Origin of the sequence: Streptomyces sp. NPDC101132 (assembly GCF_044759225.1) — a bacterium.
Lineage (GTDB): Bacteria > Actinomycetota > Actinomycetes > Streptomycetales > Streptomycetaceae > Streptomyces.
Genome location: NZ_JBIVYX010000005.1, coordinates 113,058 through 167,323, shown reverse-complemented (window position 1 = coordinate 167,323; position 54,266 = coordinate 113,058). Strand labels below are relative to the sequence as shown.

57 protein-coding genes and 1 pseudogene (1 of these 58 only partly in view) are annotated in these 54,266 nt (G+C 73.0%); 31 read left to right on the top strand and 27 right to left on the bottom strand.

Annotated features, from left to right (window positions below; translation table 11 throughout):
- From ACIQUR_RS13640 to ACIQUR_RS13625, 4 genes are all read left to right on the top strand, one after another.
- On the top strand, positions 1-971 hold the 3' portion of the coding sequence (locus tag ACIQUR_RS13640) for an ABC transporter permease (RefSeq protein ID WP_403663159.1). Its footprint begins 295 nt before the window's first position; the window shows 971 of its 1,266 coding nt (coding positions 296-1,266); its start codon lies beyond the left edge, outside the window; its stop codon occupies positions 969-971.
- The gene (locus ACIQUR_RS13635) at positions 968-1,369 is read left to right on the top strand and encodes a cytidine deaminase (protein WP_403663156.1); all 402 of its coding nucleotides are present in this window, start codon (positions 968-970) and stop codon (positions 1,367-1,369) included. The genes ACIQUR_RS13640 and ACIQUR_RS13635 overlap by 4 nt, the downstream gene beginning before the upstream one ends.
- Before the next feature lie 120 nt (positions 1,370-1,489).
- Positions 1,490-2,767 (top strand): thymidine phosphorylase, encoded by a 1,278-nt coding sequence (locus ACIQUR_RS13630; RefSeq protein WP_403663153.1) that lies wholly within the window; start codon positions 1,490-1,492, stop codon positions 2,765-2,767.
- 111 nt (positions 2,768-2,878) lie between these two features.
- On the top strand, positions 2,879-3,223 hold the full coding sequence (locus tag ACIQUR_RS13625; protein WP_403663150.1) for an STAS domain-containing protein: 345 nt from the start codon (positions 2,879-2,881) through the stop codon (positions 3,221-3,223).
- On the opposite strand, the gene ACIQUR_RS13620 is transcribed toward ACIQUR_RS13625, so the two are convergent.
- The 3 genes from ACIQUR_RS13620 to ACIQUR_RS13610 form a co-directional block, all read right to left on the bottom strand.
- Positions 3,137-4,114, bottom strand: coding sequence for a sigma-70 family RNA polymerase sigma factor (locus ACIQUR_RS13620; RefSeq protein ID WP_403663147.1), 978 nt, complete (start codon positions 4,112-4,114; stop codon positions 3,137-3,139). The genes ACIQUR_RS13625 and ACIQUR_RS13620 overlap by 87 nt on opposite strands.
- A gap of 73 nt (positions 4,115-4,187) precedes the next feature.
- Positions 4,188-4,925, bottom strand: coding sequence for a L,D-transpeptidase family protein (locus ACIQUR_RS13615; protein ID WP_403663144.1), 738 nt, complete (start codon positions 4,923-4,925; stop codon positions 4,188-4,190).
- Positions 4,926-5,023: 98 nt separating this feature from the next.
- Positions 5,024-6,295, bottom strand: a complete 1,272-nt coding sequence (locus tag ACIQUR_RS13610; protein ID WP_403663141.1) for an MFS transporter — start codon at positions 6,293-6,295, stop codon at positions 5,024-5,026.
- Between the two features lie 134 nt (positions 6,296-6,429).
- Between ACIQUR_RS13610 and ACIQUR_RS13605 the strand changes: the two genes are divergently transcribed.
- Positions 6,430-7,335, top strand: coding sequence for a LysR family transcriptional regulator (locus ACIQUR_RS13605; protein ID WP_403663912.1), 906 nt, complete (start codon positions 6,430-6,432; stop codon positions 7,333-7,335).
- A 267-nt stretch (positions 7,336-7,602) separates the two neighbouring features.
- Here ACIQUR_RS13605 and ACIQUR_RS13600 read toward each other — a convergent pair whose 3' ends face one another.
- Positions 7,603-8,790 (bottom strand): LuxR C-terminal-related transcriptional regulator, encoded by a 1,188-nt coding sequence (locus tag ACIQUR_RS13600; RefSeq protein ID WP_403663138.1) that lies wholly within the window; start codon positions 8,788-8,790, stop codon positions 7,603-7,605.
- A gap of 155 nt (positions 8,791-8,945) precedes the next feature.
- On the opposite strand from ACIQUR_RS13600, the gene ACIQUR_RS13595 reads away from it, so the two are divergent.
- Positions 8,946-10,121 (top strand): ATP-grasp domain-containing protein, encoded by a 1,176-nt coding sequence (locus tag ACIQUR_RS13595; RefSeq protein ID WP_403663135.1) that lies wholly within the window; start codon positions 8,946-8,948, stop codon positions 10,119-10,121.
- A gap of 112 nt (positions 10,122-10,233) precedes the next feature.
- Here ACIQUR_RS13595 and ACIQUR_RS13590 read toward each other — a convergent pair whose 3' ends face one another.
- Entirely contained in the window at positions 10,234-10,935 is a 702-nt protein-coding gene (locus ACIQUR_RS13590; RefSeq protein WP_403663132.1) for an alpha/beta hydrolase, read from the bottom strand.
- Between the two features lie 331 nt (positions 10,936-11,266).
- Between ACIQUR_RS13590 and ACIQUR_RS13585 the strand changes: the two genes are divergently transcribed.
- The 3 genes from ACIQUR_RS13585 to ACIQUR_RS13575 all read left to right on the top strand — a co-directional run bounded on the left by ACIQUR_RS13585 (position 11,267) and on the right by ACIQUR_RS13575 (position 13,675).
- The gene (locus ACIQUR_RS13585; RefSeq protein WP_403663129.1) at positions 11,267-12,415 is read left to right on the top strand and encodes an adenosine deaminase; all 1,149 of its coding nucleotides are present in this window, start codon (positions 11,267-11,269) and stop codon (positions 12,413-12,415) included.
- Positions 12,416-12,554: 139 nt separating this feature from the next.
- Positions 12,555-12,824 (top strand): hypothetical protein, encoded by a 270-nt coding sequence (locus tag ACIQUR_RS13580; RefSeq protein ID WP_403663126.1) that lies wholly within the window; start codon positions 12,555-12,557, stop codon positions 12,822-12,824.
- A gap of 125 nt (positions 12,825-12,949) precedes the next feature.
- Positions 12,950-13,675: a hypothetical protein gene (locus tag ACIQUR_RS13575; protein WP_403663123.1), complete on the top strand. Its 726-nt coding sequence runs from the start codon at positions 12,950-12,952 to the stop codon at positions 13,673-13,675.
- Between the two features lie 8 nt (positions 13,676-13,683).
- Here the strand turns inward: ACIQUR_RS13575 and ACIQUR_RS13570 are convergent, their stop codons facing one another.
- The 3 genes from ACIQUR_RS13570 to ACIQUR_RS13560 are packed head-to-tail and all read right to left on the bottom strand — an operon-like array spanning position 13,684 to position 15,186.
- Positions 13,684-13,887 (bottom strand): PspC domain-containing protein, encoded by a 204-nt coding sequence (locus tag ACIQUR_RS13570; protein WP_403663120.1) that lies wholly within the window; start codon positions 13,885-13,887, stop codon positions 13,684-13,686.
- 36 nt (positions 13,888-13,923) lie between these two features.
- Positions 13,924-14,511 carry a VanZ family protein gene (locus ACIQUR_RS13565; protein WP_403663117.1) on the bottom strand — a complete coding sequence of 196 codons (588 nt, stop codon included), beginning with the start codon at positions 14,509-14,511 and terminating at the stop codon, positions 13,924-13,926.
- Positions 14,512-14,562: 51 nt separating this feature from the next.
- The gene (locus ACIQUR_RS13560) at positions 14,563-15,186 is read right to left on the bottom strand and encodes a PH domain-containing protein (RefSeq protein WP_403663114.1); all 624 of its coding nucleotides are present in this window, start codon (positions 15,184-15,186) and stop codon (positions 14,563-14,565) included.
- A gap of 150 nt (positions 15,187-15,336) precedes the next feature.
- Between ACIQUR_RS13560 and deoC the strand changes: the two genes are divergently transcribed.
- From deoC to ACIQUR_RS13545, 3 genes are read left to right on the top strand one after another with little or no spacing between them, the layout of a single operon-like run.
- Positions 15,337-16,296: a deoxyribose-phosphate aldolase gene (gene deoC / locus ACIQUR_RS13555; protein ID WP_403663909.1), complete on the top strand. Its 960-nt coding sequence runs from the start codon at positions 15,337-15,339 to the stop codon at positions 16,294-16,296.
- Positions 16,297-16,301: 5 nt separating this feature from the next.
- Complete coding sequence (locus tag ACIQUR_RS13550; RefSeq protein ID WP_403663111.1) at positions 16,302-17,738, top strand: aldehyde dehydrogenase family protein; 1,437 nt, start codon at positions 16,302-16,304, stop codon at positions 17,736-17,738.
- Positions 17,731-18,624, top strand: coding sequence for an aldehyde dehydrogenase family protein (locus ACIQUR_RS13545; protein WP_403663108.1), 894 nt, complete (start codon positions 17,731-17,733; stop codon positions 18,622-18,624). Before ACIQUR_RS13550 ends, ACIQUR_RS13545 begins: the two co-directional genes overlap by 8 nt.
- Before the next feature lie 73 nt (positions 18,625-18,697).
- Here ACIQUR_RS13545 and ACIQUR_RS13540 read toward each other — a convergent pair whose 3' ends face one another.
- Positions 18,698-19,039, bottom strand: a complete 342-nt coding sequence (locus tag ACIQUR_RS13540; RefSeq protein WP_403663105.1) for a hypothetical protein — start codon at positions 19,037-19,039, stop codon at positions 18,698-18,700.
- 54 nt (positions 19,040-19,093) lie between these two features.
- Here ACIQUR_RS13540 and ACIQUR_RS13535 point away from each other — a divergent pair, with 54 nt between their 5' ends.
- Positions 19,094-19,804 carry a uridine kinase gene (locus ACIQUR_RS13535; RefSeq protein WP_403663102.1) on the top strand — a complete coding sequence of 237 codons (711 nt, stop codon included), beginning with the start codon at positions 19,094-19,096 and terminating at the stop codon, positions 19,802-19,804.
- Between the two features lie 158 nt (positions 19,805-19,962).
- Here the strand turns inward: ACIQUR_RS13535 and ACIQUR_RS13530 are convergent, their stop codons facing one another.
- Positions 19,963-20,658: a SigE family RNA polymerase sigma factor gene (locus ACIQUR_RS13530; RefSeq protein WP_403663099.1), complete on the bottom strand. Its 696-nt coding sequence runs from the start codon at positions 20,656-20,658 to the stop codon at positions 19,963-19,965.
- A 192-nt stretch (positions 20,659-20,850) separates the two neighbouring features.
- Here ACIQUR_RS13530 and afsQ1 point away from each other — a divergent pair, with 192 nt between their 5' ends.
- The 4 genes from afsQ1 to ACIQUR_RS13510 all read left to right on the top strand — a co-directional run bounded on the left by afsQ1 (position 20,851) and on the right by ACIQUR_RS13510 (position 24,530).
- Entirely contained in the window at positions 20,851-21,528 is a 678-nt protein-coding gene (gene afsQ1, locus ACIQUR_RS13525; RefSeq protein WP_399946423.1) for a two-component system response regulator AfsQ1, read from the top strand.
- Positions 21,525-23,015 carry an ATP-binding protein gene (locus tag ACIQUR_RS13520; protein WP_403663096.1) on the top strand — a complete coding sequence of 497 codons (1,491 nt, stop codon included), beginning with the start codon at positions 21,525-21,527 and terminating at the stop codon, positions 23,013-23,015. Before afsQ1 ends, ACIQUR_RS13520 begins: the two co-directional genes overlap by 4 nt.
- Positions 23,012-23,617, top strand: a complete 606-nt coding sequence (locus ACIQUR_RS13515; RefSeq protein WP_403663093.1) for a hypothetical protein — start codon at positions 23,012-23,014, stop codon at positions 23,615-23,617. The genes ACIQUR_RS13520 and ACIQUR_RS13515 overlap by 4 nt, the downstream gene beginning before the upstream one ends.
- Before the next feature lie 121 nt (positions 23,618-23,738).
- Entirely contained in the window at positions 23,739-24,530 is a 792-nt protein-coding gene (locus tag ACIQUR_RS13510; RefSeq protein ID WP_403663090.1) for a VOC family protein, read from the top strand.
- A gap of 98 nt (positions 24,531-24,628) precedes the next feature.
- On the opposite strand, the gene ACIQUR_RS13505 is transcribed toward ACIQUR_RS13510, so the two are convergent.
- The 4 genes from ACIQUR_RS13505 to ACIQUR_RS13490 all read right to left on the bottom strand — a co-directional run bounded on the left by ACIQUR_RS13505 (position 24,629) and on the right by ACIQUR_RS13490 (position 28,286).
- Complete coding sequence (locus ACIQUR_RS13505) at positions 24,629-25,066, bottom strand: CBS domain-containing protein (protein ID WP_403663087.1); 438 nt, start codon at positions 25,064-25,066, stop codon at positions 24,629-24,631.
- 126 nt (positions 25,067-25,192) lie between these two features.
- Positions 25,193-26,842, bottom strand: coding sequence for a phospho-sugar mutase (locus ACIQUR_RS13500; RefSeq protein WP_403663084.1), 1,650 nt, complete (start codon positions 26,840-26,842; stop codon positions 25,193-25,195).
- Positions 26,843-26,883: 41 nt separating this feature from the next.
- Entirely contained in the window at positions 26,884-27,690 is an 807-nt protein-coding gene (locus ACIQUR_RS13495) for a purine-nucleoside phosphorylase (protein ID WP_399946438.1), read from the bottom strand.
- A 158-nt stretch (positions 27,691-27,848) separates the two neighbouring features.
- Positions 27,849-28,286 (bottom strand): gamma-glutamylcyclotransferase, encoded by a 438-nt coding sequence (locus ACIQUR_RS13490; RefSeq protein WP_399946441.1) that lies wholly within the window; start codon positions 28,284-28,286, stop codon positions 27,849-27,851.
- Between the two features lie 210 nt (positions 28,287-28,496).
- On the opposite strand from ACIQUR_RS13490, the gene ACIQUR_RS13485 reads away from it, so the two are divergent.
- The gene (locus ACIQUR_RS13485) at positions 28,497-29,936 is read left to right on the top strand and encodes an NAD(P)H-quinone dehydrogenase (RefSeq protein WP_403663080.1); all 1,440 of its coding nucleotides are present in this window, start codon (positions 28,497-28,499) and stop codon (positions 29,934-29,936) included.
- A 165-nt stretch (positions 29,937-30,101) separates the two neighbouring features.
- On the top strand, positions 30,102-31,043 hold the full coding sequence (locus ACIQUR_RS13480) for a DeoR/GlpR family DNA-binding transcription regulator (protein ID WP_403663077.1): 942 nt from the start codon (positions 30,102-30,104) through the stop codon (positions 31,041-31,043).
- 93 nt (positions 31,044-31,136) lie between these two features.
- On the opposite strand, the gene ACIQUR_RS13475 is transcribed toward ACIQUR_RS13480, so the two are convergent.
- A complete protein-coding gene (locus ACIQUR_RS13475; protein WP_403663074.1) occupies positions 31,137-32,900 on the bottom strand; it encodes an acetyl/propionyl/methylcrotonyl-CoA carboxylase subunit alpha in 1,764 nt (587 codons plus the stop codon).
- A 385-nt stretch (positions 32,901-33,285) separates the two neighbouring features.
- On the opposite strand from ACIQUR_RS13475, the gene ACIQUR_RS13470 reads away from it, so the two are divergent.
- Positions 33,286-33,726, top strand: coding sequence for a hypothetical protein (locus tag ACIQUR_RS13470; protein ID WP_403663071.1), 441 nt, complete (start codon positions 33,286-33,288; stop codon positions 33,724-33,726).
- 143 nt (positions 33,727-33,869) lie between these two features.
- Here the strand turns inward: ACIQUR_RS13470 and ACIQUR_RS13465 are convergent, their stop codons facing one another.
- From ACIQUR_RS13465 to ACIQUR_RS13450, 4 genes are all read right to left on the bottom strand, one after another.
- Positions 33,870-34,481: a Maf family protein gene (locus ACIQUR_RS13465; RefSeq protein ID WP_403663068.1), complete on the bottom strand. Its 612-nt coding sequence runs from the start codon at positions 34,479-34,481 to the stop codon at positions 33,870-33,872.
- Positions 34,482-34,492: 11 nt separating this feature from the next.
- Entirely contained in the window at positions 34,493-34,621 is a 129-nt protein-coding gene (gene mmpB, locus ACIQUR_RS13460; protein WP_403663065.1) for a morphogenic membrane protein MmpB, read from the bottom strand.
- Between the two features lie 170 nt (positions 34,622-34,791).
- Entirely contained in the window at positions 34,792-34,998 is a 207-nt protein-coding gene (locus tag ACIQUR_RS13455; protein WP_403663062.1) for an acyl-CoA carboxylase epsilon subunit, read from the bottom strand.
- 23 nt (positions 34,999-35,021) lie between these two features.
- Positions 35,022-36,617, bottom strand: a complete 1,596-nt coding sequence (locus ACIQUR_RS13450; RefSeq protein ID WP_403663059.1) for an acyl-CoA carboxylase subunit beta — start codon at positions 36,615-36,617, stop codon at positions 35,022-35,024.
- Positions 36,618-36,724: 107 nt separating this feature from the next.
- Here ACIQUR_RS13450 and ACIQUR_RS13445 point away from each other — a divergent pair, with 107 nt between their 5' ends.
- The 5 genes from ACIQUR_RS13445 (at position 36,725) to hutH (ending at position 42,642) form a co-directional block, all read left to right on the top strand.
- Entirely contained in the window at positions 36,725-37,597 is an 873-nt protein-coding gene (locus ACIQUR_RS13445) for a biotin--[acetyl-CoA-carboxylase] ligase (RefSeq protein WP_403663056.1), read from the top strand.
- Positions 37,598-37,764: 167 nt separating this feature from the next.
- On the top strand, positions 37,765-38,931 hold the full coding sequence (locus ACIQUR_RS13440; protein ID WP_403663053.1) for an adenylate/guanylate cyclase domain-containing protein: 1,167 nt from the start codon (positions 37,765-37,767) through the stop codon (positions 38,929-38,931).
- Positions 38,932-38,956: 25 nt separating this feature from the next.
- Positions 38,957-39,772 (top strand): enoyl-CoA hydratase/isomerase family protein, encoded by an 816-nt coding sequence (locus ACIQUR_RS13435; protein ID WP_403663050.1) that lies wholly within the window; start codon positions 38,957-38,959, stop codon positions 39,770-39,772.
- A 157-nt stretch (positions 39,773-39,929) separates the two neighbouring features.
- A complete protein-coding gene (locus ACIQUR_RS13430) occupies positions 39,930-41,045 on the top strand; it encodes a diguanylate cyclase domain-containing protein (RefSeq protein WP_403663047.1) in 1,116 nt (371 codons plus the stop codon).
- 52 nt (positions 41,046-41,097) lie between these two features.
- A complete protein-coding gene (hutH, locus tag ACIQUR_RS13425; RefSeq protein WP_403663906.1) occupies positions 41,098-42,642 on the top strand; it encodes a histidine ammonia-lyase in 1,545 nt (514 codons plus the stop codon).
- 113 nt (positions 42,643-42,755) lie between these two features.
- Here the strand turns inward: hutH and ACIQUR_RS13420 are convergent, their stop codons facing one another.
- A complete protein-coding gene (locus ACIQUR_RS13420) occupies positions 42,756-43,037 on the bottom strand; it encodes a hypothetical protein (RefSeq protein WP_403663044.1) in 282 nt (93 codons plus the stop codon).
- 107 nt (positions 43,038-43,144) lie between these two features.
- On the opposite strand from ACIQUR_RS13420, the pseudogene ACIQUR_RS13415 reads away from it, so the two are divergent.
- The 3 genes and pseudogenes from ACIQUR_RS13415 to ACIQUR_RS13405 all read left to right on the top strand — a co-directional run bounded on the left by ACIQUR_RS13415 (position 43,145) and on the right by ACIQUR_RS13405 (position 45,985).
- Positions 43,145-43,512, top strand: a pseudogene (locus tag ACIQUR_RS13415) (hypothetical protein).
- Positions 43,513-43,616: 104 nt separating this feature from the next.
- A complete protein-coding gene (locus ACIQUR_RS13410; RefSeq protein WP_403663041.1) occupies positions 43,617-44,885 on the top strand; it encodes an Ig-like domain-containing protein in 1,269 nt (422 codons plus the stop codon).
- 122 nt (positions 44,886-45,007) lie between these two features.
- A complete protein-coding gene (locus ACIQUR_RS13405) occupies positions 45,008-45,985 on the top strand; it encodes a GNAT family N-acetyltransferase (protein ID WP_403663038.1) in 978 nt (325 codons plus the stop codon).
- A gap of 82 nt (positions 45,986-46,067) precedes the next feature.
- Here ACIQUR_RS13405 and ACIQUR_RS13400 read toward each other — a convergent pair whose 3' ends face one another.
- Both ACIQUR_RS13400 and ACIQUR_RS13395 read right to left on the bottom strand, forming a co-directional pair.
- Positions 46,068-46,529 carry a GNAT family N-acetyltransferase gene (locus ACIQUR_RS13400; protein WP_403663035.1) on the bottom strand — a complete coding sequence of 154 codons (462 nt, stop codon included), beginning with the start codon at positions 46,527-46,529 and terminating at the stop codon, positions 46,068-46,070.
- A complete protein-coding gene (locus ACIQUR_RS13395) occupies positions 46,526-47,389 on the bottom strand; it encodes a helix-turn-helix transcriptional regulator (RefSeq protein ID WP_403663032.1) in 864 nt (287 codons plus the stop codon). The genes ACIQUR_RS13400 and ACIQUR_RS13395 overlap by 4 nt, the downstream gene beginning before the upstream one ends.
- A 153-nt stretch (positions 47,390-47,542) precedes the next feature.
- On the opposite strand from ACIQUR_RS13395, the gene ACIQUR_RS13390 reads away from it, so the two are divergent.
- Positions 47,543-48,613 carry an NAD(P)-dependent alcohol dehydrogenase gene (locus ACIQUR_RS13390; protein ID WP_403663029.1) on the top strand — a complete coding sequence of 357 codons (1,071 nt, stop codon included), beginning with the start codon at positions 47,543-47,545 and terminating at the stop codon, positions 48,611-48,613.
- A gap of 175 nt (positions 48,614-48,788) precedes the next feature.
- Here ACIQUR_RS13390 and msrA read toward each other — a convergent pair whose 3' ends face one another.
- Positions 48,789-49,454, bottom strand: a complete 666-nt coding sequence (msrA, locus tag ACIQUR_RS13385; RefSeq protein WP_403663026.1) for a peptide-methionine (S)-S-oxide reductase MsrA — start codon at positions 49,452-49,454, stop codon at positions 48,789-48,791.
- Positions 49,455-49,542: 88 nt separating this feature from the next.
- Positions 49,543-50,649, bottom strand: coding sequence for a hypothetical protein (locus tag ACIQUR_RS13380; RefSeq protein ID WP_403663023.1), 1,107 nt, complete (start codon positions 50,647-50,649; stop codon positions 49,543-49,545).
- Between the two features lie 329 nt (positions 50,650-50,978).
- Between ACIQUR_RS13380 and ACIQUR_RS13375 the strand changes: the two genes are divergently transcribed.
- Positions 50,979-51,572 carry a hypothetical protein gene (locus ACIQUR_RS13375; RefSeq protein ID WP_403663020.1) on the top strand — a complete coding sequence of 198 codons (594 nt, stop codon included), beginning with the start codon at positions 50,979-50,981 and terminating at the stop codon, positions 51,570-51,572.
- 64 nt (positions 51,573-51,636) lie between these two features.
- Positions 51,637-52,785, top strand: a complete 1,149-nt coding sequence (locus tag ACIQUR_RS13370; RefSeq protein ID WP_399954260.1) for a cystathionine gamma-synthase — start codon at positions 51,637-51,639, stop codon at positions 52,783-52,785.
- A gap of 91 nt (positions 52,786-52,876) precedes the next feature.
- Here ACIQUR_RS13370 and ACIQUR_RS13365 read toward each other — a convergent pair whose 3' ends face one another.
- From ACIQUR_RS13365 to ACIQUR_RS13355, 3 genes are all read right to left on the bottom strand, one after another.
- Complete coding sequence (locus ACIQUR_RS13365) at positions 52,877-53,128, bottom strand: hypothetical protein (protein ID WP_403663016.1); 252 nt, start codon at positions 53,126-53,128, stop codon at positions 52,877-52,879.
- Entirely contained in the window at positions 53,125-53,619 is a 495-nt protein-coding gene (locus tag ACIQUR_RS13360; protein ID WP_403663013.1) for a sigma factor-like helix-turn-helix DNA-binding protein, read from the bottom strand. The genes ACIQUR_RS13365 and ACIQUR_RS13360 overlap by 4 nt, the downstream gene beginning before the upstream one ends.
- Positions 53,620-53,689: 70 nt before the next feature.
- Complete coding sequence (locus ACIQUR_RS13355; protein ID WP_403663010.1) at positions 53,690-54,199, bottom strand: MarR family winged helix-turn-helix transcriptional regulator; 510 nt, start codon at positions 54,197-54,199, stop codon at positions 53,690-53,692.
- Positions 54,200-54,266: the final 67 nt, after the last annotated feature.

Sequence of the window (54,266 nt, the reverse complement as noted above, 5' to 3'; positions counted from 1 at the left end):
GGGCCGGTTACCAGTGGGGGCCCTGGACCGGCGTGGCCCTGGGCATCGTCGGCGGCGCGCTCGGCGGCCTGCTGCACGCGATCATCACCGTGACGTTCAACGTCAACCACATCGTCTCCGGTGTGGCCGTGAACATCCTGGCGATCGGCATGACCCAGTACCTCTCGAACTACACGTTCGCCGAGGCCGAGGGCGGCTCCTCCAAGCAGTCCCCGCGCATCGAGCAGATCGACGTCATCAACATCGAGGGGCTGTCGACCTGGCTGGCCGACCTCCAGGGCAAGCACTGGTTCTTCATCTCGGACCTCGCGGGTGTGCTCGGTGGCCTGGTCACCAACCTGTCGTGGCTGACCGTCGTGGCCCTGCTGCTGATCCCCGCCACCTGGTGGGTGCTCTGGCGGACCTCCTTCGGCCTGCGCCTGCGCTCCTGCGGTGAGAACCCGATCGCGGCCGAGTCCCTCGGCGTGAACGTGTACAAGTACAAGTACATCGCCGTGATCGTCTCCGGCGGCCTGGCCGGCCTCGGCGGCGCGTTCCTCGCCATCGTCTCCACCGGCATCTACCAGGAGGGCCAGACCGGCGGCCGCGGCTACATCGGTCTCGCCGCGATGATCTTCGGCAACTGGATGCCGGGCGGCATGGCGCTGGGCGCCGGCCTGTTCGGCTTCACCGACAGCCTCAAGCTGCGCGGCGGTGCCGAGAACGTCCACGCGATGCTGCTGCTGGTGGGCATCCTCCTCGTGCTGGCCGCGGCCTGGCAGCTGTACAAGCGCAAGCACTGGCAGGCCGGCATCGCGCTGGCCGTCGGCGCCGGCGTCTTCGCCTGGTACGCGCTCACCGACGTGCTGCCCAGCCAGTTCGTCGACGCCGCGCCGTACGTCACCACGCTGCTGGTGCTCGCCCTGTCGGCGCAGCGCCTGCGCATGCCGAAGGCCGACGGTCTGCCGTACCGCAAGGGCCAGGGCAAGTGACCCCGGCGACCGGCGCGGTCGACTGGGAGGCCCTGCGGGCCGCCGCCCGGGACGCGATGTCCCGGGCGTACGCCCCCTACTCGGGCTTCCCGGTCGGCGTGGCCGCCCTGGTGGACGACGGCCGCACGATCACCGGCTGCAACGTGGAGAACGCCAGCTACGGCCTGGGCCTGTGCGCCGAGTGCGGGCTCGTCTCCACCCTCGCCGCCACGGGCGGCGGCCGGCTCACGCACTTCACCTGCGTGGACGGCCAGGGCGGCCTGCTCGTCCCGTGCGGCCGCTGCCGCCAGCTGCTGTTCGAGTTCGGCGGACCCGAACTCCTGGTGGACACCCCGGAGGGCATCCTGCCGCTCTCCGAGATGCTGCCGCAGGCCTTCGGCCCCGGCCACCTGAAGTAAGCACCCCCGACGGCCCTTCCGCCCCAGCGCGGAGGGGCCGTCAGGTTTCCGAGTCTCTATGCGCGTAGAGTCGCGCATCAGTACGACGATGTACGAGTACCGCCGGAAAGGTAGTCATCCATGGACGTCATCTCCGTCATCCGCACCAAGCGCGACCGCGGCGAGCTGAGCCCCGAGCAGATCGACTGGGTCATCGACGCGTACACCCGCGGCGTGGTGGCCGACGAGCAGATGTCCGCGCTCGCCATGGCGATCCTGCTCAACGGCATGAACCGCGCCGAGATCGCCCGCTGGACCGCCGCGATGATCGCCAGCGGCGAGCGCATGGACTTCTCCTCCCTCTCCCGCCCCACGGCGGACAAGCACTCCACCGGCGGCGTCGGCGACAAGATCACCCTGCCGCTCGCCCCGCTCGTCGCCGCCTGCGGCGCGGCCGTCCCGCAGCTCTCCGGCCGGGGCCTCGGCCACACCGGCGGCACCCTCGACAAGCTGGAGTCCATCCCCGGCTGGCGCGCGCTGCTCTCCAACGAGGAGATGCTGCACGTCCTGGACACCACGGGCGCGGTCATCTGCGCCGCGGGCGACGGCCTGGCCCCCGCCGACAAGAAGCTCTACGCCCTGCGTGACGTGACCGGCACCGTCGAGGCCATCCCGCTGATCGCCTCCTCGATCATGTCCAAGAAGATCGCCGAGGGCACCGGCTCCCTGGTGCTGGACGTGAAGGTGGGCTCCGGCGCCTTCATGAAGAACATCGAGGACGCCCGCGAGCTGGCGCGCACCATGGTCGGCCTCGGCACCGACTCGGGCGTCAAGACCGTCGCGCTGCTCACCGACATGTCCACCCCGCTCGGCCTGACCGCGGGCAACGCGCTGGAGGTCCGCGAGTCGGTCGAGGTCCTCGCCGGCGGCGGCCCGGCCGACGTCGTCGAGCTGACCGTGGCCCTGGCCAAGGAGATGCTGGACGCGGCCGGCATCAAGGACGCGGACCCGGCCAGGGCCCTCAAGGACGGCTCCGCCATGGACCACTGGCGCCGCATGATCTCCGCCCAGGGCGGCGACCCGGACGCCGCCCTCCCGGTGGCCCGGGAGCAGCACGTGGTGACCGCCTCGACCTCCGGCGTGCTGACCCGCCTGGACGCGTACGCGGTGGGCGTCGGCGCCTGGCGCCTGGGCGCCGGCCGGGCGCGCAAGGAGGACCCGGTGCAGGCGGGCGCGGGCATCGAGCTGCACGCCAAGCCGGGCGACTCCGTCACGGCCGGCCAGCCGCTGATGACGCTCCACACGGACACCCCGGAGAAGTTCGAGTACGCCCTCTCCGCGCTGGAGGGCTCGTACGACGTCTCCCCGGCCGGCACCGCCTTCTCGGCCACCCCGATCGTCCTGGACCGCATCGCGTAGTCCTGCGCCTCCGGCCGTCGGCGGGCCGGGACTCGCACCCGCGAGTCCCGGCCCGCCGACGGTCCGGTGCCCCTGCCGATGAGTTCCGGCGGCGCCACCGGTCAACCCTGCGTGACGATCACGGAAGAGATGACCCTCCCGGGCCCCGGGGTGCCCGCGGACGCGGTACAGGGCCTGTGTGAGGACCTCGCGGCCCGCTACCGCCGCGGCGCGCACACCGTCGTCTGCGACCTCAGCGCCCTGACCCGCCCCGGCCTCCCCACCCTCGACGCCCTGGCCCGCCTGGCCCTCACCGCCCGCCGCCACGGCGGACGGCTCCGCCTGGCCGGCACCCCGCCCGCGCTGGCCGCCCTCCTGGAGCTGACCGGCCTACGGGAGACGCTCGGGGAGCCCGAAGAGCGGGAACCACCGCGCGGTGTCGAGGAAGGCGTTGAGCCCGGTGATCCGCCCGGCTGACACCTCCAGCACCTGCAGCGCCCACGGCTCGTGCCCGCTGCCCGACGCGCTCGGCCGGTACTGCCCGAAGGCCGGCATGCCGTTCGCCGTCGTCGGGAGGAGCCGCGAGCCCTTGCAGCCGATGCCCTGTTCCAGGTGCCAGGCGGCGATCTCCGCCGGGCCCTGGATCCACAGGTCGTACGGCGGCATCGACAGCACCGCGTCCTCGTGCAGCAGGGTGGTCAGCTTCGCGATGTCGTACGACTCGAAGGCGGAGAGGTACCGGGCCAGCAGGTCCCGCTGCTCCTCGTCCAGCGGGTCGGCCGACTCGCTCTCCTTGATCCGCTGCGCGGACATCGTCGCCCGCGCCCGCTGGAGCGCGCTGTTCACCGAGGCCACCGAGGTCTCCAGCAGCTCCGCGACCTCGTCGGCCTTCCAGGCCAGCACCTCGCGCAGGATCAGCACGGCCCGCTGCCTGGCCGGCAGGTGCTGGAGCGCGGCCATGAAGGCCAGCCGCACCGACTCCTTGGCCAGCGCCATCTCCGCCGGGTCCGCCGTCTGCGGCAGCACCCGCCCGTCCGGCACCGGCTCCAGCCAGGTCACCTCGGGCCGGCTGTTGAGCACCGCGGTGGCCTGGTGCCCCTGGTCGGTGAGGTCCATGGGGCGGGCCCGCCTGTTCCCCGCGTTCAGCTGGTCGAGGCAGACGTTGGTCGCGATGCGGTAGAGCCAGGACCGCAGCGAGGAGCGGCCCTCGAACCTGTCGTACGAGCGCCAGGCGCGCACGAAGGTGTCCTGCACCGCGTCCTCCGCGTCGAAGGACGAGCCGAGCATGCGGTAGCAGTACCCGGTCAGTTCCCTCCGGTACTGCTCCATCGCGGCGTCGAGTTCGGGTCGTGTCGCCAGATCGCTCATGCCTGCCGTCCCCCAGGTAGGTCCTCTCCTCCGGAACCTACCCGAGGGCACTGACAGCGGCAGCCGGAAAGGCTCAGGTGCCCGGCTTCCGCCCGTACACGAACACGTCCTCGCCGTTCTTGAGCAGGTTCCAGTACGCCTTCGCGTCCGCGGGCCGCATGTTCACGCACCCGCCGGAGCCCGGCGGGTTCCACATGGACTTGTTCGTGGAGTGGAAGGCCTGCCCGCCGTCGAAGAACTGCGAGTACGGCATCCACACCTTGTAGATCGTCGACCAGTGGTTGATGTTGCGGTAGTAGATCTTCTTCAGGCCGGTCCTGGTCTCGGTGCCGTCCTTGCCCGTCCGCACCGGCACCGGTCCGTACTTCAGCGTCCTGCCGTCCTGGATCCAGCTCAGCTGCCGGGTCAGGTCGACGCACGCGATGCGCCCGCGGTTCACCGGGCAGGTGCCCGCCTTGTTCGGGTTGTTGCCCGCCGCCCGCTGGGCCAGCATCGTGCTCATCGTGCGCCAGGTGAGCGGCCCGGCGTACCCCACGGTCGGGGTGATGCCGTGCTTCGCCTGGAAGGCCCTGATGGCCTGGCAGTCCGCGAGCGACTGCCGCCCGTCGACCGGCCGCCCCAGGAACTTCTCCACCTGCGACTGGTAGGGGCCCGTGCTCAGGTTGCACGAGGCCGCCTGGGCCGGCGTGCCCCCGGCCACCACCACGAGCGGCGCGGCCAGCGCGGCCACCGCGCCCGCCAGTCCGGCCCTGCGTCCCAGCCGTACCTTCCGCCCCGTCCGTACCGTACGTATCGCCGCCAACGCCCCCATCGCGTCCTCCCGTCCCCGCACCCTGATAGGTCTCGGAGGTTGGACGCGCGGGGGAGCGGGGGCAGTTGCGCGGCGAACGGCCGTAGATGTGCCGGTACTTACGCGGTACGCGGGCCCAGACGCTCCAGCCGGGCCACCCGCGACCCGTACAGCGTGATCGACACGACGCCCAGCACCGCGCCGAGCCCCAGCGCGACCGTCGCCCCCCACCCGGCGGCGTGGTAGGCCACCGCGCCGAGCGTGCCGCCCGCGCTGGACCCGAGGTAGTACGCCGACTGGTAGAGCGCCGAAGCCTGCGCGCGACCGGTCTTCGCCGCCCGGCTCACCGAGGAGGACGCCACCGCGTGCCCGGCGAAGAACCCGGCGGTGATCAGCACCAGCCCCACCAGGATGGCGGCCAGCGCGTCCGAGAGGGACAGCAGCAGGCCCGCGGCGGTGGTCGACACCGCCAGGTAGAGGGCACCGCGCCGGCCCGTCCGGGCCACGAGCTGCCCGGCCGCCGCCGAGGACGCCGTACCGACCAGGTAGACCAGGAAGACCGAGCCCACCACGCCCTGGGGCAGCGAGAAACCGTCCACCAGCCGGTAGCCGATCACCGTGTAGACCGCGCCGAAGACGGTCATGAACAGCGCACCGATCCCGTACAGCCGCAGCAGCAGCGGGTCCCGCAGGTGACCGGTGACGGTACGGCCCACCGCGCGCGGGTCGAGGGAGGCGGGGGAGAAGAACCGCGCCCGGGGCAGCAGCAGCCGGAAGGCCACCGCGCACGCCAGCGCCAGCACGCCCACCGCGGCCAGCCCGGCCCGCCAGCCCCACATCTGCGCGGCCCAGCCGGTCACCAGGCGACCGCTCATCCCGCCGATGGAGTTGCCCGCGACGAACAGGCCGATCGCGCCGACCAGCGCCTTGGGCCTGACCTCCTCGGCCAGGTACGCCATCGCACTGGCCGGCAGCCCGGCCAGTGCGGCGCCCTGCACGGCCCGCAGCGCCACCAGCCACTCCAGGTTCGGCGCGAAGGGCACCAGCAGCCCCACGCCCACGGCCACCGCGAGGGAGGCGGTCATCATCCGGGTCCGGCCGAACCGCTCCGACAGGGCGCTCAGCGGCAGGACGAACAGCGCGAGCGCACCGGTCGCGGCGGACACCGTCCAGCTGGCCTGACCGGCCGTCACCCCGAAGGAGGCGGAGACGGCGGGCAGCAGCGCCTGCGTGGAGTAGAGGAGCGCGAAGGCGGCGAGTCCGGCGGCGAAGAGCGCGAAGCTCATCCGGCGGTAGCCGGGGGCGCCGGGGTCGAGGGGGGCGGGCGAGCCGGGGGACGACGGGGTGGAGGCACCCAGGGTGCTGGGTGCCCCGGTATGAGCGGGAGGCATGCCCCAAAACTAGGCCGGGGCATTTCATGCGTCCAATGCGTGAATTCGGGATAATCGATGCGCTGACGTATGAGCACAGGTCACAGGGGTGGATGTCGATGGGCCGTTACGAAGAAGACATTGCGGTGACACAGATGCTGGCCCCCCGCCTGGCCTGGTTCGAGGCGGTCGCCCGCCACGAGCACGTCACCCGCGCCGCCCACGAACTGGCCGTCCCCCAGCCCACCTTGTCCCGCGCGATGGTCCGCCTGGAGGCCGACCTGGGGGTGGCGCTCTTCGCCCGCAAGGGGCGCACCGTCTCCCTCACCCCGGCCGGGCGGGCCTTCCTCGCCGGCACCGAGAAGGCCCTCGCCGAGGTCGGCCGCGCCGCCGACTCCGTACGGGCGGACGCCGACCCGTCCACCGGCAAGGTCGCCTTCGGCTTCCTGCACACCATGGGCTCCGAGACCGTACCCGCCCTGATCCGGGCCTTCCGCGTGGACCACCCCGGGGTGCGGTTCTCCCTCGTGCAGAACTACGGCGAGGCGATGATCGAACGCCTCCGGGCCGGCGAACTGGACCTGTGCCTGACCTCGCCCGTGCCGGAGGCCCCCGACCTGGTGGCCCGGCGGCTGGACGAGCAGCGGCTGCGGCTGGTCGTCCCGGACGACCACCGCCTGGCCGGCCGCAAGCGGATCCGACTCGCGGAGGCCGCCGAGGAGACCTTCGTGACCCTCGAACCGGGGTACGGGCTGCGCAGGATCACCGACGACCTGTGCGCCGAGGCGGGCTTCAAGCCGCGGGTGGCGTTCGAGGGCGAGGAGGCCGAGACGCTGCGCGGGCTGGTGGCGGCCGGACTGGGCGTCGCCCTCCTGCCGCCGCCCGCGGTGCCGCGGCCGGGGGTGGTCGAACTGACCGTCACGGCCCCGCGGGCCGTCCGCGAGATCGGCGTCGCCTGGCTGGACGGCCACCCCGACACCCCACCGGTGGCCGCCTTCAAACGCTTCCTCCTCTCCCGCCGGGGCTCCCTCCTCCGAGACGTCCAACTCCCCCACCCCTGACGCAGGCCCCGGCCCCGCGCCTCAAACGCCGGCGAGGCTTCACATAGCCCCTCCGGCGTTTGAGGAGCTGGGGGTACGGGGGCGGAGCCCCCGAAGGGGTCCGGGGCGGAGCCCCGGGGAACGGAGGAAGGGCGGGTAGGGGAACCGGCCCCGCAGGGCAACGACCCGCACCCGGCAACGACCCGCACCCGGCGACAGCGAGCCCCCGCACGGGACCCGCACCTGGCAACAGCGAGCCCCCGCACGGGACCCGCACGGGACCGGGACCTAGTCCGCGCCCGGCACGGGCCCCGGCGGCGAGCCGGCACGGATCAGGTAGCCCGCCTGGAAGCGGCTCCTGGCCCCCACCCCCCGCATGATCTCCGCGATGTGCCGCTGGCACGTCCGCTCCGACATCCCCAGCCGCCGCGCGATCGCCTTGTCCTCCAGCCCCTCCGACAGCAGCCGCACGATCGTCCCCCGCAGCTCGTCCGAGATCGAGCGCGCCAGATCGGGCCCCACCGTCGTGGGGAACGGCTCCGCCCCCAGCCAGGACCGCTCGAAGGCGCCGGTCATGAAGTGGACGACGTTCGGCTCCCGCACCACCAGTGCCGCGCCCCGCGTGTCCCGTACCGCCATCAGCCCGGTGTGCCGGTCGAAGATGATCATCCGCATCAGTCCGTCGCCGAGCGTACGGACCTGCGCCCCCAGCGCCGTCACCCGTTCCACGTACGCCGCCGTGGGCCGCGAGTAGCGCGCGGTGTGCTGGTAGATCGTCCGCATCCGGACGCCCCGGGCCAGCATCGACTCGTCCCGCCCGATGGCCTCCTCCAGCGCGTCGACCGGCCGCCCGCCCCCCGGCTGCGAGGTCAGCAGCTCGTGCTCGCACGACTCCGCCAGCTCCGCGATGATCCCCCGGACCGTGCCCAGGTCGGTCACCAGCTCCAGCGGCCCCGCCCGGCCCGCGTCCCGCTGCGCCGCGCCCGCCTCGTACGCCGGCACCAGCGCCTCCAGGGCGGCGCTCAGCCGGTCCATCTCGCCCTGCGTCTCCCGCACCCGCCGCGCCAGCGGGGCCAGTGCCCGGGCCGCCGCCGCCCGCGGCGCCACGGCGCTCCAGCGGTCACCGCCGCCCGGTGCGCGCTGGAGCAGGTGCCCGGCGGTCAGCTCGGCCAGCGCCCCGTCCGCGTCCGCCCCGAAGACGCAGACCGCCTCCTGGGTGCCGAAGGAGTGCCGGTCGACGGCCCAGGCGTACAGGCGCCGGGCCTCCGGGCTCAGCAGCGCCTCCGCCGGGTCCTCCGTCGGCGACGGACCGGCGGACGGCTCGCCGGAGCGCCCGCCCGGCGGCTCGACGGACCGCTCCACGGACGGCCCGACGGACCGCTCGGTGGGCGGCACGGAGGAGCGCTCGGCAGGGTTCCCGGCAGAGCGCTCGGCAGGGCTCCCGGCGGGTCCCCCGGCAGGCAGGTCGGCTGGCATATGCGTATTGGTCCCGGTATCCGACGCTTTATAAACCCCTCGTGTTCCCGTCAGACGCGAACCTGACGCCTGGATCCGCCACGACGGCATATGACACCGGGGCAGAGTGGTCGCACGGCGTGAGGGGGGAGCGCGGTATGCGACGAGGACGGCCCGTGGCGGTTCTGCTCAGCCCGCGCCCCGCCGTGCTGGCGGCGGCCCGCCGGGCCGGCGCACAGCCCGTGGTGGTCGCGCCCGGCCTGCCCGTGCCATCCGACCGTGAGGGGGCGGAGCGGCGGGTACGGACGGACTGGCGCGACCACCCCCGGTTGGTCGGCGCGCTCGGCGGCCTCGCGGAGGTGCGCGCCGGGCGCGCCGCGGTGTTCGGCTTCGGCGCCGCCAGCGCCCTGGCCGCGGCCCGGGCCAACGAGGAGCTGGGCCTGCCGGGCACGCCCCCCTCGGCCGTCACCGCCCTGATGGACAAGGCCGCGCTGCGGGCCCGGGTCAACGGCCTGGGCGGCCGGCCGGTCTCCTTCGCCCGCTGCGGGCGCGCCGACCTGCTGCCCTTCATCGCCAACCTCATCGGCTACCCCTGCGTGGTCAAGCCCCGGGCCGGCGCCGACGGCGAGGGGGTGCGCCGGATCCTCGACCCGGCGGACGCGGTGGCCGCCGCGCCGGGCTACCCCGCGATCACGGACCTGCTGGTGGAGGAGTTCCTGGAGGGGCCCGAGCTGACCGTCGAGGCCTTCTCGCGCGGCGGCCGGCACCGGATACTCGGCTGGGCGCGCCGGCTGCCCGCGGGTGACGACCGGCTCGCCGCCGCCGGGCACGAACTCCCCTACTCCCTCAACGCGTCGGTCCGCGCCGCGGTCCACCGGCTGGTGGCCGCCGTACTGGACCTGGCCGGGCACCGCGACGGCCCCTCGCACACCGAGCTGATCATCACCGAGCACGGGCCCCGCCTGGTGGAGACCCACGCCCGGCCCGGCGGCGAGGAGCTGGCCGCCCTGCTCCGCCTGGCCCACGGCACCGACCCGCTGGCCCTGGCGCTCGCCGCCGGCCTCGGCCTGCCCGAGCCGGTACGCCGCCCGGGCGCCCCGCACGTGGGGCTGCGCTACCTGGACTTCCCGCCGGGGCACCGCATCTCGCAGCGGGAGCTGACCGCGGCCCGCGCGGTGCCGGGCGTGGTCCGGGTGACGCTCCGGATCCCGGTCGGGGCGACGGTACGCCGTCCCCCCTCGGGCTCCTTCCACCACGCGTACGTCCTGGCCGCGGCGCGCACCGCCCCGGCCCTGGCCGCCACGCTCGCCCACGCGGCGGCCCTGCTCCACCCGGTCGGGAGCCGGCGTTAGGCCCTGTCTTTCGGATCAGGCCGGAGCATCGCGGCCCCGTCCCCGCCGGCGTCCGCCGGCAGAAGCGCCGCCGGCGGCCGTACCCCCGCCCCGCCCGTACCCCCGCCCCGCCCTACCCCCGCAGCGAGCGCCCGAAGCCCGAGGCCAGCGGCATCCGCAGGCCCAGCGGCGGCGGCGCCGCCAGCGCGTCGGTCACCGGGCGCGAGTACCGGCGGGCGAGCACCGCACCCAGGACGAAGTCCACGGCCAGGGCCACCACTTCGGCCCGGTGCTCGCGCAGCCCGTGGCCGTCGGAGTGCACTTCGAAGCGGGCCGTGCTGCGGTTCGCCTTCTTCGCCCGGGAGGCCAGCCGGAACGACAACTCCGGGTCCGTGCGGGCGTCGTCGGTGCCGTGCACGATCAACACCTGCCGCCCCGCGAGGTGTTTCACCGGTTCAGGGGAGGGGCCCGTCTCGCCGTCCGGCACACAAGGCGCAAGCGCCAGGACCGAGTTGACGGCCCCGTGCCCGGCCGCGCGCAGTGCCGCCAGTCCGCCCGCGCCGAAGCCGGCCAGGCATATCGGCACGTCGCCGTAGCGCCGTACCGCCTCGTCCGCGCCCCACTCCGCGTCGCGGGCCAGGTCCCCGCGCCGGTCCCCGTACCGCACGAGGTGGGTGACCAGCCCGTCGGCCGCCCCGGCCCGCGCCAGTTCCCGGGCCAGTGGCCGGACGGGACCGGGGAGCAGGGGGGAGGTGCCCGGCAGCAGGAGCACCACACCGCCGACCGCCCGTGCCGTGCCGTTCGCCCGTCCGAGACGGGTCGCGTGCCGATCCATCAGACCTTCTTTCGAGGGGATCACCGGCCCCGGTCGGTGAGGGGAAGCGCATCCGGGCACCGCCCGGCGGGCGCGAGCCCTGACGGAGATGCTCGCCGATCACCGCTCGCGCCACAACGGAGCGTCGTGGGAAGGCCGGGACGCCCGGCGGCACTGCGGACACGTCGCCGTGGAGAGCCGCGTCACCCGGGAGACGCCCGGCGGTGGGTGGGGTCACGGCGGAACAGTCTCGGACCGGGAGGTGTACGCCACCCGTCCGCACGGTCACTGTTACGTATCGACCGACACCGTTGCCGCAGTGCTCTACGCGCGTAGGCGTTAAAGTGCGGAGATGACGAGCGAGACCCCCAACCTGCCCACGCCGGATCAGATCCGCCGCTCCCCGAAGGTGCTGCTGCACGACCACCTGGACGGCGGCCTGCGCCCCGGGACGATCATCGAGCTGGCCGTCGCGGCGGGCTACGAGAACCTCCCCGAGACCGACGCCGACAAGCTCGGCATCTGGTTCCGCGAAGCCGCCGACTCCGGCTCCCTGCCGCGCTACCTGGAGACGTTCGCGCACACGTGCGCCGTCATGCAGACCCGGGACGCGCTGTTCCGGGTCGCCGCCGAGTGCGCCGAGGACCTGGCCGAGGACGGCGTGGTCTACGCCGAGATCCGCTACGCGCCCGAGCAGCACCTGGAGGGCGGCCTGACCCTCGAAGAGGTCGTCGAGGCCGTCAACGAGGGCTTCCGCGAGGGCGAGCGCCGGGCCAAGGCCAACGGCCACCGCATCCGCGTCGGCGCCCTGCTGACCGCGATGCGCCACGCCGCCCGCGCCCTGGAGATCGCCGAACTGGCCAACCGCTACCGGGACAACGGCGTCGTCGGCTTCGACATCGCCGGCGCGGAGGCGGGCTTCCCGCCCACCCGCCACCTCGACGCGTTCGAGTACCTCAAGCGCGAGAACAACCACTTCACCATCCACGCGGGCGAGGCCTTCGGCCTGCCGTCGATCTGGCAGGCGCTCCAGTGGTGCGGCGCCGACCGGCTCGGCCACGGCGTGAAGATCATCGACGACATCGAGGTCGCCGCCGACGGCAGCGTGAAGCTGGGCCGCCTGGCCTCGTACGTGCGCGACAAGCGCATCCCCCTGGAGATGTGCCCCACCTCGAACCTGCAGACCGGTGCGGCCGCCTCGTACGCCGAGCACCCGATCGGCCTGCTGCGCCGCCTGCACTTCCGGCTGACGGTCAACACCGACAACCGGCTGATGAGCGGCACCAGCATGAGCCGCGAGTTCGAGCACCTGGTCGACACCTTCGGCTATTCGCTCGACGACATGCAGTGGTTCACCGTCAATGCGATGAAGTCCGCGTTCATTCCTTTCGATGAACGACTTGCGATGATCAACGACGTGATCAAGCCCGGCTACGCCGAGCTGAAGTCGGAGTGGCTCTTCCGCCAGACCGCCTCCACCAGCGGTTCTGTCTCCGCCTAGCGGCCGGACGGCTGACGCGGTGAAGCGCCCGGGATTCCCTTCCCGGGCGCTTCCTCGTATTTGAGGATGTTTGCGGGACGTGGTTTGGCATGGCTAGTTTGCGGAGCCGCTCAATTCCCCGTCGCAAGGACTGGATTTCATGAAGCAGTCAGCTGCCAAGACCCTCGGTGTCGCCGTCCTCGGCGCCGCCTTCGCCGCGGCCGCCGCCGGCACCGCCTCCGCGACCCCCGCCGTGGGCGTCGCCGACGCGCTCGGCACCGTCGCGGGTGTCGCCGGTCCGCTCCAGAACACCCTGAACCACACCCAGGACGCCGAGGCCGGTCAGGTGTCCCAGAGCGACTCCTCCGACCCGGTCGCCGGCCTCACCGGCCTGCTCGGCGGCGTGCCGCTCGGCGGCCCCCTCGGCTGACGTTGCCGCGTTCGAACGCGGGCACCCGGGGCGCGCACCCTTTCGATCGGGTGTGTGCCCCACCGTGCACTGTGCCACCATCGCCCCCAACTTCCGCTCCACATCCGGATGATGAGGTCACCGTCATGCGCGTGAAGGCCAGGGGCGCGGCGGCGCTCCTCACCGTCCCCGCCCTGCTGCTCGCCGCGGGCTGCGGCGGTGGTACGGAGAACCGCCCCGAGGGCAAGAGCTCCGGAAGCCCCGGCGCGAGCACCGCCCCGGGCGCCACGACCCCCGCCCGCACCCCACTGGAGCGGGCCGCGCTGGTCCAGGGCGACCTGGCCGGCTACCAGATCTCGGCACAGGCCAAGAACCCCTCGGCGCCGGACGGCCAGCCACAGGCCGACAGGAAGGCCTGCCAGCCGCTGGCGGACGTCATGGGCGACAAGCCGGACCCGGCCGCGGGCGAGACCGTGAACCGCGGCATCGGCTCACAGAAGCAGCTCGGCCTCGCGGTCTCCGCCTCCCTCAGCAGCTACGCCGAGGCCGACGCGAAGCGTCTGGTCGACCGGCTGCGCGAGGCCGTGGCGGCCTGCGGCGCGGGTTTCTCCGCCACGGTCGAGAAGCAGACCGGCACCTACACCGAGGTGCGGGCGGCGGACTACCGGGTGGCCGGCGACGAGAGCATCAGCTGGACCACCACCGCGGCCGCCGAGGGCGTCTCCGCCCCGGTGCACCTGGTCGTCGTACGCAAGGGTTCCACCGTCGTCCGGATGATGGCGCTCAACGTGGCCGCCACGGGCAAGAAGGCCGAGGTCCCGCACGAGGTGGCGGACAAGCAGCTGGAGAAGCTCGCCCACACCGCCCCCTAGCGGGCGCCCTACCAGGCGGTCTTCGGGCTCTTCTCCGAGGGCAGCAGCGCCCACAGCGCCAGGTACAGCAGGAACTGCGGACCCGGCAGCAGGCACGAGGCCAGGAAGACCACCCGCATCGTGGTCGCCGAGGTGCCGAAGCGTCGCGCCAGCGCGGCGCAGACGCCGCCGATCATTCGTCCTTCGGAGGGGCGGACAAGAGGCGCGCTCATGGTGACTCCTTGTGTCGGGTCGCTTTCTGCGATGCCTCAATACTCCCGCGGCACCGCGGACAGAACCTCGCTCCACGGGGCGATCCCGACCCTGGAAATCCTCGGGGTCGACCCCTGAGATCCGGGCCCGGCGGGCGGCTCGGCGGCCAGCGCCGCCGCCCGCGCGCGCCGCAGCCGGGCCCGCAGCACCGGTACGACGGCCAGGTGCGCCAGCGCCACCCCGGCGGTGTTCAGCAGCAGCGAGTCCACGTCCACCACCTGCCCCGGCACCCCGGTCTGCAGCAGCTCGATCGCCGCCGAGACGAGCGCCCCGGCGGCGGTGGTACGGACGAACGAGGCCAGCGGCGAAACGGTCAGCCGCCCGCCGGCCAGCGGGAACAGGACACCGAGCGGCGCCAGCAGCACGAGCCCCTCGCCGATCCGGCGCGCCGCCTCCACCGGCCCGTACGCGAGGTCCGCCCGGATCCCCTCCAGCGGGGTCAGGTTCGCGGCCGCCGCCCACGGCACGTCGAGCGGGCGCAGCGTCACCCAGCCGACCAGCGCGAGGTGCGCGAGGAGCAGCACGCAGCTCACGGCGCGGAGTCGTATGGCGGCACTGCCGCCCAGCTCATGACGGTGTTGCACGCCTTGAGGGACGCCGGGGCCGCCCGGCGTGGTTCCGGGTGGTTGCCCGGGTCACCCTGTGGCGAGCAGCACCACGAACATGACCACGCCCGCGGCGAGCGGCGCGAGGATCTCGTACGCCCAGCGGACCGTGATCCCACCCTGCGCGGAGGGCCGCCCGGCGTTCCGCTCGTGCAGTTCGTTCAGCTCCGCGATGGTGCGGTCGGCGGTGGCCCGGCGGTCCTCCCTGGGCGCCGCGGCCGACCCGGCCGAGGTGCCGGTGATCGCGTCGCGGCGGCTGAAGGTGCGGTTGGCGCGCTTCCGCTGGCGCAGGGAGACCGGGATCGACCAGAGCTGGTACTTCTTCCCGCCCGCCAGCAGCTCCGCGGAGTAGGCGGCGCGCAGCGCGTCCACGGCCCCCCAGGGGGCCACGATCAGCCGGAACGGGTTGCGCACGCGCAGCCGGTCGTCGTTGGCGAAGACCACCGGCCGCAGGGTGAAGGCGACGATCAGCGGCACGCCGAGCAGCAGCGAGGCCCCGGCGAACCAGGGGGCCCGCCCCGTGCCGCGCACGATCGCGTCCCCGCACAGCCAGCCGAGCAGGCCCAGCAGCAGGACGCCGGCCACCAGCGCGGCGGGGGACCGGTAGGTGCGGTCCGCGTAGACGGGCTCGGCGGGGGGCGGGGGAGTGGTCATGTGCGCGATTCTGCCTCACCGCGCCCCGCGGGACGCAGCGGAGCGGCCCCGTCGGCGGCCCCCACCCATCACAGATGTGTCACGTCGGGCTCGGAGGAGCGGTGGGGGGTGACAGGTCGCTACGCGCGTAGATATGCTCATCTGGTGACCATGCCCACCATCACCGCATTCGCTGACGTGACGACGTCCGACAGCGCACTGCGCCGCTTCCTCCACGGGCTGCCCGGCGTGGACGCCGTCGGCCTGGAAGCGCGCGCTGCCGCGCTCGGCACCCGTTCGATCAAGACCACGGCCAAGGCGTACGCCATCGACCTGGCCATCTCGATGATCGACCTCACGACGCTGGAAGGCGCCGACACCCCGGGCAAGGTCCGGGCGCTCGCCGCCAAGGCCGTCAACCCCGACCCGACCGACCGCACCACCCCGATGACCGCCGCCGTCTGTGTCTACCCCGACATGGTGGCCACGGCCAGGGAAGCGCTGAACGGCGCCGACGTGAAGGTGGCCTCCGTGGCCACGGCCTTCCCCGCCGGCCGCGCCGCCCTCCCGGTGAAGCTCGCCGACACCCGCGACGCCGTCGCCGCCGGTGCCGACGAGATCGACATGGTCATCGACCGCGGCGCGTTCCTCGCGGGCCGCTACCTGGAGACCTACGAGCTGATCAAGGCCGTGAAGGAGGCGTGCGTCCGCGAGGACGGCAGCGCCGCCCGGCTGAAGGTCATCTTCGAGACCGGCGAGCTGTCGACGTACGACAACATCCGCCGCGCCTCCTGGATCGGCATGCTCGCGGGCGCCGACTTCATCAAGACCTCGACCGGCAAGGTCGGCGTCAACGCCACCCCCGCCAACACCCTGCTCATGCTCGAAGCCGTTCGCGACTTCAGGGCGCAGACTGGAATCCAGGTGGGCGTGAAGCCCGCCGGAGGCATCCGGACCACCAAGGACGCCATCAAGTTCCTGGTCCTGGTCAACGAGACCGCGGGCGACGACTGGCTGACCAACGAGTGGTTCCGCTTCGGCGCGTCCAGCCTGCTGAACGACCTGCTCATGCAGCGCCAGAAGCTGAGCACCGGCCGTTACTCCGGCCCCGACTACGTGACGGTGGACTGATTCCCATGGCATCCGCATTCGAGTACGCACCGGCGCCGGAATCGCGTTCCGTCGTCGACATCGCACCGTCGTACGGCCTGTTCATCGACGGCGAGTTCACCGAGGCCGCCGACGGCAAGGTCTTCAAGACCGTCTCGCCGTCCTCCGAGGAGGTCCTCGCCGAGGTCGCCCAGGCCGGTGCCGCCGACGTCGACCGCGCCGTGAAGGCCGCCCGCAAGGCCTTCGCGTCCTGGTCCGCGCTGCCCGGCTCCGAGCGCGCCAAGTACCTCTTCCGCATCGCCCGGATCATCCAGGAGCGCAGTCGCGAGCTGGCCGTCCTGGAGACCCTGGACAACGGCAAGCCGATCAAGGAGACCCGCGACGCGGACCTCCCCCTGGTCGCCGCGCACTTCTTCTACTACGCCGGCTGGGCCGACAAGCTCGACCACGCCGGCTACGGCGCGAACCCGCGCCCCCTCGGCGTGGCCGGCCAGGTCATCCCGTGGAACTTCCCGCTGCTCATGCTGGCCTGGAAGATCGCCCCGGCGCTCGCCACCGGCAACACCGTGGTCCTCAAGCCCGCGGAGACGACGCCGCTCTCGGCGCTGTTCTTCGCGGACATCTGCCGCCAGGCCGGCCTGCCCAGGGGCGTCGTCAACATCATCCCCGGCTACGGCGACACGGGCGCGGCCCTCGTCGAGCACCCGGACGTCAACAAGGTCGCCTTCACCGGCTCGACCGCGGTCGGCAAGGCCATCGCCCGCCAGATCGCCGGCACCGACAAGAAGGTCACCCTGGAGCTGGGCGGCAAGGGCGCCAACATCGTCTTCGACGACGCCCCCATCGACCAGGCCGTCGAGGGCATCGTCAACGGCATCTTCTTCAACCAGGGCCAGGTCTGCTGCGCGGGCTCCCGCCTGCTGGTCCAGGAGTCGATCCACGAGGAGCTGCTGGACTCCCTCAAGCGCCGCCTGTCCACCCTGCGGCTGGGCGACCCGCTGGACAAGAACACCGACATCGGCGCGATCAACTCCGCCGAGCAGCTCGCCCGCATCACCGCCCTCGCCGAGACCGGCGAGGCCGAGGGCGCCGAGCGCTGGTCCCCGGCCTGCGAGCTGCCCTCCGCCGGCTACTGGTTCGCCCCGACCCTGTTCACCAAGGTCACCCAGGCCCACACCGTCGCCCGCGACGAGATCTTCGGCCCGGTGCTGTCCGTGCTGACCTTCCGTACGCCGGACGAGGCCGTGGCCAAGGCCAACAACAGCCAGTACGGCCTGTCCGCGGGCATCTGGACGGAGAAGGGCTCCCGCATCCTCGCCGTCGCGAACAAGCTCCGTGCCGGCGTCGTCTGGGCCAACACGTTCAACAAGTTCGACCCGACCTCGCCCTTCGGCGGCTACAAGGAGTCGGGCTTCGGCCGCGAGGGCGGCCGCCACGGCCTGGAGGCGTACCTCGATGTCTGATGTGACCCGTCTGAACGTCTTCAAGACCTACAAGCTGTACGTCGGGGGCAAGTTCCCCCGCTCCGAGAGCGGCCGGGTGTACGAGGTGACCGACAGCAAGGGCAAGTGGCTGGCCAACGCTCCCCTCTCCTCCCGCAAGGACGCCCGTGACGCCGTCGTCGCGGCCCGCAAGGCCTTCGGCGGCTGGTCCGGCGCGACCGCGTACAACCGCGGCCAGATCCTCTACCGCATCGCCGAGATGCTGGAGGGCCGCCGGGACCAGTTCGTCCGCGAGGTCGGCGAGGCCGAGGGCCTGTCGAAGTCCAAGGCCGGCGCGGTCGTGGACGCCGCGATCGACCGCTGGGTCTGGTACGCGGGCTGGACGGACAAGATCGGGCAGGTCGTCGGCGGCGCCAACCCGGTCGCGGGCCCGTTCTTCAACCTGTCCACCCCGGAGCCGACCGGCGTGGTGACCGTCGTCGCCCCGCAGGACTCGTCCTTCCTGGGCCTGGTCTCGGTGATCGCCCCCGTGATCGCCACCGGCAACACGGCCGTCGTCATCGCCTCGGAGAAGTCCCCGCTCCCCGCCCTCTCCCTGGGCGAGGTGCTGGCCACCTCCGACCTGCCCGGCGGCGTCGTCAACATCCTCTCCGGCAAGGCCGCGGAGATGGGCCCCCACCTGGCCGCGCACCAGGACGTCAACGCGATCGACCTGGCGGGCGCCGACGCGGCCCTCGCCAAGGACCTGGAGGTCGCGGCGGCGGACAACCTGAAGCGCGTTCTCCGTCCACAGCCTGTGGACGACTGGGCGGCCGACCCCGGCACGAAGCGCATGACGGCGTTCCTGGAGACGAAGACCGTCTGGCACCCCACGGGCTCCCTGGGCGCCTCCGGCTCCTCGTACTGACCCGCGGGACCTATGACGGAGCCCCCGGCCGCGCACACCGCGGCCGGGGGCTCCGTCGTACCGGGTACGTCCCTCAGCCCGGCAGCAGCGGCGAGAGCAGCGCCACCCCCGGCAGCTCGCCGATCTTCGCGCCCTTGGTGACCGTGTCCGTCACCGCCGTGGTGCTGACCGGCTTGAACCCGCCCACGGAGGTGCCCACCCCGTTGTCGAGCGGGTCCACCCCGGTGTTGGCCAGCGGATCCACCTGCAGCCCCTTCACGGGACCCACCGCCCCCGCGAGCGCGTGCGGCACGGAGATCTCCTCCGCCTGCGCCGCCGAGCCCGCGATGCCGAGCGCCGCCCCGGCCATCGAGACCGTCAGTCCCGCGCCGAGCAGCGCGCGCCGGGTGTTTCCTGGGAGTGCGTGACGTGCCATGGGATCCCACCTGATCGGGGTAATCGGATGCGCACGCAGCGTAGTTGAGATGTGATGCTGAATACCAACAGGTCCTCCGGTGGGTCCCCTACGCGGGGTAATGCCTCACACTGGTGTTCCGTGAGCTGTTCATCTCCTCTTCCCACGCGTGTCGTCCTGCTGACGGGTCCCTCCGGGTCCGGCAAGTCCTCGCTGGCCGCGCGGTCCGGGCTGCCCGTGCTGCGCCTGGACGACTTCTACAAGGAGGGCACCGACCCCTCCCTCCCCCTGGTCGAGGGCAGCTCCGACATCGACTGGGACTCGCCGCTCTCCTGGGACGCCGACACGGCCGTCGCCGCCGTCGCCGCGCTGTGCCGCACCGGGCGCACCGAGGTGCCGGTCTACGACATCGCGACGAGCTCGCGCACCGGCACCGAGACGCTGGACATCTCCCGGACCCCGCTGTTCATCGCCGAGGGCATCTTCGCGGCGGACATCGTGGCCCGGTGCCAGGAGCTCGGGCTGCTGGCCGACGCGATCTGCCTGCGCGGCCGGCCGTCGACGACGTTCCGCCGCCGGCTGCTGCGCGACCTGCGCGAGGGCCGGAAGTCCGTGCCGTTCCTGCTGCGCCGCGGATGGCGGCTCATGCGGGCCGAGCGCGGGATCGTCGCCCGGCACACCGCGCTGGGCGCCCACGCGTGCGCCCGGGACGAGGCGCTGGGCCGCCTGGCCGCGGCGGCCGCCGGCCGCCACCGCTCCACGACCGGCACCGCCGCCGCCGCGTGACCGCGCAGCCCGCTCCCGTACGGGAAACGCGAAGGAGCGGGACCTTCCGCCGACCCCCGACGGCTTCCGGTCCCGCTCCCTCATCCCCCATGGCCCCCGTCCCACCCCCGTAGGACGGTCCCCCGTGGCCGGTGGTACTCAGCTGGTGGCGTGTGCGACTACGCCACCAGCTCGCCGAAGGACTCCGCCTCGGACTGGCCGAAGCTCAGAGTCTCGTCGTCGCGCAGCCGGCGCAGGGAGCGCCAGATGCTCGACTTCACGGTGCCGACGCTGATGTCCAGGATCTCCGCGATCTCCGGGTCGGTGCGGCCCTCGTAGTAGCGCAGCACCAGCATCGTGCGCTGCGGCTCGGGCAGCTTCGCCAGCGCCTGCCAGAGCACCGCGCGCAGCTCGGTGCCGCGCATCGCGTCCGTCTCGCCGACCGTCTCGGGCAGCTCCTCGGTCGGGTACTCGTTGAGCTTGCGCCGGCGCCAGGCGCTGATGTGCAGGTTGGTCATCGTGCGGCGCAGGTAGCCGCCGACGGCCGCCTTGTCGCTGATCCGGTCCCAGGCGCGGTACGTGGAGAACAGTGCGCTCTGGAGCAGGTCCTCGGCCTCGTGGCGGTCGCCGGTCAGGTGGTACGCGGTCGCGTAGAGCGAGGCGCGGCGCTCCTGGACGTAGGCGGTGAACTCGGCCTCGGCCGTCGAGGAGAGCTGCTCCTCGGCCGGGACCTGGTACGTGTTCGCGTCGATGGCCACCACGTGCGCGGACCGCTGGCGGATGCCGGTGCGGACACCCGCACCACCCGCTCGACGGGTCGCATCGTGCAGCCGCGTGACAACCGCGCTGGTGGTGGTGCTGTGCAGCGTGTTCATCTCGCGCCCCCCGTCGTGGAGTCTGCTTCGTTCCGTTGACCAGAAGCCTGCCCGTCCGACTTAACCGGGGTGTCCGTCGACTGTCACAGGCCTGTCACAGCGGCCGGCGCGTCCCCGCGCGGCGCGGCGCGGAGGCGGGAAGGGGTGTCCTGACGGTCGAAAGCGCGACGGGCCATGGGACAGAATGAGCGCGTGCCTTTCCTGTTGCTGATCGAGGACGACGACGCCATCCGCACGGCCCTCGAACTCTCCCTGTCACGCCAGGGCCACCGTGTGGCCACCGCGGCGACGGGCGAGGACGGCCTGAAGCTGCTGCGCGAGCAGCGGCCGGACCTGATCGTGCTGGACGTGATGCTGCCCGGGATCGACGGCTTCGAGGTGTGCCGCCGGATCCGCCGCACCGACCAGCTGCCGATCATCCTGCTCACCGCGCGCAGCGATGACATCGACGTGGTGGTCGGGCTGGAGTCCGGGGCGGACGACTACGTCGTCAAGCCCGTCCAGGGCCGGGTGCTGGACGCCCGTATCCGTGCCGTACTGCGCCGCGGCGAGCGCGAGGCCAGTGATTCCGCGGTCTTCGGGTCGCTGGTGATCGACCGGGCCGCCATGACCGTGACCAAGAACGGCGAGGACCTGCAGCTCACGCCGACGGAGCTGCGGCTGCTGCTGGAGCTGAGCCGCCGGCCGGGGCAGGCGCTGTCGCGCCAGCAGCTGCTGCGCCTGGTCTGGGAGCACGACTACCTGGGTGACTCGCGCCTGGTGGACGCGTGCGTGCAGCGGCTGCGCGCCAAGGTCGAGGACGTGCCGTCATCGCCCACGCTGATCCGGACCGTGCGCGGAGTCGGCTACCGCCTGGACTCCCCGCAGTGATCCGCCCGCTGCTCGCGGGCAGGCGCTGGACCAGCCTGCGACTGCGGCTCATCATCGTGTTCGCGCTGGTCGCGCTGACCGCCGCGGTGTCCGCCTCCGGGATCGCGTACTGGCTCAACCGCGAGGCCGTGCTGACGCGCACCCAGGACGCCGCCCTGGGGGACTTCCGGCAGGAGATGCAGAACCGTGCCGCCGCGCTGCCCGGCGACCCGACGCCGGAGGAACTCCAGCGCACCGCGGAGCTGATGGCGGGCAGCAGCCCGGGCTACAGCGTGCTGCTGGTGGACGAGAAGAAGGACGGCCGGAAGGTCTTCGGCTCGGCGGGTCCGGACGCGTTCTCGCTGGCCGAGGTGCCCGCGTCGCTCCAGCACGCGGTGAACGACCGTCAGAAGGTGACCGCGGCGAACGACTCCGAGTACCACGTGTACTGGCAGCGTACGAAGCCCAGGGGCAACCCGTACCTGGTCGGCGGCACCCGGATCGTCGGCGGCGGGCCGACCGGCTACATGTACAAGTCGCTGGCGCAGGAGCGGGCGGACCTCAACTCGCTGGCCTGGTCGCTCGGCATCGCGACGGCCCTGGCGCTGCTCGGTTCGGCGCTGCTGGCGCAGGCCGCCGCCACCACCGTGCTCAAGCCCGTGCAGCGGCTGGGCGACGCGGCGAGGCGGCTGGGCGAGGGCGAGCTCGACACGCGGCTCGACGTGTCCGGCACGGACGAACTCGCCGACCTGTCGCACACGTTCAACAAGACCGCGGAGGCGCTGGAGAAGAAGGTCGCGGACATGAGTGCCCGCGAGGAGTCCAGCCGCCGGTTCGTGGCGGACATGTCGCACGAGCTGCGCACGCCTCTGACGGCCCTGACCGCGGTGACGGAGGTGCTGGAGGAGGAGGTCGACGGCCTCGACCCGATGATCGCGCCCGCGGTGACGCTCGTGGTGAGCGAGACGCGGCGGCTCAACGACCTGGTCGAGAACCTGATGGAGGTCACCCGCTTCGACGCGGGCACCGCCCGGCTGGTGGTCGACGACGTGGACGTCGCGGACCAGGTGACGGCCTGCATCGACGCCCGGGCCTGGCTGGACGCGGTCGAACTCGACGCGGAGCGCGGGATCGTGGTGCGCCTGGACCCGCGCCGCCTGGACGTGATCCTGGCCAACCTGATCGGCAACGCCCTCAAGCACGGCGGGTCCCCGGTGCGGGTGTCGGTGCGCACCGAGGCGGCGCGGGACGGCGACACGCTGGTCATCGCCGTCAAGGACAACGGTCCGGGCATCCCCGAGGACGTGCTGCCGCACGTCTTCGACCGGTTCTACAAGGCCAGTGCCTCCCGGCCGCGTTCGGACGGCAGCGGTCTCGGGCTCTCCATCGCGATGGAGAACGCCCACATCCACGGCGGCGACATCACCGCCGAGAACGCGCCGGAGGGCGGCGCGCTGTTCACGCTGCGGCTGCCGGTGCCGCCGCTCGGAGAGGCCGGTGCACGATGAGGGCCCGCTGGGTGTGGGGCGTGGTCGCCTCGGTGGTGGGCGTGGGCCTGCTCGGTTCCGGGTGCGGGATCCGGGCCACCACCGTGCCCGTGGACGTGGGCGCGGCCCCTTCGCGGGTCTCGTGCGACACGCCGGCGGACCAGGCGCGGCCGGTCGGCGACGAGGTGACGGCCGACGTGGAACTGGTCTGCGGCTCCCAGCTGGTGGGCGTGAAGCGGGTGCTGCCGGGTGTCGAGAGGAAGCCGGTGCGCGCGGCGCAGGCGCTGCTGGCCGAGCTGCAGAAGGACCCGACTGCCGAGGAGCGGGACGCCGGGTTCTCGACCGGGGTGCCGGACGGGCTGGGCGTGGCGCCCGCGCGGGCCGGTGACCCCAAGGGGACGCTGCGGCTGAGCCGCAAGCCCGAGGACCTGCCGCCGCTGGCGCTGGCGCAGATCGTGTGCACGTTCGCGGACACCGCCGCGCGGCCCGGGGGCCCGGTGGTGCTGGGCGGCCCCGACGCCGACCCGCCCCGGGCGTGGGAGTGCACCGAGGCGGTGCGGGCCCGGCCGGAGGCCGTGCCGACGCTCGGCGAGATCGTACGGGCGACCCCCTCGCCCACGTAGGACGCCGGGGCCGCGGGTCCTCCGAGGGGATGACCCCGCGGGGAGTCGGGGGTGCGGGCCGATCCGTTTCCGCCAGGGTGGCCGGGGACATCCGCACCCGGAACCCCTGGAGGGATCCCGCATGCTCGGTACCGCTTTCGTGCACGGCGCACCCAGCTGGCTCGACCTCGGCTCACCCGACACCGACGCCACGGCCGCGTTCTACGGCGCCGTGTTCGGCTGGCACTTCGTCTCCGCGGGCCCCGAGGCCGGGGGGTACGGCTTCTTCGAGCTGGGCGGCAAGACGGTCGCCGCGGTCGGCCCGCTCACGGAGGAGGGCGCCGCCCCGGCCTGGATGGTGTACTTCGGCACCGACGACGCCCGCGCCACCGCGGAGGCCGTGACCAAGGGCGGCGGCACGGTCCGCGCCGAGCCGATGGACGTCATGGGGGAGGGCTGGATGGGCCAGTTCACCGACCCCGGCGGCGCCCAGTTCGCCGTCTGGCAGCCGGGCAGGACCCAGGGGCTCGGCAGGACCTCCGAGGACGACACCCTGGTGTGGGTCGAGCTGATGGCCGACGACCCGGTCGCCTCCGTCGAGTTCTACCGCTCGCTGTTCGGCTGGCGGTCCCAGGACATGCCCGCGCCCGGGATGACGTACCGCGTGCTGTCGACGGCCGAGGGCGACATCCAGGACGCCTCCTTCGGCGGGGTCGCGCCGGTCGACGCGGTGCCGCACGCCGAGGCGGTGCCGGCGCGCTGGATCCCGTACTTCGCGGTGGCGGACGCGGCCGCGACGGTCGCGAAGGCGGAGGGGGCGGGCGGCACGGTGATGATGCCGCCGACGGACCTGCCGGACGTCGGCACGATCGCCTGGATCGCCGACCCGCACGGGGCGCCCTTCGCGGTGCTCAGGCCCGCACCGATGCCGTAAAGCGGGCGGTGCGGCCGCCGGCCGGGGCGCGTGTGCGGGACGTCCCGGCCGGCGCGTGGGGGTGTGGTTCCGGTGTGGCGGCGCGGCGCGGTGTCCCGTCAGTGGGCCACGTACACGCGGCTCACGAAGGCCGCGATCTCCGCGTCGGACAGGTTCTTCGCCACGTTGGCCTCGGTGATCATGCCGATCAGACGGTGGCCGTTGGACACGTCGATCACCGGCAGGCGCTTGATCTGGTGGACCTCCATCGTGTCCACCGCTTCCTGGGCGTTGGCCTCGGCGGACACCCAGTGGAGCGTGCCGGCCAGCTCGCCGCACTTCATCGTGGCCGGGTCCAGGCCCTCGGCACAGCACTTGACCACGATGTCGCGGTCCGTGATCAGGCCCTGGAGGCGCTGGTCGTCGCCGCATATGGGCAGACAGCCGACGTCGAGGTCCCGCATCATGCGCGCGGCGTCGAGCAGCGTCTGGTGCTCGCCGCAGCACTGCACACCCGCGGTCATGATGTCGCGGGCCCGCAGGTTCTTGGTCGCCATGGTTGTTCCTCCCGTACTCGCGGGGCATTCCCCCCTACGAGCACAGCACGGTCCGGCACGGCACGCGCGCCGGGACGCGGAAGGGCCCCGGACCGGCAGGTCCGGGGCCCTTCCGCGGGGCCGGGGTCAGATGCCCGCGGCGGCCGCGAGGTCCTTCTTGATGCCCGCCAGCACCTCGGCGCCGCGTGCGCGGGCCGGGGCCAGGTCGGTGGCGTCGGCGACCGGGACGACGACCTCCAGGTAGCACTTGAGCTTGGGCTCGGTGCCGGACGGGCGGACGATCACCCGTGCCTTGTAGGTGCCGTCGAGGTAGTACCGCAGCCCGTCCGTGGGCGGCAGCTTGCCGGCGCCCTCCGACAGGTCCTCGGCCGAGACCACCCGCAGGCCGGCCAGGGAGACCGGCGGCCGCTCGCGCAGGGCGCGCATCGCGTCCGCGATCACCGACAGGTCCTGGACCCGCACCGACAGCTGGTCGGTGGCGTGCAGGCCGTGCTCCATGGCCAGGTCGTCCAGCAGGTCGGTCAGGGTGCGGCCCTGCTCCTTGAGCACCGAGGCCAGCTCGGCGACCAGCAGGGCGGCCGTGACGCCGTCCTTGTCGCGGACGCCCTCGGGGTCCACGCAGTAGCCGAGCGCCTCCTCGTACCCGTAGCGCAGGCCCTCGACGCGGCTGATCCACTTGAAGCCGGTCAGCGTCTCCTCGTACGGCAGGCCCGCGGCGTCCGCGATCCGGCCGAGCAGCGAGGAGGACACGATCGACTCGGCGAAGGTGCCCTGCGCGCCCTTGTGCACCAGGTGGGCCGCCAGCAGCGCGCCGACCTCGTCGCCGCGCAGCATCCGCCAGCCGCCCCGGGCCGCGTCGTCCGGGACCGCGACCGCGCAGCGGTCGGCGTCCGGGTCGTTCGCGATCACGATGTCCGGGTTCACGCGGGCGGCCGTGGCGAACGCCAGGTCCATGGCGCCCGGCTCCTCCGGGTTGGGGAAGGCCACCGTGGGGAAGGCCGGGTCGGGCTCGGCCTGCTCCTCGACCAGCACGGGCGCGGGGAACCCGGCCCGGTCGAAGGCGGCCAGCACCACGTCCTTGCCGACGCCGTGCATGGCCGTGTAGACGGTCCGCACGCCCCGGGCGGACCCGGGGGTCAGGACGGCGTCCGTACGCGCCAGGTAGGCCTCCAGGACCTCCTCGCCGAGCTGCTGCCAGCCGTGGTCCGGGCGGGGTACGGAGGCCAGCGCGCCGACCGCCGCGATCCGCTCGGCGATCTCCGCGTCCGCGGGGGACACGATCTGCGAGCCGTCGCCCAGGTAGACCTTGTAGCCGTTGTCCCGGGGCGGGTTGTGGCTCGCGGTGACCTCGACGCCGGCGACGGCGCCCAGGTGCCTTATGGCGTACGCGAGGACGGGCGTGGGCAGCGGGCGCGGCAGCACGGCCGCCCGCAGCCCGGCGCCGGTCATCACGGCGGCGGTGTCGCGCGCGAAGTCGGCGGACTTGTACCGCGCGTCGTAGCCGACGACGACGAGGCCGCCGTCGTGGCCCTTGGCCTTGAGGTACGCGGCCAGACCGGCCGCGGCGCGGATCACCACGGCGCGGTTCATCCGCATCGGGCCGGCTCCGAGCTCGCCGCGCAGTCCCGCGGTGCCGAACTGGAGGGTGCCGGAGAACCGGTCGGCCAGCTCCGCGGTGTCACCGGCGTCGACGAGCGCGGCCAGCTCGGCCGCGGTCTCCGGGTCCGGGTCCTCGGCCAGCCAGGCCCGGGCCCGGGTGATCAGGTCGTCCTGCACTACATCCGCCTCTTCTCGTACGTCGCGTCGCGTCCTGCGGCTCAGATCCGGGCGAGGACCTGGGTGAGCAGCTGGCCCATGCGGGCGGCCGAGTCGCGGCCCGCCTGCAGGACCTCCTCGTGGTTCAGGGGCTCGCCGGAGAGGCCCGCCGCCAGGTTGGTGACCAGGGAGATGCCCAGGACCTCGGCGCCCGCCTCACGGGCCGCGATGGCCTCCAGGACGGTCGACATGCCGACCAGGTCGGCGCCCAGGACGCGGATCATGTTGATCTCGGCCGGGGTCTCGTAGTGCGGGCCGGGGAACTGCACGTAGACACCCTCCTCCAGGGAGGGGTCGATCTCCTTGCACATCGCGCGCAGGCGCGGCGAGTACAGGTCGGTCAGGTCCACGAAGTTCGCGCCGACGATCGGCGAGGCCGCGGTGAGGTTCAGGTGGTCGCTGATCAGGACCGGCTGGCCGGGCTTCATGCCCTCGCGCAGACCGCCGCAGCCGTTGGTGAGGACCACGGTCTTGCAGCCGGCGGCGACGGCCGTGCGGACGCCGTGGGCGACGGCGGCGACGCCGCGGCCCTCGTAGTAGTGGGTGCGGCCGAGGAAGAGCAGCGCGCGCTTGTCGCCGATCTTGTACGAGCGGATCTTGCCGCCGTGTCCCTCGACGGCCGGCGGGGGGAAGCCGGGCAGCTCGGTGACGGGGAACTCGGACTCGGGGGCGCCCAGGGCCTCGGCGGCGGGGGCCCAGCCGGAGCCCATCACCAGGGCGACGTCGTGCGTCTCGGCGCCGGTCAGCTCGCGCAGACGGGCGGCGGCGTCGGCGGCGGCAGCGTGGGGGTCGGTAACAGATGCGTTCACGCGGACGAGGGTAGCCGCTCAATCCCTACGCGCGTAGATGGCACAGCTCACGGTGTTCCGATCGTTGCTTTGTCGTTTCCGACGATTTGCCGCTTGTGGCGTTCCGGGAGGGGTCCCGGAGGCGCGGGAGGGCCCGCGGGGGGCCGTCCCGCGCGCCGTCAGCAGGGGCGCTTGCGCAGCTCCATCACGTAGTCGTGGGGGGCGCCGGCGGACTCGGCGGCGTCGGCGATCTCCCCGAGGTAGCGGGCGGAGGGCAGGCCGCCCTCGTAGCCGTTCAGCACGTACACCCAGGCCGGCTCCTCGCCGTCCAGGGTGTCCACGCGGACCCGCATCCGGCGGTAGATGTCGAGGCCGACGCCCTCCCACCGGTCCATGGAGTCCTCGTCGAGCGGGGCGATGTCGTACAGGGCGACGAAGACCTGGGAGCGGGGGGCCTCGACGATCGTCGCGAGGGCGCCCTCCCAGCCCATCTGCTCACCCCCGAAGGTGAGCCGCCACCCGTTGAGCCACCCCGTGCCACGCAGCGGGGAGTGCGGTGCGCGGCGGGTCATCAGCCGCGCGTCGAGGTTGCCGGCGTACGCGGCGTAGAGCGACATGGTGTCGAGGGTACGGGAGGGGCGGCCGTGGGTGCCGTCCGAGTGTGCCGCGGATCCGTGCGGGCGGGGTGCCGGGAGGAGGGGCGGCGGGCCGTGCGGAAGCACCTTGAAGCGTGCGGGACAATGGGGTACGGACAGCATCCCCCGGGGTTCACCCCCGGACCCCGGCCGGGGCGGCAGCCGGCCGGGTTGACGTGAGGCGGCTTTTTCGTGACCCGGATCGTGATCATCGGCGGCGGACCCGGCGGGTATGAGGCGGCGCTGGTTGGCGCCCAGCTCGGCGCGGAGGTGACCGTCGTCGACTGCGACGGTCTGGGCGGGGCGTCGGTGCTGACCGACTGCGTTCCGTCGAAGACCCTCATCGCGACGGCCGAGGTGATGACCACCTTCGACTCCTCCTACGAGGAGCTCGGCATCATCGTCGCCGACGACACCCCTCCGCTGGAGGAGGCGGCCCGGGTGCACGGCGTGGACCTCGGCAAGGTCAACCGGCGTGTGAAGCGCCTCGCGCTGGCCCAGTCCCACGACATCACGGCCTCCGTCACCCGCGCCGGCGCCCGCGTCCTGCGCGGCCGCGGCAAGCTCGGCGGCCCGCAGGGCATCGACGGCACCCGGGACGTCATCGTCACGGCCGCCGACGGCACCGAGACCATCCTGACCGCCGACGCCGTGCTGATCGCGACCGGCGGGCACCCCCGCGAGATCCCCGACGCGCTGCCGGACGGCGAGCGGATCCTCAACTGGACCCAGGTCTACGACCTGGAGGAGCTGCCCGAGGAGCTCATCGTGGTCGGCTCCGGTGTCACCGGTGCCGAGTTCGCCGGCGCGTACCAGGCGCTGGGCTCCCGCGTCACGCTCGTCTCCTCCCGCGACCGCGTGCTGCCGGGCGAGGACCCGGACGCGGCGGCCGTGCTGGAGGACGTGTTCCGCCGCCGCGGCATGAACGTCATCTCCCGCGCCCGCGCCGAGTCCGCCAAGCGGGTCGGCGACCGGGTCGAGGTCACGCTGGCCGACGGCCGGGTCATCTCCGGCACGCACTGCCTGATGGCGGTCGGCGCGATCCCGAACACCAAGGACATGAACCTGGAGGAGTCCGGGGTCCGCCTGAAGGAGTCGGGCCACATCTGGACCGACAAGGTCTCCCGCACCTCCGCCCCTGGCGTGTACGCGGCCGGCGACGTCACCGGCATCTTCGCGCTGGCCTCGGTGGCGGCCATGCAGGGCCGCATCGCGATGTACCACTTCCTGGGCGACGCGGTGGCCCCGCTGAACCTCAAGACGGTCTCCTCGAACGTCTTCACCGACCCGGAGATCGCCACCGTCGGCTACACGCAGGCCGACGTGGACGCGGGCAAGATCGAGGCCCGGACGGTCAAGCTGCCGCTGCTGCGCAACCCGCGCGCCAAGATGCAGGGCATCCGGGACGGCTTCGTGAAGCTCTTCTGCCGTCCGGGCACGGGCATCGTGGTCGGTGGCGTGGTCGTTGCCCCGCGCGCGAGCGAGCTGATCCACCCCATCTCGATCGCGGTCGACAACAACCTGACGGTCGAGCAGATCGCAAACGCGTTCACCGTGTACCCCTCGCTGTCGGGTTCGATCGCCGAGGTCGCCCGCCAGCTGCACACCCGCAAGGCGACCGGCGAGGTCTAACGCCCCTTTTCCGCAAGGGCATTGGGGCGGGGCGACGAGCCGCCGCGGGCGGTACGCACAGTCTTTGGCTTGCGTATACCACTTGTTGCCCCGCCCTGCGAACAACTCCTGTAATTCGGCGCAAAGAGCTGAAAGCAGACGGTCGTTGGGGTTACTGTCAGTTTCGTGTTCGCTGCTGAACGTCGCCAACTGATCCTCGAAATGGTGCGTGCCAACGGGGCGGTATCGCTCCGTGAGCTCGCCCGCGTCGTCCAGACCTCCGAAGTGACCGTACGGCGGGACGTGCGGGCACTGGAGGCAGAAGGACTCCTCGACCGCCGGCACGGCGGTGCGGTCTTGCCGGGCGGTTTCACGCGGGAGTCCGGCTTTCCGCAAAAGTCCCATCTCGCGACGGCGGAGAAGACCGCCATCGCCGATGTCGCCGCGGGTCTCGTCGAAGAGGGCGAGGCCGTGGTCGTCGGCGCGGGCACCACGACCCAGGAGCTGGCCCGCCGGCTCGCCCGGGTGCCCGGACTGACCGTCGTCACCAACTCCCTCCTGGTTGCCCAGGCGTTGGCCCACGCCAACCGGGTCGAGGTCGTGATGACCGGCGGCACCCTGCGGGGCTCCAACTACGCCCTGGTGGGCAGCGGTGCCGAGCAGTCCCTCCAGGGGCTGCGGGTCTCGCGGGCCTTCCTCAGCGGCAGCGGGCTCACCGCGGAGCGCGGCCTGTCGACCTCCAACATGCTCTCCGCGAGCGTGGACCGGGCGCTGGTGCAGGCGGCGGCGGAGGTGGTGGTCCTCGCCGACCACACCAAGCTGGGCACCGACACCATGTTCCAGACGGTGCCGACCGACGTGATCACGCGGCTGGTCACGGACGAGCCGCCGGGGCACGACGACCGGGCGCAGACCGAGCTCCAGGCGCTGGCCGACCAGGGCGTCCAGATCACCGTCGCGGGCACCGCGGTGCCGTCCGGCGGGGAGGGGCTGCCGGGCCGGCGCCCGCGCCGGGAGTCACCGCTGCCCGTCCAGCGGCGCGGCGGTCCCCAGCTGCGCAGCGCGGTCTCCCTCCCGGACCCGGGAGCGGCCGACCGGCCCCGCGTGGCGGACATGCGGCGGCGCTGAGGGCGCGGCCGCCCGGGGCGCCACAGCCGGGGAGCGGTACGCGAAGGCCCCGGCCGGGAGATCCCGGCCGGGGCCTTCGTACGGCTGCGGACGTCAGTCCTTGATCTCGCAGATCGCGGCGCCGGAGGTGATGGAGGCGCCGACCTCGGCCGAGAGGCCCTTGATCGTGCCGGAGCGGTGCGCGTTCAGCGGCTGCTCCATCTTCATCGCCTCGAGTACGACCACCAGGTCGCCCTCCTTGACCTCCTGGCCCTCCTCGACCGCGACCTTCACGATCGTGCCCTGCATCGGGGAGGCCAGCGTGTCGCCGGAGGCGGCCGGGCCGGACTTCTTCGCGGCGCGGCGCTTCGGCTTGGCGCCGCCGGCGGCGGCGGTGCGGGCCAGCGTCATGCCGAGGGAGGACGGCAGGGAGACCTCGAGGCGCTTGCCGCCGACCTCGACGACCACGGTCTCGCGGCCCGGCTCCTCGTCGGCCTCCTCGGCCGCCGGGGCGGTGAAGGCCGGGATCTCGTTGACGAACTCGGTCTCGATCCAGCGGGTGTGGACCTTGAACGGGGTGCCGTCGGTCGGCGCGAACGCCGGGTCGGTCACGACCGCGCGGTGGAACGGGATGGCCGTGGCCATGCCCTCCACGTTGAACTCCGCCAGCGCGCGGGCGGCGCGCTGGAGCGCCTGCTCGCGGGTGGCGCCGGTGACGACCAGCTTGGCCAGCAGGGAGTCCCAGGCCGGGCCGATGACCGAGCCGGACTCGACACCGGCGTCCAGGCGGACGCCCGGGCCGGTCGGCGGCGAGAAGACGGTGACGGTGCCGGGCGCGGGCAGGAAGTTGCGGCCCGGGTCCTCGCCGTTGATGCGGAACTCGAAGGAATGACCGCGCAGTTCGGGGTCGCCGTAGCCCAGTTCCTCGCCGTCGGCGATGCGGAACATCTCGCGGACCAGGTCGATGCCGGTGACCTCTTCGGTGACCGGGTGCTCGACCTGGAGACGGGTGTTGACCTCCAGGAAGGAGATCGTTCCGTCGAGGCCGACCAGGAACTCGACGGTGCCGGCGCCGACGTAGCCGGCCTCCTTGAGGATGGCCTTGGAGGCGCGGTACAGCTCCGCGTTCTGCTCGTCCGACAGGAACGGCGCGGGGGCCTCCTCGACGAGCTTCTGGTGGCGGCGCTGGAGCGAGCAGTCACGGGTCGAGACGACCACCACGTTGCCGTGGGTGTCGGCCAGGCACTGGGTCTCCACGTGGCGCGGCTTGTCGAGGTAGCGCTCGACGAAGCACTCGCCGCGGCCGAAGGCGGCCACGGCCTCGCGCACGGCGGAGTCGTACAGCTCCGGAACCTCTTCGAGGGTGCGCGCGACCTTCAGGCCGCGGCCACCGCCGCCGAAGGCGGCCTTGATCGCGATCGGCAGGCCGTTCTCCCGGGCGAACGCGACGACCTCGTCCGCACCCGAGACCGGGTCCGGGGTGCCCGCGACGAGCGGGGCGCCGGCGCGCTGGGCGATGTGACGGGCGGCGACCTTGTCGCCGAGGTCGCGGATGGCCTGCGGCGGCGGGCCGATCCAGGTGAGGCCCGCGTCGATCACGGCCTGGGCGAATTCGGCGTTCTCGGAGAGGAAGCCGTATCCGGGGTGGACGGCGTCGGCTCCGGAGTCGGCTGCGGCCTGGAGCACCTTGGCCATGTCCAGGTAGCTGGCGGCCGGGGTGTCACCGCCCAGCGCGAAAGCCTCGTCGGCCGCGCGGACGTGCAGAGCGTCCCGGTCCGGGTCGGCGTAGACGGCTACGCTCGCGATCCCGGCGTCCCGGCAGGCCCGGGCAACGCGGACAGCGATTTCGCCTCGGTTGGCGATGAGCACCTTGCGCACGATGTCTCCCTCCTTGAAACAAGCTGAGTTTAGGGACTGCCGACACGGCCTTTCGACCCGTCCCCAACGGTGACCTTGCCCACATGGAGTGTCCATCGAGGCTCTCTCGAGGCGCGAAAACCCTTGTGGCGACACGGACCAGGGAAATCCCCAACTGCACAGTAACCCCGTCGTGTGGCCAAGGTCTCTGTCCGCGCGCGCAGCGGCCCGGTGGGTTTCTTTGTGGGGACCCTACGAAGGCCCTGATCAATCTTTGCCATCGGGACGAAGCTTGGGGAAGTCATAACGAAGCCGTGCGCACCCCTTGTACCCGCGTTTACTCGTTAGTAGCCTCCGGGGCGTCGAACAAGCGGACATGGACATGCCCGGACGGGGGTGGGGCGCTGTGGCACGGAGACTCGTGGCCGTCGCGGCCGCGATCGTGCTGTTCCTGGAGGCCGCCGGCCTCGTGCTGGTGAACGTCGTCCTCGGCACCGCCGTCGACCGGCAGTCGATGTCGATCGCGGGCATGGACCCGGACCTGATGTCCGGCGCCACCTACGGCCTCGGCGCCTTCATGGGCGCCTTCCTGGCCGCCAGCGCGGTCGTGCTCCTGCTGGTCGCCGCGCGCGACCGGGGCCCGGGCCGGGCCGCCCGCTTCCTGCTGGTCGCCTGCGCGCTCACGCACGGTGTGCTGGGCGCCCTGGTCGTCGGCATGGTCGGCTGGGGCGCCTTCGCCGCGATGATGGTCATCCTGGCGCTCGTGGTCCTCACCCTCATGGCGTACGCCAAGGAGGAAGGCGACAACGCGGCGGCCGAGGAGGTACCCCCGCCCGCCGCGGTCTGAGCCCCGCCGAACGTCACCCGAGTCCGTCAGATCGGCCGAACACCGGTCGGTCCGTCGGACCATCAGGCCGTCGGTCCGTCAGATCTTCGGTCCGTCAGATCCGCGGCCCCGGCCCGGCCGTCCGGCCCCGGGACGTCACGCCCTCAGGTCCACAGCTCCGTGATCGACACGCCCAGCTCGCCGAGCAGGGAGCGCAGCAGCGGCAGCGACAACCCGATCACGTTCCCGTGGTCGCCCTCGATGCCCTCGATGAACGGCGCGGAGCGGCCGTCCAGCGTGAAGGCGCCCGCCACGTGCAGCGGCTCGCCGCTGGCCACGTACGCGGCGATCTCCGCGTCCGTCGGCTCGCCGAAGCGCACCGTGGTGGACGCCGTGGCCGACACCTGCCGGCCGGTGGCCGTGTCGATCACGCAGTGGCCGGTGCGCAGTACGCCCGTACGCCCCCGCATCGACGTCCAGCGGGCGGTGGCGTCCGCCGCGTCGTCCGGCTTGCCCAGCGCCTCGCCGTCGAGCTCCAGCACCGAGTCGCAGCCGATCACCAGCGAGCCGCCGGCCTCGGGCAGCCCGGCGACCACCGCGGCCTTGGCCTCGGCGAGGACCAGGGCCAGCTCGGACGGGGTGTCGGCGCTCAGCGCGTCCTCGTCCACACCGCTGACGATCACGTGCGGGGCGAGGCCCGCCTGCTGGAGGAGGTTGAGCCGGGCGGGGGAGGCGGAGGCGAGCACGAGCCGGCGGGGTTCAGTCATGCGGCCCATCGTAGGAGCCGTCACGGCACCCCGAGGACGTAGACCACCACCACCATCGCCAGGACGAGGACCAGGGCCAGCCGGCGGAGCATCGCCTGGGCCGCGCGCATGTCCTCCGGCGGCTCGTTCTCGGGGTCGGACCAGAGCATGCACCGATCCTGCGCCGGAAGACGCCGGTGGCGCCTGAGTACGGGTACTCAAGCGCCACCGGTCTTGCCCCCGGACGTCGTCCGGGTGCCCCCGGACCCGGTCCGGGAACGCACGCGCCGTCACCGCACGGACGACGCGCGCCGATAGGGGGCGGAGCCGCCCCGCCGGCTCACGAGGGCCAGTACGTACGGCTCCACGCGCGGGGACCCGGGCGGGGCGTCCCCGCCCGCGCCACGCGGGCCGGGTCCGACCACCCGTCGGCGACCCTGGGCGCGCCCGACGGCGCCGAGGCCAGCGCCGCCGCGCGCGCTTGGACCACCGCCAGTGCGGCGGCCAGCTCCTCCGGGGTCGGGTTGCCCTTGACGACCCTGATCATGGTGAACTCCCTCTCCAGGCTTCCTACAGGGGGATGTTGCCGTGCTTCTTCGGCGGCAGGGACTCGCGCTTGGTGCGCAGCTGGCGCAGGCCCCTCACGATGTGCTGGCGGGTCTCCGACGGCATGATGACGGCATCGACGTACCCGCGCTCCGCCGCGACGTACGGGTTGAGCAGCGTGTCCTCGTACTCGGTGATCAGCCGTGCCCGGGTGGCGTCGCCCTCGCCGGCGGCCTCCGCCTCGGCGATGGTCCGCCGGTGCAGGATGTTCACCGCGCCCTGCGCGCCCATGACGGCGATCTGCGCCGTGGGCCAGGCCAGGTTCAGGTCCGCGCCCAGGTGCTTGGAGCCCATGACGTCGTACGCGCCGCCGAAGGCCTTGCGGGTGATGACCGTGATGAGCGGGACGGTGGCCTCGGCGTACGCGTAGATCAGCTTCGCGCCGCGGCGGATGATGCCGCCGTACTCCTGGTCCACGCCGGGCAGGAAGCCCGGCACGTCCACGAAGGTCAGGACGGGGACGTTGAAGGCGTCGCAGGTGCGGACGAAGCGCGCCGCCTTCTCCGAGGCGTTGATGTCCAGGCAGCCGGCGAACTGCATCGGCTGGTTGGCCACGATGCCGACCGGGAAGCCCTCGACGCGCCCGAAGCCCGTGACGATGTTCGGCGCGAACATCCCCTGGGTCTCCAGGAACTCGCCGTCGTCCAGCACGTGCTCGATGACCGTGTGGATGTCGTACGGCTGGTTGGCGCTGTCCGGGACGATCGTGTCGAGTGCGCGGTCCTCGTCCGTCTTCTCCAGGTCCGCCTCCTCCGGGAAGGCCGGCGGCTCCGAGAGGTTGTTCGAAGGGAGGTAGGACAGGAGGGACTTGACGTACTCGATCGCGTCCTTCTCGTCGGCGGCCATGTGATGGGCCACGCCCGAGGTGGCGTTGTGCGTGCGCGCGCCGCCGAGCTCCTCGAAGCCGACGTCCTCGCCGGTGACGGTCTTGATGACGTCCGGACCGGTGATGAACATGTGCGAGGTCTTGTCGACCATCACGGTGAAGTCCGTGATGGCGGGCGAGTAGACCGCGCCGCCGGCGCAGGGGCCGACGACCAGCGAGATCTGCGGGATCACGCCGGAGGCGTGGGTGTTGCGGCGGAAGATCTCGCCGTACATGCCGAGGGCCATGACGCCCTCCTGGATGCGGGCGCCGCCGGAGTCGTTGATGCCGATGACCGGGCAGCCGGTCTTCAGCGCGAAGTCCATGACCTTCATGATCTTCTGGCCGAAGACCTCGCCGAGCGAGCCGCCGAGGACGGTGAAGTCCTGGGAGAACACCGCCACGGGGCGCCCGTCCACCGTGCCGTAGCCGGTGACGACACCGTCTCCGTACGGGCGGTTCTGCTCCATGCCGAAATCGGTGGAGCGGTGCCGGGCGAACTCGTCGAGCTCGACGAACGAGCCCTCGTCCAACAGGAGGTCGATCCGCTCACGGGCCGTCAATTTGCCCTTGGCGTGCTGCTTTTCCACCGCACGCTCGGAGCCGGCGTGCACCGCCGCGTCGATGCGGCGCTGGAGATCGGCGATCTTCCCCGCGGTGGTGTGGATGTCGATCGGCTCTGAGGGTTCTGACATCGGGGTCGCGGCTCCCTGCCTGGTCAACCGGATGGCTACTGCCACGTAGCGTAGTGGCGCGCATGGCGCTCGGCAGTGCGGCGTTTCCCACACCTAATGTGGCTTGCATGACGCCCTCAGATGCCTCAGCTCCCGCCCCCGACGGCCGCTGGTCCAGCCTCGACCGGCCGCCCCTCAACGCCCAAGCCCTGCGCCAGGCCCTCGTCCGGCCGGGCGGGCTGTGGACCTCCCTGGAGGTCGTGGAGTCCACCGGGTCCACCAACTCCGACCTCGCGGGACGGGCCGAGGGCCTGCCCGAGGGGGCCGTGCTGGTCGCCGAGGAGCAGACCGCCGGCCGCGGCAGGCTGGACCGGAGCTGGACGGCGCCCGCGCGCTCCGGGCTGTTCTTCTCCGTACTCCTGAAGCCCGAGGGGGTGCCGTCCGGGCAGTGGGGGTGGCTGACCCTGCTCGCCGGGGTGGCCACGGCCACCGCGGTCTCCCGGACCGCCGGCGTGGACACGGCCCTGAAATGGCCGAACGACCTGCTCGTCACCGTCGAGGGGGAGGAGCGCAAGACCGGCGGCATCCTCGCCGAGCGGGTGGCGGGCGACCCCGGCGGCGTGGTGATCGGCATCGGCCTCAACGTCACGCTCGGTGCCGGCGAGCTGCCCGTGCCCACCGCCGGGTCCCTCGCGCTCGCCAAGGCCGCCGTCACGGACCGCGACCCGGTGCTCAGGGCCGTACTGCGGTCGATCGAGGACTGGTACGGGCGGTGGCGCGCCGCGGACGGCGACGCGGCCCGCAGCGGGCTGCTGGAGGCCTACACGGCCGGCTGCGCCACCCTCGGGCGCGAGGTGCGGGCCGAGCTGCCCGGCGGCCGGTCGCTCACCGGTACGGCCGAGGCCCTGGACGAGGACGGCCGGCTGGTGCTCCGTACGGCCGAGGGGACCCGGGAGGCGGTGGGCGCCGGCGACGTGGTGCATCTGCGCGGTCTGGCGTGATCCGTCCGCCCGCTGCTCCCGGCCGGTCTCCGGAAGTAGCGTGGAAGTCGTGATGAGTGAGGAGTGAGCTACGGCACACCTGCCGTATGGTTTAGGCGGTCGCCGGTCCTCCCGGTGATCACCCGGCTCGGTGGGGCAGTGCGCACGGAATGGACAGGAGGCGGCCCTTGACCGTCGACGACACGGCTTCCGGTGCGTCCAACACTCCTGTTACCGGCGGGAACGGCCACGGTGCCCCCATCGGGCGTGACCAGCACACTCCTCACCACGAGGTCGACCACACGGTCGAACCGACCGCCGACCCGCTCGCGATCCGGCTGGAACAGCTGATCCTGGGCGCCGAGCGCCGGTACACCCCCTTCCAGGCGGCCCGCAGCGCCGGGGTCTCGATGGAGCTCGCCTCCCGCTTCTGGCGGGCGATGGGCTTCGCGGACATCGGGCAGGCCAAGGCCCTGACCGAGGCGGACGTGCTGGCGCTGCGGCGCCTGGCGGGCCTGGTGGAGGCCGGGCTGCTGAGCGAGCCGATGGCCGTGCAGGTGGCGCGGTCCACGGGGCAGACCACCGCCCGGCTGGCCGAGTGGCAGATCGACTCGTTCCTGGAGGGGCTCACGGAGCCGCCGGAGCCGGGGATGACCCGTACCGAGGTCACGTACCCGCTCGTCGAGCTGCTGCTGCCGGAGCTGGAGGAGTTCCTGGTCTACGTCTGGCGGCGGCAGCTGGCGGCCGCCACGGGCCGCGTGGTCCAGGCGGCGGACGACGAGGAGATGGTCGACCGGCGGCTGGCCGTGGGCTTCGCGGACCTGGTGGGCTTCACGCGGCTGACCCGGCGGCTGGAGGAGGAGGAGCTCGGCGAGCTGGTCGAGGCCTTCGAGACCACCGCCGCGGACCTGGTCGCCGCGCACGGCGGCCGGCTGATCAAGACGCTGGGCGACGAGGTGCTGTACGCCGCGGACGACGCCGGCACGGCCGCGGAGATCGCCCTGCGGCTGATCGAGACGCTGGGCGCGGACGAGTCGATGCCCGAGCTGCGGGTCGGGATCGCGTTCGGCACGGTGACCACGCGCATGGGCGACGTCTTCGGCACGACGGTGAACCTGGCCAGCCGGCTGACCTCGATAGCGCCGAAGGACTCGGTGCTGGTGGACGGGGCCCTGGCCGAGGAGCTGGGGCGTACGGGTGACGCGCCGGTCTCGGAGAAGTCGGCGGAGCTGGAGGGCGAGGCGGGCGCCTCGTACCGCTTCGCGCTCCAGCCGATGTGGCAGCGGCCGGTGCGCGGTCTCGGTGTCGTGGAGCCCTGGCTGCTCACGCGGAGGGCACCTAAGATCCCCGGGTAACGCTCGTTAACCGGGAGGCTCTGTCGTGGGTGCAGTACGTGTCGAGGACCAGCGGTTCGGCGAATTCGTCGCGGTGACGCGGCACGGCGAGGGCCATGTCGTGGAGCTGGCGCTGGACCGGCCCAAGGCGATGAACGCGGTGTCCTCGGAGATGGCGCGGTCGATCGGGGCCGCGTGCCGGGCGCTGGGCGAGGACCCGTCGGTGCGCGTGGTCGTGCTGACCTCGACGCACGAGCGGGCCTTCTGCGTGGGCGCCGACCTCAAGGAGCGGAACTCCTTCACGGACGCGGAGCTGGTGCGCCAGCGGCCGACCGCGCGGGGTGCGTACACGGGCGTGCTGGAGCTGCCGGTGCCGACGATCGCGGCGGTGCACGGCTTCGCGCTGGGCGGCGGCTTCGAGCTGGCGCTGTCCTGCGACGTGATCGTGGCGGACGAGACGGCTCTGGTGGGCCTGCCCGAGGTGTCGGTGGGCGTGATCCCGGGCGGCGGCGGTACGCAGCTGCTGCCGCGGCGGGTCGGGGCGGCCCGGGCGGCCGAGCTGATCTTCTCGGCGCGGAAGGTGGAGGCCGCGGAGGCGCGTGCGCTCGGGATGGTCGACGAGCTGGTGCCGGCGGGGCAGGACCGTACCCGTGCGCTGGAGCTGGCCGGGGTCATGGCCGGCAACTCCCCGGTGGGTCTGCGGGCCGCGAAGCGGGCGCTGCGGCTGGGGCACGGGCTGGACCTGCGGGCGGGGCTGGAGGTCGAGGACGCGGCCTGGCGGTCGGTGGCCTTCTCCGGCGACCGTGCCGAGGGCGTGGCGGCCTTCAACGAGAAGCGCCGGCCCGACTGGCCCGGCGAGTGACCCGGTGGGGCCGGCGGGCTGCCGGCCCCCAGGTGTCCTGCGCGGACCGCGTCCGGCGTTCCCCTCGCGCGCGGGCGGATAACCACACGTGATGCCGCGGCCACCGAATGTCCTATCAATCACTCCAAAATCGGACAATATTCCCTAACCTGGAGTGATGGGTGTGGACGGGCGGCTGCGGGCCGTGGTGGGACTCGCGCAGGCGATGGCTGCGGCGCAGACGGCGCAGGATTCCGTGCGGGCCGCCGCGCGGGGGGCCAGGCTGGCCATGGACGGCTCCTTCGCCGCGATCTCCTCCTGGGAGCGCGAGCGGGGGCGGCTCCGGGTCCTGGTGAACGAGGGCGAGCGGACCGCGGGGGAGGAGGAGTTCCCGCAGGACGAGTCGTACCCCGTCCACGACTTCCCCGAGATCACCGAGTTCCTGCACGAACGGTGGGCCGGCGGCGGGGGCCCGCACGCCTGGGTCGAGGTCGCCGGCGGCTCCGGCAACCGCGCCGCGGGCCTCAAGCGGCGCGGGCGCGGCAGCTGCGTCGTCGCGCCCGTCGTGCTGCACGGCCGGGCCTGGGGCGAGCTGTACGTCGCGCGCAACGAGGGCCTGCCGGTCTTCGACGGCGAGGACACCGAGTTCGCCACCGTGCTGGCCGCCGTCATCGCCGCCGGGCTCGCCCAGAGCGAGCGGCTGGAGGAGGTCCGCAAGCTCGCCTTCACCGACCCCCTGACCGGCCTCGCCAACCGGCGGGCCGTGGACCTCGCCCTGGACGAGGCGCTGGAGCGGCACCGGGTGGACGGGACCGTGGTCAGCCTCGTGGTGTGCGACCTCAACGGCCTCAAGCGGGTCAACGACACCCTGGGCCACGCGATGGGCGACCGGCTGCTGGAGCGGTTCGGGTCCGTGCTCTCCCTGTGCGGGGCCATGCTCCCCGGCGCGCTCGCCGCCCGCCTCGGCGGCGACGAGTTCTGCCTCGTCTCCGCCGGGCCGCCCGCGGACGCGGTCGTCCAGGCCGCCGAGCAGCTCTGCGCCCGGGCCGCCGGCCTGGAGCTGGGCGAGGGTGTGGCCTGCGGGATCGCCTCCACCGGGGACCCCATCGGGCCCGTGAAGTCCTCCCGGCGGCTCTTCCGGCTGGCCGACGCCGCCCAGTACAAGGCCAAGGCGGCCCGGTCCCCGAAGCCCGTCGTCGCGGGCCGCGACACCGCCGTGGTGCCGCTGGCGGACACCCCCGTATCCGGTACGTCCGAGCGGCGCCGCTTCCGCGGGCGGCTGGGAGACGAGTGACGGGCGCCTAGTGACAGGAAGGCATTCAGTCCGTAGGGTGCTGAATATGGATATGCACACTGTCGTGGTGGGGACGTCCGGTACCACCGCCGAGGACGTCATCGCCGTGGCCCGCGGCAACGCTCGCGTCGAGCTGTCCGCCGAGGCCCTGGACGCCCTCGCCCGCGCCCGCGAGATCGTGGACGCCCTGGCCGCCAAGCCCGAGCCCGTGTACGGGGTGTCGACCGGGTTCGGCGCCCTCGCCACCCGGCACATCAACCACGACCTCCGCGCCCAGCTCCAGCGCAACATCGTCCGCTCGCACGCTGCCGGCATGGGCCCGCGCGTCGAGCGCGAGGTGGTCCGCGCGCTGATGTTCCTGCGCCTGAAGACCGTGGCCTCGGGGCACACCGGCGTACGCCCGCACGTCGCCCAGACCATGGCCGACCTGCTCAACGCCGGCATCACCCCGGTCGTCCACGAGTACGGCTCCCTCGGCTGCTCCGGCGACCTCGCCCCGCTCTCCCACTGCGCCCTGGCCCTGATGGGCGAAGGCGACGCGGAGGGCCCCGACGGCACCGTCCGCCCGGCCGGCGAACTGCTCGCCGAGCACGGCATCACCCCCGTCGAGCTGCGCGAGAAGGAGGGCCTGGCCCTCCTCAACGGCACCGACGGCATGCTCGGCATGCTCGTGATGGCCATCGCCGACCTCAAGAAGCTGTACAAGTCGGCCGACATCACCGCCGCGCTCTCCCTGGAGGCCCTCCTCGGCACCGAGAAGGTCCTCGCCCCCGAGCTGCACGCCATCCGCCCGCACCCGGGCCAGGGCGACTCGGCCGCCAACATGCTCGCCGTCCTCCAGGGCTCCGGCCTCACCGGCCACCACCAGGACGACTCGCCGCGCGTCCAGGACGCCTACTCCGTGCGCTGCGCCCCGCAGGTCGCCGGCGCCGGCCGCGACACGATCACCCACGCCGAGCTGGTCGCCTCCCGCGAACTGGCGGCCGCGGTCGACAACCCCGTCGTCCTGCCCGACGGCCGGGTGGAGTCCAACGGCAACTTCCACGGCGCGCCCGTCGCGTACGTGCTGGACTTCCTCGCCATCGCCGCCGCCGACCTCGGCTCCATCGCCGAGCGCCGCACCGACCGGCTGCTCGACAAGAACCGCAGCCACGGCCTGCCCGCCTTCCTCGCGGACGACGCCGGTGTCGACTCCGGTCTGATGATCGCCCAGTACACGCAGGCCGCCCTGGTGAGCGAGATGAAGCGGCTGGCCGTCCCGGCCTCCGCCGACTCGATCCCCTCCTCCGCCATGCAGGAGGACCACGTCTCGATGGGCTGGTCCGCCGCCCGCAAGCTGCGCACCACCGTCGAGAACCTCACCCGCATCATCGCCATCGAGATGTACGCGGCCACCCGCGCGATCGAGATCCGCACCCACGCGCACCTCACCCCGGCCCCGGCCAGCCGGGCCGCCATCGACGCCGCCCGCGCGGCGGGCGTCCAGGGCCCCGGCCCGGACCGCTTCCTGGCGCCCGACCTGGCCGCCGCCGAGGCCTTCGTACGCTCCGGCGGCCTGGTCGCCGCGGTGGAGCAGGTGACCGGCCCGCTGGCCTGACACCCCGGCATGGCCGGGCGGTGCGCCACCGCCCGGCCATGCGACGAGGAGACGCGCGAGGGCCGCCCCGGACGATTCCGGGGCGGCCCTCGCGCGTACGCGGGTACCGGCGGCTACGCCGCCCGGGAGCGGCGGGCGGAGAAGGTCACGAAGCCCGCCCCGATGCCCAGGAAGAGGGTGCCGCCGAGCAGATACGGAGTGGTGTCCACGCCGCCGGTGTCGGCGAGCGCGAGCTGCGGGGTGGACGCCTGGGGCGCGGTCGCGGGGCCGTCGCCGGCACCGGAAGCGGAATGCGTGGGGTGCTCCTGGGTGGCGTTCGCCGAGGGGACGAACCACAGGGCGGTGAGGAGGGTGCCCGCTCCTATGGCGGTGAGAAGCGGTCGACGTGCGGACACGGTGCGATCCCCCTTGTGGCAGCAGCGAATTGGCCGTGTGCGCCGATGCTAATGAAAGGGGCGGGTCGTGGGAAAGCCGGGGGGTGATCAGGCTTACTCTCCCTGCCATGAGCACTTCTGAGTCATCACGGTACGTACGGCTTCGGGTCGATTTGGTGCTGGAAGTCGCGGAACCGGAAGCCCTGACGGGCGCCGCCCTGGACCACGTCGCGGCGGACGAGTTCATGCCCGACGAGGAGCGCGGCCACGCGGAGGCCGCCGTCCGCGAGGACGAAGCGGAAGCCCTCGCCTACCTCGTCGACCCCTTTGACCTGGTCTCCGGCGTCCCCGGCGTCGAGCTCGCCCAGGCCTCCTGGAGCACCGAGGCCGTCGATACGACCCCGAGTCCCTGGAGTGGGACCTCGACGAGGAAGATGGACCCTTCGACGACGACGAACACGACGACGAAGGCCCGGGTGGGCTTCCCCACACCTGACCCCGTCGTGGAACCGGATCCCCGCGTGATCGCGTTGTCGTAACGAGGCGGTGAGGTCCCTCGCGGGACGTCCCCGCCCGGAGATCCCCGGGATTTCGGCAACGATGGAGAAGCGTGTGAGGACGGACAGCAAGCGTCGGCGCAGGGCCCTGGCAGCCGCGTCCGCGCTGCTCGGCGGCGTGCTGGTGCTGACGGCGTGCAACGGCGACGACAACGGCGCGGGCAGTGCCGACACGACGAAGAAGTCGCAGGAGGAAGCCGACGCGGCGGCGGCCAAGGACACCTCGAAGGCCCGAATAGCGATCTCGCCGAAGAACGGCGCGACCAACGTCGGCATCAACAGCTCCACCGAGGTCACCGTCGCCGACGGCACGCTGACCTCGGTCGAGATGAAGACCTCCGAGGGCGCCGAGGTCAAGGGCGAGATCTCCGCGGACGGCAAGAGCTGGAAGCCGTCCGCGAAGCTCAAGCGCGCCACGAAGTACACGCTGTCCGCGACCGCCAAGGACGCCGAGGGCCGCGAGGCGCACGAGAACACCTCGTTCACCACCGTCTCGCAGGACAACAGCTTCATCGGCTCCTTCACGCCCGAGGACGGCTCCACCGTCGGCGTCGGCATGCCGGTGTCGATCAACTTCGACAAGCCGATCAAGGACAAGAAGGCCGTCCAGTCCGCGATCAACGTCTCCTCCAGCAGCGGGCAGGAGGTCGTGGGCCACTGGTTCAACTCCCAGCGCCTGGACTTCCGCCCCGAGACGTACTGGAAGGAGAACTCCACCGTCACGCTCAAGATGGAGCTGGACGGCGTCGAGGGCGCCGAGGGCGTCTTCGGCGTGCAGGAGCGCACCGCGACCTTCCGGATCGGCCGCAACCAGGTCTCCACGGTCGACGCCAAGGCCAAGACGATGACCGTCACGCGCGACGGCAAGGTCGTCAAGGTCATCCCGATCTCGGCCGGCGCCCCCGAGAACCCGACGTACAACGGCCAGATGGTGATCTCCGAGAAGTTCAAGGAGACCCGGATGAACGGCGCCACCGTCGGCTTCACCGACGACGACGGCAAGGGCGAGTACGACATCAAGGACGTGCCGCACGCCATGCGCCTGTCCACGTCCGGCACCTTCATCCACGGCAACTACTGGGGCCCCCGCTCCGTCTTCGGCAGCGCCAACACCAGCCACGGCTGCGTCGGCCTCGCCGACGTCAAGGGCGCGAACGACCCCGACCAGCCGGCCGCGTGGTTCTACGAGAACTCGCTCATCGGCGACGTCGTCACGGTCATGAACTCCCCCGACAAGCAGATCAAGCCGGACAACGGCCTGAACGGCTGGAACCTGAGCTGGGCGGACTGGAAGGCCGGCTCGGCCGTCTGACCCGACCCCGCGCAGCGCGTTCGCACGCCGACGGCGGCGGTGCCCACCCGGGCCCGCCGCCGTCGGCGTTCTCCGCGGAAAACGGCGGGTGCCGGGCGCGGGCCCTGCGTAGGGTCGGCCGTATGACGATGATCTCCGTGCTCCCCGCGCCGCCGTCCGACGCCGATGCCGACGCGTGGCTGGCGGTCCTCGCCGCCGCCCACGCACACGACCTGCCCGGCGTCCCCGGCCCCACCCGGGTCGAGGTCGCCGGACGCATCCAGGTGCCCCCGGTGCGCGGCCGGGCCCTGTGCCTCGCGGCCGCGGCGGAGGACGCCGAGCCGCACGACTGGGACGGGGTCGCCGGACTGCTGCTGTTCACCGACCCCGGCAACACCCACACCGCCTTCCTCGACGCCGCCGTACGCCCCTCCGCCCGAGGGCGCGGCGTGGGCACCGCCCTCTGGCGGCGGGTGCGCGAGGAACTGGAGGCGGACGGCCGCACCTCCGTCAGCTGCATGGCCGACCTGGGCGGCCCGGGCGAGGCCTTCCTCACCGGCCTGGGTTTCGAGAACGTGCTCACCATGGCCTGGTACGTGCAGGACACCACGGTGGAACGCGGGGACCCGGTGCTGCCCGCCGGCTACCGCTGGGTCAGCTGGAACGGCATCGTCCCCGACGAACACGCCACGTCCGCCGCCGTCGCCCACTCCGCCATGGAGGACGCCCCCACCGGCGGCATGGACGAGAGCACCCCGCTGTGGGACGCCGAGCGGGTACGCGCCGCCCAGCGGCTCATCCTCGACCGCGGCGGACGCATCCTGACCGTCGCCGCCGTCACCCCGGCCGGCGACATGGCGGCCTACACCGAACTCGTGCTGCCGGACCCCCACGGCGTCCGCGCCACCCAGTACGACACCGTGGTCGTCCCCGCCCACCGCGGCCGCGGACTCGGCCGCGCCGTCAAGCTGCGGGCCCTCGCCGAGCTGCGCGCCCTGCACCCCGGCGTCCGGCAGATCGCCACCACCGTCGCCGACGAGAACGGCCCGATGCTGGCCGTGAACGAGGCCCTGGGCTACCGCCGCGAGCGTCCCTGCGGCGTCCTCCAGCTCAAGCTGTGAGCCGCCGCCCGGCCCGCGCCCGAACCGCCGACGCGGCCGCGCGGGCCGCGGGGGCCACGCGAGCCACGCGCGCCGCGGGGGACTACGGGAGCCAGACGTACCGCACGTCCGGCTCCCGTTCCTCGTTCCCCGACCCGTCCGTGCGCCCCGCCTCCGTGAAACCGTGCCGCTCGTAGAAGCGGTGCGCCGGCCCGTTCACCTGGAAGGTCCACAGCTCCAGGCCCGCCGGGCAGAGCTCCTTGGCCAGCGCCACGAAAAGGTCACCGAGCCCCCGCCCGCGGTGCGCCGGGTCCAGGTACAGCTGCTCGACCACCCCGTCGCCCAGCACCATCATCCCGGCGGCCGCGCCCTGCGCGTCGCGGGCCAGGTACGTACGCCCCTCCGGCACGACCACGTACCGGAACCAGCCCCGCACCTCGTCGTCGGAGTGGGCGCGCCGTACCGCCGGCAGCGCGGCGTCGTACGAGCGGAGCCAGACCTCCGCGACGTCGGGGGCGTCGGCCTCCGTGGCGGTGGCGATGGCGTAGCCAGGCGTGTCGGTCATCGGGCGGAGGTCTCCCTCTCCTCGGTCCCGGCACCCCACGAGGCCAGCAGACGCAGCGCGTCCGCCGAGGCCGAACCCGGTTCCGCGTGATAGGTGACCAGGGACTGCTCGGGGTTGTCGGGCAGCTTCAGCGTCTCGAAGGACAGGTGTAGTTCACCGACGAGCGGATGGCGAAGGACTTTCCTGCCGTGCGTCTTGTCCGCGACCGTGTGCGCCGCCCAGAGCGTCCTGAACTCCTCGTTCTTCACCGACAGTTCACCCACCAGCGCCGACAGCCGCGGGTCGTCCGGGTGGCAGCCCGCGTACCAGCGCAGCCCGCTCACCATCTCGCACGCGCGGCACTCCCAGTCCGCGAACAGGTCCTGCGTGGCCGGGTCGAGGAACACCAGCCGGGCCATGTTCCGCTCCTCGGGCCGCAGCGCCGCGAAGTCCCCGAACACCGCCCGCCCCATCCGGTTCCACGCCAGGACGTCCGTCCGCCGCCCCAGGATGTACGCCGGCACGCCCTCCATCGCGTCCAGCAGCCCCAGCAGCTCCGGCCGGACGTGCTCGGGCCGCTCCATGTGCCGCTTGCGCTTCGCCTTGGGCTTGGCGAGGTGCGTCAGGTGGGCGCGCTCGGTCTCGTCCAGGCGCAGCGCGCGGGCGATCGAGTCGAGCACCTCGGCGGAGACGTTCTGGCCGTGGCCCTGTTCCAGCCGGGTGTAGTACGCGACCGAGACCCCGGCCAGCTGCGCCAGCTCCTCGCGCCGCAGGCCCGGCACGCGGCGGTGGCGCCCGTACTGCGGCAGCCCCACGTCCTCCGGCTTGAGCCGGGCACGGCGGGAGCGGAGGAACTCACTCAGGTCGGCACGCTGGTCCATGTCAGCCAGTATCCGGGAGCGGCCCGCCGGTCAGCCTGACCCTCCCAGTGGTAGGAACGGCGTGCGTAGGCACAGGAGGGGGCTGGGTACCTGCGGCCCGGCACGGCATCGTTTCGGCCATCACAGGAAATCTGCCGAGGAGAACCCAGCAGCATGAGCAGCATCGCGAACCAGGCCGTCGGTACCCGCCAGGTAGCCGCGTACGCCGCACCGGCGCCCAAGGCGCCGCTGGAGCGCACCACCGTGCCGCGCCGCGCCGTGGGCGAGCACGACGTCCTGATCGAGATCAAGTACGCCGGCATCTGCCACTCCGACATCCACCAGGCCCGTGACGGCTGGGGCGAGGGCATCTACCCGATGGTCCCCGGCCACGAGATCGCCGGCGTGGTCACCGAGGTGGGCGCGGGCGTCACGAAGTTCGCCGTCGGCGACCGGGTCGGCGTGGGCTGCTTCGTCGACTCGTGCCGGGAGTGCGCGTACTGCCTGGCGGGCCAGGAGCAGTACTGCGTGCGCGGCATGACCGGCACGTACAACGGCCTCGACAAGAACGGCGACCCCACCTACGGCGGCTACTCCACGCACATCGTCGTCGACGAGAACTACACGGTCCGCATCCCCGACGGCCTGTCCCTGGACGTGGCCGCGCCCCTGCTGTGCGCCGGCATCACGCTCTACTCGCCGCTGCGGCACTGGGGCGCCGGGCCGGGCAAGAAGGTCGCGATCGTGGGCCTGGGCGGCCTCGGCCACATGGGCGTGAAGATCGCGAACGCGCTGGGCGCGGAGGTCACGGTCCTCTCGCAGTCGCTGCGCAAGCAGGAGGACGGCCTGAAGCTGGGCGCCACCCACTACTACGCGACCAGCGACGACGCGACCTTCCGGAAGCTGGCCGGCACCTTCGACCTGATCGTCTCGACGGTCTCGGCCCCGCTGGACCTGGGCGCCTACCTGGGCCTGCTGAAGGTGGACGGCGCCCTGGTGAACGTCGGCGCCCCGGAGGAGCCGGTCTCGCTCAACCTCTTCTCGGTCATCGGCGGCCGCAAGACGCTGGCCGGCTCGATGATCGGCGGCATCGCGGAGACCCAGGAGATGCTGGACTTCTGCGCGGAGCACGGCCTGGGCGCGGAGATCGAGACCATCCGCGCCGACGAGATCAACGAGGCCTACGAGCGCGTCCTCACCAGCGACGTCCGCTACCGCTTCGTCATCGACGCGTCGACGATCTGACCGCCGCGTCGCACCCGGCACCGGCCCCGCCGCACGACGGCGGCGGGGCACGACGGCGGCGGGGCACGCCGACGGGGGCGAGCTCGACCGGCTGACCCGCCAGGCGTTCCGCTTCTGCCTCGACGCGTTCCGGGAGGCCGGCGGCGACGTGGGCGTGGTCCGGCCCGGGCCCCGGTCAGGCGTCGGTGCGGGCCACTCCGACGGGGCAGCTGACGCCCGTGCCGCCGATGCCGCAGTAGCCGGCCGGGTTCTTGTCCAGGTACTGCTGGTGGTACGGCTCGGCCGGCCAGAAGGGGCGGTCGGCGGCCGGGAGGACGGCCGTGGTGATGGCGCCGTAGCCGGCGCCGGTCAGCACCCGCTGGTAGGCCTCGCGGGAGGCCTCGGCCGTGGCCTGCTGCGCGGGGGAGTGCGTGTAGACGGCCGAGCGGTACTGGGTGCCGACGTCGTTGCCCTGGCGGAAGCCCTGGGTCGGGTCGTGGGCCTCCCAGAAGACCTTCAGCAGGGCGTCGTACGAGACCGCGGACGGGTCGTAGACCACCCGGACCACCTCGGTGTGGCCGGTGAGACCGGAGCACACCTCCTCGTACTCCGGGTTCTCGGTGTATCCGCCCTGGTAGCCGACCAGCGTGGTCCACACGCCGGGGGTCTGCCAGAACTTGCGCTCGGCGCCCCAGAAGCATCCGAGCCCAAAATCCGCGATCTCCAGCCCCGCCGGGTACGGGCCGGCCAGGGGGTTGCCCAGGACCGTGTGCCGGTCGGGCAGCGCGAACGCGGGCTCCGGGCGGCCCTTGAGGGCCTGCTCGGGCGTGGGCAGCTCGGGGGTACGACGGCCGAAGATCATGGGGGCTCGCTCCTTGCGGACGGGTGGGTGTCTGGACAACGTCCGGCCGCCCCCGGGGATTCCTGCCCGCCCGCGGCGGCCCCCCGGATCAGCGGGGGAGGGTGGCCGGGCTGCCGCCGTTCGCCTCGTAGCCCGCCACGGCCAGGGCGCGGTAGACCGCGTACTCCGCGGCCGGGTCCTCGCTGTGCGACCACGGGAGGGCGCCGACGTAGCCGTCGACGTGGCGGAGCTGCTCCATGGCCTCGGCCCAGCGTTCGCCGCGGACCAGGAAAAGGACCAGCAGGTGCCGTACGTGCGCCAGCATCGGGTCGTCCGGCCGGGCCGAGTGCACCGCGTACAGGGCGCCCTCCACGGCCCGCGAGACCACCGCGCTGCCGTAGAAGTCCTGGACCAGGGCGACCTCGGGGAGGTGCTCGAAGACGCCGAACAGCGGCAGGGCGGCCAGCAGCGAGCCCCGCGGTGCGCGGGCGGCGGCCGCGTGCGTGAAGGCGTCGGCCTTCTCGCGGGAGCCGTGCCACTTCTCGCACCAGTAGTGCAGGGCCGCGAGGTGGGCGCCCATGTGCTGGGGGGCGCGGTCGATGACCTTGGCCCAGAGCGCGTCGAACTCCGGCTCCGGGTAGGCGAGTCCGCGGGCGATCGCCAGCTGGCTGATGTACGGGACCGGGTCGCCGGGGGCGAGCAGCGCCGCCTCCTCGCAGGCCGTACGGGCCTCCTCCAGGATGATCCGGTGGTCGTCGGTGCCGAAGCCGCCGGAGGCCCGCCAGGCCTGCTGCACCAGGAACTCGGCGTGCACCTGCGCGCCGCCCGCGTCCTTGGGGGACTCCAGCTTCCAGGCCCGCAGCCAGGCGGCCCCGGTGCCGGGCTGCCGGGCCAGCTCCAGGGAGGCGGCGCCGGCGAAGGCCTGCACCCGCTGCCAGCGCTGCTCGCCCTCCTTGGGGGTGCCGGCCAGCAGCTGCGAGGCCGCGCGCCAGTCCTGGGTGCGCTGGACCAGGTCCAGGACGTCCATCAGGTCCTGGTCGGGTCCGGGCACCCGGATGTCCAGTTCCTCCTGGCGCACGAAGCCGTAGTCGGCCGGGTCGGCCGCGTCCGGGGCGCCCGGAGAGACGAGCCGGATGCCGCCCCTGCGCCGCCGCAGGTAGGGGACGAGGAAGGCGGCCAGCATGCCCATCGCGAGCAGGAACCAGAGAATCTCCATGCCCCCAGCGTTCCACACCCCCGGCGGGTACGGGCCGGGGGTGGCGGGGTGCGGGGCGGGCCCGGTGGAGCGTGCGCGTACGGGGCCGTGAGGGTCCCGCGACGGGGCGGGCCGGGTGCGGGGAGATGCGCCCGGGCCCGGTGGCGAGGGGCGCGGAATTCGGGGGCGCGCGCCAGGGAATTCCGTCGGCCGACCACGTGAACGTGCGGAAAACCTCCATTCGCGCCGGATGGCGCCCGGTAATCGTCCGCGCAATTCGCCCTAGCATCTGCCGCGCAGCCCGTTTCACCCGCGTTTCGGGGTCTCTTCCAGCCAAAAGGAGAAAGCGCATGCGCATGCGGAGTTCCGTCACCATCGCCCTCGGTGCCCTGGCCCTTTCCGTTGTCCTGCCGGGTACCGCGTCCGCCGACACGGAAAACTTCGATTACTACGTTCCCGGGGCCTCGGACTCCGCGGCGGTCCGTATCGAAAACCCGGACGTCGACACCTGCTACGAACTCGACGCGCTGGAGGAGGGCCAGTTCCCGCACAGGCTGCACAACGCCACGGGGGCCCTCGCCATCGTCTTCGCGGGGGAGAACTGCCAGGGCGAGGCCTTCGAGCTCGCGCCGGGCGAGGAGCGGGCCGAGGAGGAGGTGCCGGCCCTGTCCGTCCTCTTCGTGGTGCCGGAGGAGGCCGACGGGGCGGAGCCGGCCCGGCCGGGCGAGGAGGGTGAGGAAGGCGAGCAGGGCGAACAGGGCCAGGAGGAGCAGCAGCAGATCATGCCCGTCGACGAGGCCGGGGAGTCCGGCCAGGCCGGGGAGGCCGACGAGGACGGCTACCTCGACGAGGAGCCCGCGGACGGCGAGCGCGCCGCCCGCGCACACGCCGGGGACACCGGTTACGGCGACTTCGCCGAGGACTTCCTGCACACCTGGGGCTAGTTGTCCCTGAACGACCCACCCCCTGCGGCCGCGCGACCGACGCGCGGCCGCTTAGGCTCTGAACATGAGCCACGAGCAGCAGAGCTTCGAGACCCGCGCGATCCACGCGGGCAACACCGCAGACCCGCTGACCGGCGCGGTCGTGCCCCCGATCTACCAGGTCTCCACGTACAAGCAGGACGGCGTCGGCGGTCTGCGCGGCGGCTACGAGTACAGCCGCAGCGCCAACCCGACGCGCACCGCGCTCGAGGAGAACCTGGCTGCCCTCGAAGGCGGCCGCCGCGGCCTGGCCTTCGCCTCCGGACTGGCCGCCGAGGACTGCCTCCTGCGTACGGTCCTCTCGCCCGGCGACCACGTCGTCATCCCGAACGACGCGTACGGCGGCACCTTCCGCCTGTTCGCCAAGGTCGTCTCCCGCTGGGGCGTCGAGTGGTCCGTCGCGGACACCTCCGACCCGGCGTCCGTGCGGGCCGCGCTGACCGACCGTACGAAGGCCGTCTGGGTCGAGACCCCCTCCAACCCGCTCCTCGGCATCACCGACATCGCCGCGGTCGCGGACATCGCCCGTTCGGCCGGCGCGAAGCTGGTCGTGGACAACACCTTCGCCAGCCCGTACCTCCAGCAGCCGCTGGCCCTGGGCGCGGACGTGGTCGTCCACTCGCTGACCAAGTACATGGGCGGCCACTCCGACGTGGTCGGCGGCGCGCTGGTCACCGCGGACGAGGCGCTGGGCGAGGAGCTCGCGTACCACCAGAACGCCATGGGCGCGGTGGCCGGGCCGTTCGACTCCTGGATCGTGCTGCGCGGCATCAAGACCCTCGCGGTCCGCATGGACCGGCACAGCGCGAACGCCGCCCGCGTCGCCGAGATGCTGACCCGGCACCCGAAGGTCACCCGCGTGCTCTACCCGGGTCTGCCGGAGCACCCGGGACACGAGGTCGCCGCGAAGCAGATGAAGGACTTCGGCGGCATGGTGTCCTTCCAGGTGCAGGGCGGCGAGGCGGCGGCGGTCGAGGTCTGCAACCGCGCCAAGCTCTTCACGCTGGGCGAGTCGCTGGGCGGCGTCGAGTCCCTGATCGAGCACCCGGGCCGGATGACGCACGCCTCGGTGGCGGGCTCGGCCCTGGAGGTCCCGGCGGACCTGGTGCGCCTCTCCGTGGGCATCGAGGCCGTCGACGACCTGCTGGCCGACCTCACGCAGGCGCTGGGCTAGCAGCGGGTCCCGTCCCTTCCGTACGGGGCTCCGGGCGCCGGCCTCCCGGCCGGCGGCCCGGACCCCCGGCGGGGGCGTACGCGGGTGCGTCTCACCAGTCCAGCGGCGGTGCGATCGTCGACGGCGGGACCACCCACGGCCGGACGATTGAGGCCCACACCGCGAACGCGATCGCGGCCAGCACCAGCAGCGTCCAGCCCGCCCGGCGCAGGGCCCGCCGGCGGCGGAGCAGCCGGGCGCCGCGTACGGCGGCCTGCGCGGCCAGATCCGTGGGCACCGCGGGATGCGGGCCCTCCAGCATCCGGCGGACCTCCAGCTCCTTGCGGTCGGGCAGCCCGCTCATGCGGCGCCCGCCCCGGCCGCACGCGCTCCGGCCGCCCCGGTCCCGGCTGTTTCCCCCGCCCGCGAGCGCAGGGCCGACGTGGCCCGGCCGGCCAGTGCCCGTACCCGCTCCGGAGGCAGCCCGAGCAGGGCCGCGGTCTGCTCCTCGGCCACCCCCTCGTACACCCGCAGGGTGATCACCAGGCGTTCCTGCGGGGAGAGCCGCGACAGCACCCCGCCCCGGCCCCGGTGCCACCGCCAGGCGCCGCGGGCGAAGGCCAGGGCCAGCTCCGCGCGGGTGCGGTTGTACGGGTCGTCCGTACGCGCGCGTTCCCACCCGGCGTACGTCCGTGCCAGCGCGCCCGCGAGCAGCCGCCGCGCGCCGGGGTTGTCCTGGTCGGTCTCGGCCGTCAGCAGGGTGGCGACGTGCAGCAGCCGGCCGGCGGCGCCCGCGACGAATGCCTCGAACTCCCGGTCCCGGCGGTGTGTTTGACCGTCCGACCGTCCTGTCACACCCCTCAGTTCAGGGCAGTGGGCGGCCCCGGTCAAGAGGCGGGAAACCGGCGGTCGCGCGCGGTGCGCGTCAGGAGGCGGGGCCGCCCTCGCCGGGGGCGCCCATGCGTTCCGAGAGGGACAGGTTGAACCGCGTGAGCAGGGAGGTGAAGGCCTCGCGCTCCTCCGCCGACCAGCCCTCCGTCACCTGTGCCATCAGCTCGCGGCGCGAGGAGCGGACCTCCTCCAGCCGGGCCAGGCCGCGCGGCGAGAGCGCCAGCACCACGGCGCGGCCGTCCTCCGGGTGGGAGGTCCGCTTGACCAGGCCGGTGTCGACCAGCGGGGCCACCTGGCGGGTGACGGTCGAGGAGTCGATGCCCATGCCCGCGGCCAGCGCCTTGACGCCCATCGGGCCTTCCCGGTCCAGCCGGTTGAGCAGCAGGTACGCGGCACGGTCCATCGAGTTGCGGGCCTGGCCGACACCGCCGAGCCGGGTCTGCTCGGCGCGCCGGGCGAAGAGGGCCACCTGGTGCTGGAGGGCGTCGAGGAGACCGGTGCCGGCCTCGGCCGGCAGGTCGGGGTGGGCCGGGGTAGCGGGCATGGACTGGGGCTCTCTTCGCGAGGGGTCGACAGGATGGGGGACAGCGTACGCGGCCGCCGGGCGCACC

Coding starts and splice junctions, on each gene's coding strand:
- ACIQUR_RS13630 (WP_403663153.1), top strand. CDS start 1,490: ATGGACGTCATCTCCGTCATCCGCACCAAGCGCGACCGCGGCGAGCTG.
- ACIQUR_RS13620 (WP_403663147.1), bottom strand. CDS start 4,114: ATGAGCGATCTGGCGACACGACCCGAACTCGACGCCGCGATGGAGCAG.
- ACIQUR_RS13615 (WP_403663144.1), bottom strand. CDS start 4,925: ATGGGGGCGTTGGCGGCGATACGTACGGTACGGACGGGGCGGAAGGTA.
- ACIQUR_RS13610 (WP_403663141.1), bottom strand. CDS start 6,295: ATGCCTCCCGCTCATACCGGGGCACCCAGCACCCTGGGTGCCTCCACC.
- ACIQUR_RS13605 (WP_403663912.1), top strand. CDS start 6,430: ATGCTGGCCCCCCGCCTGGCCTGGTTCGAGGCGGTCGCCCGCCACGAG.
- ACIQUR_RS13600 (WP_403663138.1), bottom strand. CDS start 8,790: ATGCCAGCCGACCTGCCTGCCGGGGGACCCGCCGGGAGCCCTGCCGAG.
- ACIQUR_RS13590 (WP_403663132.1), bottom strand. CDS start 10,935: ATGGATCGGCACGCGACCCGTCTCGGACGGGCGAACGGCACGGCACGG.
- ACIQUR_RS13585 (WP_403663129.1), top strand. CDS start 11,267: ATGACGAGCGAGACCCCCAACCTGCCCACGCCGGATCAGATCCGCCGC.
- ACIQUR_RS13580 (WP_403663126.1), top strand. CDS start 12,555: ATGAAGCAGTCAGCTGCCAAGACCCTCGGTGTCGCCGTCCTCGGCGCC.
- ACIQUR_RS13575 (WP_403663123.1), top strand. CDS start 12,950: ATGCGCGTGAAGGCCAGGGGCGCGGCGGCGCTCCTCACCGTCCCCGCC.
- ACIQUR_RS13570 (WP_403663120.1), bottom strand. CDS start 13,887: ATGAGCGCGCCTCTTGTCCGCCCCTCCGAAGGACGAATGATCGGCGGC.
- ACIQUR_RS13560 (WP_403663114.1), bottom strand. CDS start 15,186: ATGACCACTCCCCCGCCCCCCGCCGAGCCCGTCTACGCGGACCGCACC.
- deoC (WP_403663909.1), top strand. CDS start 15,337: ATGCCCACCATCACCGCATTCGCTGACGTGACGACGTCCGACAGCGCA.
- ACIQUR_RS13550 (WP_403663111.1), top strand. CDS start 16,302: ATGGCATCCGCATTCGAGTACGCACCGGCGCCGGAATCGCGTTCCGTC.
- ACIQUR_RS13545 (WP_403663108.1), top strand. CDS start 17,731: ATGTCTGATGTGACCCGTCTGAACGTCTTCAAGACCTACAAGCTGTAC.
- ACIQUR_RS13540 (WP_403663105.1), bottom strand. CDS start 19,039: ATGGCACGTCACGCACTCCCAGGAAACACCCGGCGCGCGCTGCTCGGC.
- ACIQUR_RS13535 (WP_403663102.1), top strand. CDS start 19,094: ATGCTGAATACCAACAGGTCCTCCGGTGGGTCCCCTACGCGGGGTAAT.
- ACIQUR_RS13530 (WP_403663099.1), bottom strand. CDS start 20,658: ATGAACACGCTGCACAGCACCACCACCAGCGCGGTTGTCACGCGGCTG.
- ACIQUR_RS13515 (WP_403663093.1), top strand. CDS start 23,012: ATGAGGGCCCGCTGGGTGTGGGGCGTGGTCGCCTCGGTGGTGGGCGTG.
- ACIQUR_RS13510 (WP_403663090.1), top strand. CDS start 23,739: ATGCTCGGTACCGCTTTCGTGCACGGCGCACCCAGCTGGCTCGACCTC.
- ACIQUR_RS13505 (WP_403663087.1), bottom strand. CDS start 25,066: ATGGCGACCAAGAACCTGCGGGCCCGCGACATCATGACCGCGGGTGTG.
- ACIQUR_RS13490 (WP_399946441.1), bottom strand. CDS start 28,286: ATGTCGCTCTACGCCGCGTACGCCGGCAACCTCGACGCGCGGCTGATG.
- ACIQUR_RS13465 (WP_403663068.1), bottom strand. CDS start 34,481: ATGGGCCGCATGACTGAACCCCGCCGGCTCGTGCTCGCCTCCGCCTCC.
- mmpB (WP_403663065.1), bottom strand. CDS start 34,621: ATGCTCTGGTCCGACCCCGAGAACGAGCCGCCGGAGGACATGCGCGCG.
- ACIQUR_RS13455 (WP_403663062.1), bottom strand. CDS start 34,998: ATGATCAGGGTCGTCAAGGGCAACCCGACCCCGGAGGAGCTGGCCGCC.
- ACIQUR_RS13450 (WP_403663059.1), bottom strand. CDS start 36,617: ATGTCAGAACCCTCAGAGCCGATCGACATCCACACCACCGCGGGGAAG.
- ACIQUR_RS13445 (WP_403663056.1), top strand. CDS start 36,725: ATGACGCCCTCAGATGCCTCAGCTCCCGCCCCCGACGGCCGCTGGTCC.
- ACIQUR_RS13430 (WP_403663047.1), top strand. CDS start 39,930: ATGGGTGTGGACGGGCGGCTGCGGGCCGTGGTGGGACTCGCGCAGGCG.
- hutH (WP_403663906.1), top strand. CDS start 41,098: ATGCACACTGTCGTGGTGGGGACGTCCGGTACCACCGCCGAGGACGTC.
- ACIQUR_RS13410 (WP_403663041.1), top strand. CDS start 43,617: ATGGAGAAGCGTGTGAGGACGGACAGCAAGCGTCGGCGCAGGGCCCTG.
- ACIQUR_RS13405 (WP_403663038.1), top strand. CDS start 45,008: ATGACGATGATCTCCGTGCTCCCCGCGCCGCCGTCCGACGCCGATGCC.
- ACIQUR_RS13400 (WP_403663035.1), bottom strand. CDS start 46,529: ATGACCGACACGCCTGGCTACGCCATCGCCACCGCCACGGAGGCCGAC.
- ACIQUR_RS13395 (WP_403663032.1), bottom strand. CDS start 47,389: ATGGACCAGCGTGCCGACCTGAGTGAGTTCCTCCGCTCCCGCCGTGCC.
- ACIQUR_RS13390 (WP_403663029.1), top strand. CDS start 47,543: ATGAGCAGCATCGCGAACCAGGCCGTCGGTACCCGCCAGGTAGCCGCG.
- msrA (WP_403663026.1), bottom strand. CDS start 49,454: ATGATCTTCGGCCGTCGTACCCCCGAGCTGCCCACGCCCGAGCAGGCC.
- ACIQUR_RS13380 (WP_403663023.1), bottom strand. CDS start 50,649: ATGGAGATTCTCTGGTTCCTGCTCGCGATGGGCATGCTGGCCGCCTTC.
- ACIQUR_RS13375 (WP_403663020.1), top strand. CDS start 50,979: ATGCGCATGCGGAGTTCCGTCACCATCGCCCTCGGTGCCCTGGCCCTT.
- ACIQUR_RS13370 (WP_399954260.1), top strand. CDS start 51,637: ATGAGCCACGAGCAGCAGAGCTTCGAGACCCGCGCGATCCACGCGGGC.
- ACIQUR_RS13365 (WP_403663016.1), bottom strand. CDS start 53,128: ATGAGCGGGCTGCCCGACCGCAAGGAGCTGGAGGTCCGCCGGATGCTG.
- ACIQUR_RS13355 (WP_403663010.1), bottom strand. CDS start 54,199: ATGCCCGCTACCCCGGCCCACCCCGACCTGCCGGCCGAGGCCGGCACC.